This is a genomic window from Thioalkalivibrio sp. ALE22, from assembly GCF_000381445.1.
Classification (GTDB): Bacteria; Pseudomonadota; Gammaproteobacteria; order Ectothiorhodospirales; family Ectothiorhodospiraceae; genus Thioalkalivibrio.
Genome location: NZ_KB906499.1, coordinates 280,917 through 337,400, shown reverse-complemented (window position 1 = coordinate 337,400; position 56,484 = coordinate 280,917). Strand labels below are relative to the sequence as shown.

The 56,484-nt window shown below is 68.3% G+C and carries 54 protein-coding genes (2 of these 54 running past the window's edge); 31 read left to right on the top strand and 23 right to left on the bottom strand.

Translation table 11 applies throughout. The annotated features are described in order from the left end of the window. The 4 genes in view from F793_RS0101615 to F793_RS0101600 are tightly spaced (at most 60 nt apart) and all read right to left on the bottom strand, a layout consistent with a single transcriptional unit that may run on beyond the window. Positions 1–581, bottom strand: the 5' portion of a protein-coding gene (locus tag F793_RS0101615; protein ID WP_026280826.1) for a zinc-binding dehydrogenase. 418 nt of this gene lie to the left of the window's left edge; only the first 581 of its 999 coding nucleotides appear in the window; its start codon is at positions 579–581; its stop codon lies beyond the left edge, outside the window. A 60-nt stretch (positions 582–641) separates the two neighbouring features. Beyond that, on the bottom strand, positions 642–1,133 hold the full coding sequence (locus F793_RS0101610; protein WP_018866726.1) for a Slp family lipoprotein: 492 nt from the start codon (positions 1,131–1,133) through the stop codon (positions 642–644). A 2-nt stretch (positions 1,134–1,135) separates the two neighbouring features. Continuing rightward, positions 1,136–1,720 (bottom strand): Slp family lipoprotein, encoded by a 585-nt coding sequence (locus F793_RS0101605; RefSeq protein WP_018879715.1) that lies wholly within the window; start codon positions 1,718–1,720, stop codon positions 1,136–1,138. Between the two features lie 44 nt (positions 1,721–1,764). Beyond that, positions 1,765–2,661: an HDOD domain-containing protein gene (locus tag F793_RS0101600; protein WP_018866724.1), complete on the bottom strand. Its 897-nt coding sequence runs from the start codon at positions 2,659–2,661 to the stop codon at positions 1,765–1,767. Between the two features lie 194 nt (positions 2,662–2,855). On the opposite strand from F793_RS0101600, the gene F793_RS0101595 reads away from it, so the two are divergent. After that, positions 2,856–3,653 carry a dienelactone hydrolase family protein gene (locus tag F793_RS0101595; RefSeq protein WP_018866723.1) on the top strand — a complete coding sequence of 266 codons (798 nt, stop codon included), beginning with the start codon at positions 2,856–2,858 and terminating at the stop codon, positions 3,651–3,653. 81 nt (positions 3,654–3,734) lie between these two features. Here F793_RS0101595 and F793_RS0101590 read toward each other — a convergent pair whose 3' ends face one another. From F793_RS0101590 to metH, 5 genes are all read right to left on the bottom strand, one after another. Beyond that, a complete protein-coding gene (locus F793_RS0101590; RefSeq protein WP_018881846.1) occupies positions 3,735–5,102 on the bottom strand; it encodes a response regulator in 1,368 nt (455 codons plus the stop codon). 168 nt (positions 5,103–5,270) lie between these two features. Then, positions 5,271–6,824: a bifunctional GNAT family N-acetyltransferase/carbon-nitrogen hydrolase family protein gene (locus F793_RS0101585; protein WP_018881847.1), complete on the bottom strand. Its 1,554-nt coding sequence runs from the start codon at positions 6,822–6,824 to the stop codon at positions 5,271–5,273. A gap of 57 nt (positions 6,825–6,881) precedes the next feature. Next, positions 6,882–7,205 (bottom strand): hypothetical protein, encoded by a 324-nt coding sequence (locus tag F793_RS0101580; protein WP_018878480.1) that lies wholly within the window; start codon positions 7,203–7,205, stop codon positions 6,882–6,884. Beyond that, entirely contained in the window at positions 7,202–7,594 is a 393-nt protein-coding gene (locus F793_RS0101575) for a PH domain-containing protein (protein ID WP_018876895.1), read from the bottom strand. The genes F793_RS0101580 and F793_RS0101575 overlap by 4 nt, the downstream gene beginning before the upstream one ends. A 149-nt stretch (positions 7,595–7,743) precedes the next feature. After that, positions 7,744–11,535, bottom strand: coding sequence for a methionine synthase (gene metH / locus F793_RS0101570; RefSeq protein WP_018881848.1), 3,792 nt, complete (start codon positions 11,533–11,535; stop codon positions 7,744–7,746). 154 nt (positions 11,536–11,689) lie between these two features. Between metH and F793_RS0101565 the strand changes: the two genes are divergently transcribed. Further along, positions 11,690–12,424: an arginyltransferase gene (locus F793_RS0101565; RefSeq protein ID WP_018881849.1), complete on the top strand. Its 735-nt coding sequence runs from the start codon at positions 11,690–11,692 to the stop codon at positions 12,422–12,424. A 39-nt stretch (positions 12,425–12,463) separates the two neighbouring features. Here F793_RS0101565 and F793_RS0101560 read toward each other — a convergent pair whose 3' ends face one another. Continuing rightward, on the bottom strand, positions 12,464–13,312 hold the full coding sequence (locus F793_RS0101560) for a methyltransferase domain-containing protein (RefSeq protein ID WP_018876893.1): 849 nt from the start codon (positions 13,310–13,312) through the stop codon (positions 12,464–12,466). Beyond that, positions 13,309–14,127 carry a class I SAM-dependent methyltransferase gene (locus F793_RS0101555; RefSeq protein WP_018866715.1) on the bottom strand — a complete coding sequence of 273 codons (819 nt, stop codon included), beginning with the start codon at positions 14,125–14,127 and terminating at the stop codon, positions 13,309–13,311. The genes F793_RS0101560 and F793_RS0101555 overlap by 4 nt, the downstream gene beginning before the upstream one ends. 489 nt (positions 14,128–14,616) lie before the next feature. Here F793_RS0101555 and purH point away from each other — a divergent pair, with 489 nt between their 5' ends. From purH to F793_RS0101540, 3 genes are read left to right on the top strand one after another with little or no spacing between them, the layout of a single operon-like run. Continuing rightward, positions 14,617–16,182, top strand: a complete 1,566-nt coding sequence (purH, locus tag F793_RS0101550; protein ID WP_018881850.1) for a bifunctional phosphoribosylaminoimidazolecarboxamide formyltransferase/IMP cyclohydrolase — start codon at positions 14,617–14,619, stop codon at positions 16,180–16,182. Positions 16,183–16,189: 7 nt separating this feature from the next. Further along, on the top strand, positions 16,190–17,479 hold the full coding sequence (gene purD / locus F793_RS0101545; protein WP_018881851.1) for a phosphoribosylamine--glycine ligase: 1,290 nt from the start codon (positions 16,190–16,192) through the stop codon (positions 17,477–17,479). A gap of 44 nt (positions 17,480–17,523) precedes the next feature. Further along, positions 17,524–20,010: a glycogen/starch/alpha-glucan phosphorylase gene (locus F793_RS0101540; protein WP_018881852.1), complete on the top strand. Its 2,487-nt coding sequence runs from the start codon at positions 17,524–17,526 to the stop codon at positions 20,008–20,010. Between the two features lie 27 nt (positions 20,011–20,037). Here the strand turns inward: F793_RS0101540 and cysQ are convergent, their stop codons facing one another. The 3 genes from cysQ to F793_RS0101525 form a co-directional block, all read right to left on the bottom strand. After that, on the bottom strand, positions 20,038–20,871 hold the full coding sequence (gene cysQ / locus F793_RS0101535; RefSeq protein ID WP_018878486.1) for a 3'(2'),5'-bisphosphate nucleotidase CysQ: 834 nt from the start codon (positions 20,869–20,871) through the stop codon (positions 20,038–20,040). Positions 20,872–20,956: 85 nt separating this feature from the next. Beyond that, complete coding sequence (nudE, locus tag F793_RS0101530; protein ID WP_018876889.1) at positions 20,957–21,502, bottom strand: ADP compounds hydrolase NudE; 546 nt, start codon at positions 21,500–21,502, stop codon at positions 20,957–20,959. Positions 21,503–21,518: 16 nt separating this feature from the next. Further along, positions 21,519–22,232 carry an alpha/beta hydrolase gene (locus F793_RS0101525; protein WP_081601992.1) on the bottom strand — a complete coding sequence of 238 codons (714 nt, stop codon included), beginning with the start codon at positions 22,230–22,232 and terminating at the stop codon, positions 21,519–21,521. A gap of 32 nt (positions 22,233–22,264) precedes the next feature. Between F793_RS0101525 and F793_RS0101520 the strand changes: the two genes are divergently transcribed. Next, positions 22,265–23,005 (top strand): HAD family hydrolase, encoded by a 741-nt coding sequence (locus F793_RS0101520; protein ID WP_028484208.1) that lies wholly within the window; start codon positions 22,265–22,267, stop codon positions 23,003–23,005. Here F793_RS0101520 and F793_RS0101515 read toward each other — a convergent pair. Beyond that, a complete protein-coding gene (locus F793_RS0101515) occupies positions 22,998–23,237 on the bottom strand; it encodes a hypothetical protein (protein WP_018876886.1) in 240 nt (79 codons plus the stop codon). The genes F793_RS0101520 and F793_RS0101515 overlap by 8 nt on opposite strands. Continuing rightward, a complete protein-coding gene (locus tag F793_RS0101510; RefSeq protein ID WP_018879724.1) occupies positions 23,234–23,875 on the bottom strand; it encodes a 7-cyano-7-deazaguanine synthase in 642 nt (213 codons plus the stop codon). The genes F793_RS0101515 and F793_RS0101510 overlap by 4 nt, the downstream gene beginning before the upstream one ends. Before the next feature lie 43 nt (positions 23,876–23,918). Here F793_RS0101510 and F793_RS0101505 point away from each other — a divergent pair, with 43 nt between their 5' ends. Together F793_RS0101505 and F793_RS0101500 are read left to right on the top strand one after the other, a co-directional pair. After that, the gene (locus F793_RS0101505) at positions 23,919–24,392 is read left to right on the top strand and encodes a TerB family tellurite resistance protein (RefSeq protein WP_018881585.1); all 474 of its coding nucleotides are present in this window, start codon (positions 23,919–23,921) and stop codon (positions 24,390–24,392) included. A 15-nt stretch (positions 24,393–24,407) separates the two neighbouring features. Then, the gene (locus F793_RS0101500) at positions 24,408–25,070 is read left to right on the top strand and encodes a sulfite exporter TauE/SafE family protein (RefSeq protein WP_018881584.1); all 663 of its coding nucleotides are present in this window, start codon (positions 24,408–24,410) and stop codon (positions 25,068–25,070) included. Between the two features lie 49 nt (positions 25,071–25,119). Here the strand turns inward: F793_RS0101500 and F793_RS0101495 are convergent, their stop codons facing one another. From F793_RS0101495 to ppsA, 4 genes are all read right to left on the bottom strand, one after another. Continuing rightward, a complete protein-coding gene (locus tag F793_RS0101495; RefSeq protein WP_018866704.1) occupies positions 25,120–25,572 on the bottom strand; it encodes a DUF4426 domain-containing protein in 453 nt (150 codons plus the stop codon). Between the two features lie 139 nt (positions 25,573–25,711). Beyond that, a complete protein-coding gene (locus F793_RS0101490; protein ID WP_018866703.1) occupies positions 25,712–26,275 on the bottom strand; it encodes a YggT family protein in 564 nt (187 codons plus the stop codon). Between the two features lie 100 nt (positions 26,276–26,375). After that, on the bottom strand, positions 26,376–27,206 hold the full coding sequence (locus F793_RS0101485) for a pyruvate, water dikinase regulatory protein (RefSeq protein WP_018881854.1): 831 nt from the start codon (positions 27,204–27,206) through the stop codon (positions 26,376–26,378). Then, positions 27,199–29,571, bottom strand: coding sequence for a phosphoenolpyruvate synthase (gene ppsA / locus F793_RS0101480; protein ID WP_018881855.1), 2,373 nt, complete (start codon positions 29,569–29,571; stop codon positions 27,199–27,201). The genes F793_RS0101485 and ppsA overlap by 8 nt, the downstream gene beginning before the upstream one ends. Positions 29,572–29,694: 123 nt before the next feature. On the opposite strand from ppsA, the gene F793_RS13305 reads away from it, so the two are divergent. The 12 genes from F793_RS13305 (at position 29,695) to F793_RS0101420 (ending at position 39,982) form a co-directional block, all read left to right on the top strand. Continuing rightward, on the top strand, positions 29,695–30,243 hold the full coding sequence (locus F793_RS13305; RefSeq protein WP_019583378.1) for an ATP-dependent zinc protease: 549 nt from the start codon (positions 29,695–29,697) through the stop codon (positions 30,241–30,243). After that, entirely contained in the window at positions 30,240–31,775 is a 1,536-nt protein-coding gene (locus F793_RS0101470; RefSeq protein ID WP_018866699.1) for an inactive transglutaminase family protein, read from the top strand. Before F793_RS13305 ends, F793_RS0101470 begins: the two co-directional genes overlap by 4 nt. Further along, positions 31,775–32,803 (top strand): alpha-L-glutamate ligase-like protein, encoded by a 1,029-nt coding sequence (locus F793_RS0101465; protein ID WP_018881857.1) that lies wholly within the window; start codon positions 31,775–31,777, stop codon positions 32,801–32,803. Before F793_RS0101470 ends, F793_RS0101465 begins: the two co-directional genes overlap by 1 nt. Positions 32,804–32,852: 49 nt before the next feature. Continuing rightward, a complete protein-coding gene (locus F793_RS0101460; protein ID WP_018866697.1) occupies positions 32,853–33,335 on the top strand; it encodes a Fur family transcriptional regulator in 483 nt (160 codons plus the stop codon). Positions 33,336–33,375: 40 nt separating this feature from the next. Beyond that, positions 33,376–33,903, top strand: a complete 528-nt coding sequence (locus F793_RS0101455) for a DNA-deoxyinosine glycosylase (RefSeq protein ID WP_038037002.1) — start codon at positions 33,376–33,378, stop codon at positions 33,901–33,903. A gap of 134 nt (positions 33,904–34,037) precedes the next feature. Continuing rightward, positions 34,038–35,339 (top strand): TonB-dependent receptor, encoded by a 1,302-nt coding sequence (locus F793_RS0101450; RefSeq protein WP_018876879.1) that lies wholly within the window; start codon positions 34,038–34,040, stop codon positions 35,337–35,339. Positions 35,340–35,446: 107 nt separating this feature from the next. Then, the gene (locus tag F793_RS0101445; protein WP_018881578.1) at positions 35,447–36,373 is read left to right on the top strand and encodes a metal ABC transporter substrate-binding protein; all 927 of its coding nucleotides are present in this window, start codon (positions 35,447–35,449) and stop codon (positions 36,371–36,373) included. A gap of 91 nt (positions 36,374–36,464) precedes the next feature. After that, positions 36,465–37,064: an ATP-binding cassette domain-containing protein gene (locus F793_RS0101440; protein WP_018881577.1), complete on the top strand. Its 600-nt coding sequence runs from the start codon at positions 36,465–36,467 to the stop codon at positions 37,062–37,064. Next, positions 37,054–37,824, top strand: coding sequence for a metal ABC transporter permease (locus F793_RS0101435; protein ID WP_018881859.1), 771 nt, complete (start codon positions 37,054–37,056; stop codon positions 37,822–37,824). Before F793_RS0101440 ends, F793_RS0101435 begins: the two co-directional genes overlap by 11 nt. 169 nt (positions 37,825–37,993) lie before the next feature. Next, positions 37,994–38,962, top strand: a complete 969-nt coding sequence (locus F793_RS0101430; RefSeq protein WP_018876871.1) for a YafY family protein — start codon at positions 37,994–37,996, stop codon at positions 38,960–38,962. Continuing rightward, positions 38,962–39,492, top strand: a complete 531-nt coding sequence (locus F793_RS0101425; RefSeq protein ID WP_018881860.1) for an MOSC domain-containing protein — start codon at positions 38,962–38,964, stop codon at positions 39,490–39,492. The genes F793_RS0101430 and F793_RS0101425 overlap by 1 nt, the downstream gene beginning before the upstream one ends. A 70-nt stretch (positions 39,493–39,562) precedes the next feature. Further along, positions 39,563–39,982, top strand: a complete 420-nt coding sequence (locus F793_RS0101420) for an HIRAN domain-containing protein (RefSeq protein ID WP_018866684.1) — start codon at positions 39,563–39,565, stop codon at positions 39,980–39,982. A 32-nt stretch (positions 39,983–40,014) separates the two neighbouring features. Here the strand turns inward: F793_RS0101420 and F793_RS0101415 are convergent, their stop codons facing one another. Continuing rightward, positions 40,015–41,382 carry an NAD-dependent succinate-semialdehyde dehydrogenase gene (locus F793_RS0101415; RefSeq protein WP_018881861.1) on the bottom strand — a complete coding sequence of 456 codons (1,368 nt, stop codon included), beginning with the start codon at positions 41,380–41,382 and terminating at the stop codon, positions 40,015–40,017. Between the two features lie 104 nt (positions 41,383–41,486). Between F793_RS0101415 and F793_RS0101410 the strand changes: the two genes are divergently transcribed. From F793_RS0101410 to F793_RS0101370, 9 genes are all read left to right on the top strand, one after another. Then, positions 41,487–42,458: a complex I NDUFA9 subunit family protein gene (locus tag F793_RS0101410; RefSeq protein WP_018866682.1), complete on the top strand. Its 972-nt coding sequence runs from the start codon at positions 41,487–41,489 to the stop codon at positions 42,456–42,458. Between the two features lie 25 nt (positions 42,459–42,483). Next, positions 42,484–43,716, top strand: coding sequence for a multifunctional CCA addition/repair protein (locus F793_RS0101405; RefSeq protein WP_018881862.1), 1,233 nt, complete (start codon positions 42,484–42,486; stop codon positions 43,714–43,716). Positions 43,717–43,934: 218 nt separating this feature from the next. Beyond that, positions 43,935–44,591 carry a protein-L-isoaspartate O-methyltransferase gene (locus F793_RS0101400; protein ID WP_018866680.1) on the top strand — a complete coding sequence of 219 codons (657 nt, stop codon included), beginning with the start codon at positions 43,935–43,937 and terminating at the stop codon, positions 44,589–44,591. Positions 44,592–44,693: 102 nt separating this feature from the next. Beyond that, positions 44,694–46,019 (top strand): TolC family outer membrane protein, encoded by a 1,326-nt coding sequence (locus F793_RS0101395; RefSeq protein WP_018881863.1) that lies wholly within the window; start codon positions 44,694–44,696, stop codon positions 46,017–46,019. Next, the gene (locus tag F793_RS0101390; RefSeq protein WP_018881864.1) at positions 46,019–46,594 is read left to right on the top strand and encodes an isochorismatase family protein; all 576 of its coding nucleotides are present in this window, start codon (positions 46,019–46,021) and stop codon (positions 46,592–46,594) included. The genes F793_RS0101395 and F793_RS0101390 overlap by 1 nt, the downstream gene beginning before the upstream one ends. Before the next feature lie 30 nt (positions 46,595–46,624). Beyond that, positions 46,625–46,765: a hypothetical protein gene (locus tag F793_RS14060; protein WP_196799362.1), complete on the top strand. Its 141-nt coding sequence runs from the start codon at positions 46,625–46,627 to the stop codon at positions 46,763–46,765. A 13-nt stretch (positions 46,766–46,778) separates the two neighbouring features. Next, entirely contained in the window at positions 46,779–47,630 is an 852-nt protein-coding gene (locus F793_RS0101380) for a hypothetical protein (protein ID WP_018866677.1), read from the top strand. Beyond that, entirely contained in the window at positions 47,630–48,700 is a 1,071-nt protein-coding gene (locus tag F793_RS0101375) for a homoserine O-succinyltransferase (RefSeq protein WP_018881865.1), read from the top strand. Before F793_RS0101380 ends, F793_RS0101375 begins: the two co-directional genes overlap by 1 nt. Before the next feature lie 157 nt (positions 48,701–48,857). Further along, positions 48,858–50,198 (top strand): MFS transporter, encoded by a 1,341-nt coding sequence (locus tag F793_RS0101370; RefSeq protein ID WP_018881866.1) that lies wholly within the window; start codon positions 48,858–48,860, stop codon positions 50,196–50,198. A gap of 284 nt (positions 50,199–50,482) precedes the next feature. On the opposite strand, the gene F793_RS14115 is transcribed toward F793_RS0101370, so the two are convergent. After that, complete coding sequence (locus F793_RS14115; protein ID WP_081618662.1) at positions 50,483–50,686, bottom strand: hypothetical protein; 204 nt, start codon at positions 50,684–50,686, stop codon at positions 50,483–50,485. A gap of 450 nt (positions 50,687–51,136) precedes the next feature. On the opposite strand from F793_RS14115, the gene F793_RS0101365 reads away from it, so the two are divergent. Beyond that, positions 51,137–53,056, top strand: a complete 1,920-nt coding sequence (locus tag F793_RS0101365) for an ATP-binding cassette domain-containing protein (RefSeq protein WP_018881867.1) — start codon at positions 51,137–51,139, stop codon at positions 53,054–53,056. Between the two features lie 158 nt (positions 53,057–53,214). After that, the gene (locus tag F793_RS0101360) at positions 53,215–55,230 is read left to right on the top strand and encodes a methyl-accepting chemotaxis protein (RefSeq protein WP_018881868.1); all 2,016 of its coding nucleotides are present in this window, start codon (positions 53,215–53,217) and stop codon (positions 55,228–55,230) included. A gap of 13 nt (positions 55,231–55,243) precedes the next feature. Here F793_RS0101360 and F793_RS0101355 read toward each other — a convergent pair whose 3' ends face one another. Continuing rightward, positions 55,244–56,484, bottom strand: partial view of a GNAT family N-acetyltransferase gene (locus F793_RS0101355; protein WP_018881869.1) — the 3' portion only. Its footprint extends 688 nt past the window's final position; 1,241 of the gene's 1,929 nt are visible here — the last part of the coding sequence; the start codon falls outside the window, past its right edge; its stop codon occupies positions 55,244–55,246.

Here is a 56,484-nt window from a genome sequence, read left to right as displayed (position 1 = left end):
ACGACATCCACGCCCAGGGCCGTGACGATGGCGGCGGCCTCGTCGCGCCGTATCAGGCCCAGCACGCGGGCGCCGGCCGCACGCGCGATCTGCACCGCCATCTGGCCCACGCCACCGGCCGCCGCATGCACCAGCACACTCTGTCCGCGCTGCAGATCGGCCCGCTCGAACAGGGCCTCCCACGCGGTCAGCCAGGTCAGCGGCAGGGCCGCGGCCTGGATATCGGACACCGCCGAGGGCACCGGGACCACCGCGGCCTCCGGCACCACCACCTGCTCGGCGTAGGTACCCGGATCGGCGCCGACCCCGCCAAAACAGAAGGCCACACGTTGCCCCGGCCGCGCGTGGTGTACCGCGCTGCCGCATTCCTCGACGATGCCGACGCCATCGCAACCGGGGGTGTTGCGGGGGGCGCCGGGGACGATCATGCCGCCGCCGCGCACCTTGGTATCCACCGGATTGACGCCGGCGGCCAGCATCCGGACACGGACCTGGTCGGGGGCCGTCAACGCCGGTTCCGCCACCTCGTCCAGGCGCAGGACCTCGGCGGTGCCGGGTTCGTCAAACACCACTGCTCGCATGGAACCTCCCAGACAAATTCGAATGGTTGTGCCCGCGCGCCGGGACGACCCGGTCCCGCGCTACAGGCCGATACCGATCCCGATGCCGAAGCGCACGCCGCCGGATGAACGCGGCGGGTCGGGCTCCGGCCACAGATGCACCGAGTGGGCATCCAGCACCGGGAAGACGTAGTCCAGTTCACCGATCCGCCCTTCCTCGACGCCGGTAACCGTGCCTACGCCCGTGATGCGGCGACCGGCGCGATAGTCCACCGGGTCGGCGAAACCGTCCACCCGCAGGCGGAAGCGCCCGGTGGTGGACTGCCGGGTCTGCGGCTCCTGGCGAGTCAGTGGGTAGCCAACCACCTCGACGAAGGTGGCCTCGGCGCGATTGTCCACCCGAGCGATGACGCCGCCCCAGACCTGCTCGTCGGCGGGCAGGCTGTCCGCCGTGACGGCCCGCGGTTCGACCTGCACGGACGGGTCGTCAGGCGCCTCCAGCGGCCCGGAGGCACAGGCGATCAGGAACAGGGGCAGCAGAAGGGCTGCCAGGGGAAATCGGAATCGGGACATACTCACCAGTACCACGGATGCGGGTGATAACGCCCGTAGACCCCGTAACGCGGGCCCCAGGGGCTGTAGAACGGATCGTAGAAGGGGTCGTAGAACGGGTCGCGATAATACCGCTCGGACGGCGGCGGCCGGCGCGGCCACAGGTACACCGCATCCGCCTGCAGGGTCACGAAGGTATAGGCGTAGTCACCGATACTGCCTTCCTCGATGCCCTGGATGACGCCGCGTACGGTGACCTCGCGGCCCTCGGCGTAGACCTGGGGGTCCAGGAACCCGCTGCTGACCGCGCGAAAGCGCCCCGGGGAGCGGTCAGCCTCCCGCGGGCGGCCCTGGCGATCCAGTTCGCGGGCGACCACCTCCAGCCGGGTGCCGCCGTCGGTGTTCTCGATGGCCGCGATCACTCCGCCCCAGACCACGACCTCGCCCTTCACCGCCTCGGGGTCGGCGAGCACCTGCTCGCGATCCGGTGCCGCGGCCGGCAACGGGGCCAGCGTCGCCGGCACCCCGGCGCAGCCCGCCAGCAGGAACAGCAAGCCGGCCGCGAACCACACGCGCAGACCCGGGTTGATACAGGCGGACATCGACATAATGCTTCCGACCCCGGAGGCCGGCGCGGGTTCACACCACGCTCTCACGCGCGCGGCTCCGCGTCGTGCGCCGGATCGCAGAGGTCCTGCACCGCCAGCACCTCGTGCTGGGCCTCCTCCACGGCGGAGAGCAGGACCTCGGGGGCCAGGTGCAGGGCCTCCCAGACCGCCGGGTCCACCGGTGGGGCGTCGGCCCAGTCGCGCGAGTCGATCTCGGCCAGATGGGCGCCGGTATTGGCCAGGTGCACCAGCATCACGGCGGTGCGGTGGCGCTCCGGCGCCTGCATGGGCTGATGATGACCGGCCAGGCAATCGACCAGCAGCTCCGGCAGTCCCCAGTGCTCGGCCAGGGCCCCGCCCAGCTCCGCGTGATCAAACCCCAGCTGGGCACGTTCCGCACCCTGCGGGCTGAGCCCGTCGCCGACATCCAGGCTGGAGAGGAAGGCCCGATGGGCCGATTCCGGCGACTGCGAGAACAGCAGCAGCTTGCCCAGGTCATGCAGCAGACCGGCCAGGAAGATCCCGCTGGCCTGGCGTGGCAGCACCCGCATCGCCAGCTGACGCGCGATCACCGCGCAGTAAGCGGAATGCCGCCAGAAGACTTCCAGCGGCAGGCGTTCCTGATCGGGGATGCTGGCCGTCGCGCGGGTGATCGCACTGGCCACCACCAGGCGCTGCAGGGCATCGCGCCCCAGCATCGCGATCGCGCGGTCCACCGAGTCGATGGTCCGCGCGGGGGCGTAGGCGGGGCTATTGGCGATACGCAGGACCAGGGCCACCAGGCCGGGGTCGCGGCTCAGGCTGTTCGCGATCTGGACCGCGGTCGCGTTGTCGTCCTCCAGAAGACGCGCGACCTCGAATACCACCTGCGGCATCGCCAGCAGCTTGTCGGCCGACTGGACCCGGGCCTCCAGGGAATCGTTGGCGGAACGCTCGGACATGGATGGATCCTCTTGCCGGAGCGAAGCGCCGATCGCTTCGCCCCACTCGTCCTGTTCCCGGGCCGGCGCGCTGCCACGGCCCGGACGTCTCTACTGTAGCCGCTGTCCCGATCGTTGTAACCCGGCGGGGCAACGAACCATACTCGAGGGTCCGGGTCTATCGAGAGTCGATTCGACGATCAAGGAGGTGTTCGATGTTCGCCAAACCCGCTTTCGCGCCGCTCGCCGTCCTGCTGGCCGGACTCCTGCCCGGCCTCGCCTTCGCCGGCATCCAGACCGAAGAGGTCGCTTACGACCACGACGGTGACGAGATGACCGGCTACCTCGCCTACCCCGAAGGCGACGGCCCGCATCCGGCGGTCCTGGTCATCCACGAGTGGTGGGGCCACAACGACTACGCCCGCGACCGCGCCGAGCAACTCGCCCGCGAGGGCTACACGGCCTTCGCCCTGGACATGTACGGCAGCGGCAAGCTGGCCGACCACCCCTCCACCGCCGGTGAATTCGCCGGCGAGATCCGCGAGAACCGCGATCTGATGCTGGGCCGTTTCCAGGCCGCCTACGACTGGCTGCGCGCGCATGATGCGGCGGCCGATGCCGCACCCTCCGCGGTCGGCTACTGCTTCGGTGGCACTGTGGCCCTGGAGGCTGCACGCGCCGGGATGGACCTGAACATTGCGGCCAGCTTCCACGGCGGCCTGGGGACCGAGCACCCGGCCGAGGCCGGCAAGGTCACGGCGGAACTGCTCAGCTTCACCGGCACCGCGGATCCGATGATCCCGCCGGAACAGATCGCCGGCTTCCAGGACGAGATGCAGAATGCCGAGGCGCGCTACACCGTGGTGGAATTCTCCGGGGTGAAGCACAGCTTCACCAACCCCGGGGCCGACGCCATTGCCGAGGAATTCGGCATGCCGGTGGGCTATGACGCCCGCGCGGACCACGACTCCTGGAACCATCTGCTGGGCGTACTGCGCGACCGCCACCAGTAGGAAATGCCCCCGGCGGGCCCCGGGTCACCCGGGCCCGCCACCTCCCAACAACTCATCGAATCGCCGGGCCCTCCGGCGACGTCAGTATCCACGCAGGTAGATCGCCACACCCAGGGCGACCACAACCGCCAGCACTCCTACGAAGGCCACCCGGAACCAGCGCCGGCGCCCCAGGCGCTCGGAACGCCTGTGCGGCGGGTCTGACGCTGGCGCGCGCAGGCGGTCCTCCGGCTCCGCCTTGACCGACCCCTCGGGATCGGCCGGGCGCTCGGGCTCTGCGGCCGCCGTGGTGCTGTGTCCGGTCAGGGCGTGTTCCAGATCGCGGATACGGCCACGCAGCTCCTGATTGCGCTGCTGAGACTCGGCCAGTTCCTGTTCGCGCGCTACCAGGCGCTCGCCCAGATCCGCCGCCGAGTCCCCGGTGTCCGCGCAGCGCTGCTCCGCCTCCGCCTGGGCCTTCTCCGCGGCGGCCGCCCGCTCGCACTGCTGATTGCGCTCGCGGCGCAGGCGATCGGCCTCGGCTCGCGCGTCCTGCAGCTCTTTCTGCACCGCGTCGCGCTGGCGCTCCAGCTCGACCAGGTCATGATCCAGGCGAACGTTCTCGCCCTCCAGTTCGCGCACCCGGCTGCGCAGTTGCTCGGTCGCCTCGCTGGCCGCCGCGGGTGCCCCGGCCTCCTCGGCCTCCAGCTCCTCGACCCGCGCGCGCAGCGTGGCCAGTTCGGCCTCGCGGGCCTCGGCCTGCTCGCCGGCGGCCGCGGCCTCCTCGTCGCGCGCCCGCGCCTCGGCCAGCGCCGTCTCGGTCTCCTCCAGCCGGGCCTGCAGGGTCTCGATCTCGCGCTCGCGTTCCTCGGCGCGCTGGAAGGCCGCCGTGGATTCATCGCGAGCCTCGCCCAGGGCATTGCGCAGGCGCTCCAGTTCCTTCTGCGCCTCGCGCTCGTTGGCGGACTGCTGGCGCAGCATCAGCTCGCGACGCAGGCGCTCGACCTCTTCGCGCAGCGCCGCGGCCTCGGCGGTATCGACTTCCGCGCCGGCGCTCGCGGGCTCCGGGGGCGGCGGCAGCAGTTCGGCCACCACCTCGCGCACACGGGTCGGCACGAACGGCTTCATCAGGACGGCGCTGGCGCCCAGCGAACGCCATTCGTCGCTGGCGGCCTCGTCGCTCTCCTGGCCGGTCACGATCGCCACCGGGAGATCGGCAGGGACATTCTCGATGCCATCGCGCACACGGAGCAGCAAATCCTGGCCGTCGATCCCCGGCATCGAGAGATCGGTCAGGACCAGGCCGATATCCGGATACTGCTGCAGCAGCTCCAGGGCCTGCTCGCCATCGGCGGCCTCGTAGACCGTGTGCTGGCCCTGCAGGATGCGCTGCAACGCGACCCGGATGACCTTGGAGTCATCCACCACGAGAATCGCGGCGCGTTTCGGATCCGGCGTCTGCTCGTTCATTCCTTCCCCCTGACTGACATCCGCCCGTCCAGTGACGGCGCGGCCTCGATCATGGCCGACGGACCGCGACCGATGCTCCCTGTACCAGCAAGACTAAGGGGCGCGGCCTCCGGATGCCAGTGGCCGCCAACGGGCAACCGGAACGCGTTCACGTTTTGTCCGCGCGGGCTACACTGGCTTGGACTTCCACTTGACCGAGTAGAGATCCCGGCGGCGGTCGCGCAGGTTGCGCACCGAGCCGTGGTTGCGCAGCTCCTTCAGGTTATCGAGGTCGAGGTCCACGATCAGCGTCATCTCGGTATTCGGAGTCGCCTCCGCCGCCACCGCGTCATGCGGGAAGGCGAAGTCGGACGGGGTGAAGACGGCGGCCTGGGAATATTGCATGTCCATGTTCTCGACCTTGGGCAGGTTGCCCACCGAGCCGGACATCACCACGTAGCACTCGTTCTCGATGGCGCGTGCCTGGGCACAGCGCCGCACCCGAAGGTAGGCGTTCTTGGTGTCGGTCCAGTAGGGGACGAACAGGATCTGCAGGCCATGATCGGCCATCACCCGGGGCAGTTCGGGGAATTCCACGTCGTAGCAGATCAGGATGCCGATCTTGCCGAAGTCGGTATCGAAGACATGCACCTCGTCGCCCCCCTGCAGGCCCCAGTAGGAGACCTCGTCGGGGGTCACGTGGACCTTGTACTGGCGGTCCCAGGTGCCGTCGCGGCGGCACAGGTAAGAGACGTTGCGCAGCACGTCGTCGGTGTATTCGGGCATCGACCCGGCCACGATGTTGATGTTGTAGGCCAGCGCCAGGCGCACCATTTCCTCGCGCACCGCCTCGGTGTATTCGGCCAGGCGGCGCACGGCCTCGGCCGGGTAGTCCTGGTTGAACGCCCCCATCAGCGGGCCGTTGAAGAATTCCGGGAACAGCACGCAATCCGCGCGGTAGCCGGAGACCGCATCCACGAAGTACTCCACCTGCTGGAACAGGGCATCGAGATCCACCGTCGGGCGCATCTGCCACTGGACCACGCCGATGCGCACGTCCGAGCGGCTACCGCCGATCAGCTTCTCCTTCTCCTCGTAGTAGATGTTGAGCCACTCGATCAGGGTGGCGTAGGCCCCGGACTTCTCGTCGTCCGGCAGGTAGTTGGTGATGATCTTGCGGACGTGAAAGTCGTTCGCCAGCTGGAAGGTCAGGATCGGATCGGTGATCTCGTGGTTCTTCACCCGGCGCACGTACTGCTGCGGGGTCAGCTCGTCGCGGTACTGCTCGTAGCCGGGGATGCGCCCGCCGGCGACGATCGCCCGCAGGTTCAGCTTCTCGCACAGCTCCTTGCGCGCATCGTACAGCCGCCGCCCCAGGCGCAGCCCGCGATAGTCCGGATGCACGAAGATATCCACGCCGTAGAGCGTGTCGCCGTCCGGGTCATGGGTGGTCAGGAAGCCGTTGCCGGTGATCTGCCAGTAGTTGTGGTGATCGCCGAAGCGCTTGTATTCGACGATCAGGCTGATCGCCGCGGCCACCACCTTGCCGTTGTCCTCGATGCAGATCTGGCCCTCGGGAAAACGCATCACCTGGGAGCGGAACTGTGCCTCGCTCCAGGCGCCGTCCAGGTCGTGGTAGACCCGCTCCATGATCTCGCGGATGTCCTCGTAGTCCTCGATCCGGGTCGGCCGCAGGGTGAGGTGGTGCTGGGGATTGGATTCGTTGTCCGCGTCGGTCGTCACGCTCGGGGCTCCGGGGGTTGAGAAGGAAACGCAGGATGCACGGTGCACCGGCCGGGATCAAAAGATCCAGGCCAGCATCAGCCAGAAGAAGACGAAGAACAGGAAAAAGCCGGGGATCATGAACTGCAGCTCCCCGATCAGGCCCTCGCCGGCGGCCAGGGCAAACACGATCGAGATCAGGACCGACACGATGGCCGCGACCAGCGCGGCGTTCTTCAGGCCCATACCGTCGTCGAAGGTCAGCGCCACCCAGTCCGACAGCCCCGGCAGGGAGACCGCCGCCGCCAGCACCAGCAGGGCCACCAGCAGGGCGACCAGCGCCGAGGTGCCCAGCAGGATGCGCAGCGCCAGGCGGCTGTCGGAGCGATCGCTCCGGCTCATGCCAGGGCCTCGCGGCGACCGCGCACGTACTCGCGCACGCGGTTGGGGTCGGGGATGCCGGTGACCCGGAACTCCGGGTTGTCGCCAGTGGTGTACACCGCGATTCGGCCCACCCGGAAGATGCGGTCGAAAAAGCTCTGGTCCACCTTCACCGTGCGGATCTGGCCGATATCCAGATCCACATGCGACTTCGACAATAGACCGCGCTCGAGATGCACCTGGTCGGCATCGATGCGCAGCCGAACCGAGCGGGTCTGCAGATACCACCACAGCAGGATCAGCAGGCCGAGCCCGAAGGCCGGGATCAGTACCAGGCTGAGGATGAAACCGAACGGGTGATTGCGGAACATCGCCGGTCGGGCGTCGATCGCGGGTTCACGGGCGGACATGCACGAACTCCGGTTGCGGGCGGACCCGAACAGTTTGGCGCGGCCACCCAGACAAAGCGAGCCCCGCACCGGGGATTCCCTGATGCGGGGCTCGCAGTTTGCCGGACCCGCCCGCTCGCACGGGTCGGCCCGGAGACGGGACCGGGGTGTTACGCGGTCCGGGCCTCGCGCTCGGCCTTGGCTTCCGCCTTGGCCTCGTCGCTGTCGTCATAGCCAATGTTCGGCGCGAGCCAGCGCTCGGCCTCCTCGAACGACATGCCCTTGCGCTTGGCGTAGTCCTCGACCTGGTCGCGGTTGACCTTGCCGAGACCGAAGTAACGCGACTCCGGATGGGCGAAGTACCAGCCGGACACGGCCGAGACCGGCAGCATGGCGTAGCTCTCGGTGAGCGTCATGCCAGCGTTCTCTTCCGGCTGCAGGAGCTCCCACAGGGTGGACTTCTCGGTGTGCTCCGGGCACGCCGGGTAACCCGGGGCCGGGCGGATACCCTGGTACTTCTCCTCGATCAGGTCCTCGTTTTCGAGCGACTCGTCCGGGACATAGCCCCAGAATTCGCGGCGCACATGCTGATGCATGCACTCGGCGAAGGCCTCGGCCAGGCGGTCCGCCAGGCTCTTCACGAGGATCGAGTGGTAGTCGTCGTTGGCCTTCTCGAATTCCGCGGCCTTGGCGTCGACATCGCCACCGGCACTGACCGCGAAGGCCCCGATGTAGTCGGGACCGCCAGCCTCCTTCGGCATCACGAAATCGGCCAGCGAGTGGCTCGGCTGACCCCGGCGCTTCTCGGTCTGCTGACGCAGGTGATGCAGCTTCTTCAGCACCTTGGAGCGATTCTCGTCGGTATAGACCTCGATATCGTCATCATTGACGGTGTTCGCCGGGAAGAAGCCCACCACGCCCCGCAGGGTGACCCACTTCTCATCGATCATCCGCTGCAGCATCTCCTGGGCGTCCTTGAACAGCTTGCGCGCCTCTTCACCCACCTTCTCGTCATCCAGGATGCGCGGGTAGGCGGCGTGCAGCTGCCAGGAGTGGAAGAACGGCGTCCAGTCGATGTACTCGGCGACCTCGTTCAGATCGTAGTCGTCGAAGCGCAGCAGCACGGAGCCGTCGCCATGCGGGTGCAGCACGGTCGGCTCGCCCGGCAGCTTGTCGGTTTCCAGCGCCTTCGGCTTGGTCGGGGTATAGCTCGACCAGTCGATCTGCGGCTTGTTGGCGCGCGCCTTCTCCAGGGTGACCCACTGGGTCTTCTTCTTGCGCCCGGCGTTCTGCACGCGCAGCTTTTCGTACTCCTCGCGGATCTCGGCGGCGTACTTCTCGCGCAGTTCGGGGCTGATCAGGCTCTGGGCCACACCCACCGCACGCGAGGCGTCCTTCACCCAGACCACCGGGCCGGAGTAGTTCGGCTCGATCTTGACTGCGGTGTGGGCGCGCGAGGTGGTCGCGCCCCCGATCATCAGCGGCGTGGTCATGCCTTCGCGCTCGAGATCGGCGGCGAAGTTGGCCATCTCCTCCAGCGAGGGGGTAATCAGGCCGGACAGGCCGATGACGTCGACATCGTGCTCCTTGGCGGCCTTCAGGATCTCGGCGCCCGGCTGCATCACGCCGATGTCGATGACCTCGAAGTTGTTGCACTGCAGCACGACGCCGACGATGTTCTTGCCGATGTCGTGGACGTCGCCCTTCACCGTGGCCATCAGGATCTTGCCGTTGTTCTCGGTGCCGGTCTTCTCGGCCTCGATGTACGGGATCAGATGGGCCACGGCCTTCTTCATCACGCGGGCGGACTTGACCACCTGCGGCAGGAACATCTTGCCCTCGCCGAACAGGTCGCCGACCACGTTCATGCCGTCCATCAGCGGACCCTCGATCACCTGGATCGGGCGGTCATAGGCCTGGCGCGCCTCTTCGGTGTCCTCGACCACGTAGGTGTCGATGCCCTTGACCAGGGAGTGCTCGAGGCGCTTGGTGACTTCCCATTCACGCCACTCGAGGTTCTCCTCCTTCTTGCCGCCGCCCTGGCCCTTGTACTCCTCGGACAGGTCAAGCAGTCGCTCGGTCGCGTCATCGCGACGGTTCAGGACCACATCCTCGACCGCTTCCTTCAGCTTCTCGTCGATGTCGTCGTAGACCGCGAGCTGGCCGGCGTTGACGATGCCCATGTCCATGCCCGCCTTGATGGCGTGGTACAGGAACACCGCGTGGATCGCCTCGCGCACCGGTTCGTTGCCGCGGAAGGAGAACGACACGTTGGACACGCCGCCGGAGACCAGCGCGTGCGGCAGGTCGTTCTTGATGCGGCGGGTGGCCTCGATGAAGTCCACGCCGTAGTTGTTGTGCTCTTCGATACCGGTCGCGACCGCGAAGATGTTCGGGTCGAAGATGATGTCTTCGGCCGGAAAACCGACCTTCTCGGTCAGCAGCTTGTAGGCGCGGGTGCAGATCTCGACACGGCGGTCCTCGTTGTCGGCCTGGCCGTCCTCGTCGAAGGCCATGACCACGATCGCGGCGCCGTAGCGGCGGCACAGCTGGGCCTGCTTGATGAAATTCTCCTCGCCCTCCTTCATGGAGATCGAGTTGACCACCGGCTTGCCCTGCACGCACTTCAGGCCGGCCTCGATGATCTCGAACTTGGAGGAGTCGATCATCACCGGCACGCGGGCGATATCCGGCTCGCCGGCGAGCAGATTCAGGAATCGGACCATCGCGTCCTGCGACTCCAGCATCCCCTCGTCCATGTTGATATCGATGATCTGGGCGCCGCCCTCGACCTGGTTCAGCGCGACTTCCAGCGCGACGTCGTATTCCTCGTTCTGGATCAGGCGCAGGAACTTGCGCGAGCCGGTCACGTTGGTGCGCTCGCCGACGTTCACGAACAGCGAGTCGTCAGTAATGTTGCACGGCTCGAGGCCCGACAGGCGACAGGCCGCGGCAACCTCCGGGACCTTGCGCGGCGGATGCTTCTCCACCGCCTCGCGCATCGCGCGGATGTGCTCCGGCAACGTGCCGCAGCAGCCGCCGATGATGTTCAGCAGGCCCTGCTCGGCCCAGGGGCCAACGTCCGCGGCCATCTGCTCCGGCGACTCGTCATAGTCACCGAACTCGTTCGGCAGACCGGCGTTCGGGTGCGCGGAGACAAACGTGTCGGCAATGCGCGACAGCTCTTCCACGTACTGGCGCATCTCTTTCGCACCCAGCGCGCAGTTCAGGCCGATGGAGACCGGGTTCGCATGACGCACCGAGTTCCAGAAGGCCTCGGTGGTCTGGCCGGACAGGGTACGGCCGGAGGCGTCGGTGATGGTGCCGGAGATCATGATCGGGAGGTCCTTCCCGAGCTCGTCTTCCAGGGTCTTCACCGCGAAGATCGCGGCCTTGGCGTTCAGGGTGTCGAACACCGTCTCGATCAGCAGCAGGTCCACGCCGCCCTCGACCAGAGCCTCGGCGGCCTCCTTGTAGGCCTCGACCAGGGTGTCGAAATCGACGTTCCGCGCACCCGGGTCGTTCACGTCCGGCGAGATCGACGCGGTACGGTTGGTCGGGCCGAGGATGCCAGCCACGTAACGCGGCTTGTCCGGGGTCTTCTCGGTCCAGGCATCGGCGGCCTTGCGCGCGAGCTTCGCGGATTCGCGGTTCAGCTCGGGGACCAGATCCTCCATGTGGTAGTCCGCCATCGCGATGCGGGTACCGTTGAAGGTGTTGGCCTCGATGATGTCGGCGCCGGCCTCGAGATAGTCGTTGTGGATCTGCTCGATGATGTCCGGACGGGTCAGCGACAGCAGGTCGTTGTTGCCCTTCAGGTCGGACTCCCAGTCCTTGAAGCGCTCGCCGCGATAGTCGGCCTCCTCCAGCTTGTACAGCTGGATGGTGGTCCCCATGCCGCCGTCCAGGATCAGGATGCGCTCTTTCAGCGCCTTCTCGATATCGTTTCGTGTTGCCGTCATGTGCCGTACACCATTGGTTTCGAATGGGATGAGTGTACACGCCGGGGTTCCATCCCGGCCGTGGAGCCCACCCTTCCGGCAGGCTCTTTGGTATCTCGTGGCGGTCTGGGATGCCCCTGTTTGCGCCCGTGCACGGAGATGTCACGATAGCGCCATGCAGGAACATCCGATCCGCTGGTTCATCACTGCCCCGCAGGCCTGCCCCTATCTGGACGACCGCGAGATGCAGAGCCTCCTGGTCGACCCCGCGGTCAGCCTGGGCGGTGCCCGCTTCGGCCAGCTACTGGCCGAGGGCTTTCGCCGCAGCGGTCAGTTTGTCTACCGGCATCACTGTCCCGAATGCGCGGCCTGCGTGCCGGTACGCATTCCGGTCGCGCGCTTTCGCCCGAATCGCAGCCAGCGCCGTTGCCTGGACCGCAATCAGGATCTCGCGGTGGCGATCCGGCGCCCCCCGGAGCAGCCGGGCACCGGGCCCGCCGCCGATCTCGACGAGCACATGCCGTTGTTCTCGCGCTACCAGACCGCCCGCCACGCGGGCGGGGGCATGGAGCAGATGGGGCACGAGGAATACGCGGGGATGCTGGCCCACCATAATGGCCCGGTGGATCTGATCGAATTCCGCCAGGCCGGCACGCTGGTCGCGGTGGCCGTCACCGACCGCACCCCGCAGGGACTGTCGGCGATGTACAGCTTCTTCGATCCGGATCAGCCGCGCCGCGGCCTGGGCACCCTCGCGATCCTGACCCAGGTGGCGCATGCGCACCGCCTCGGTCTGCCCCATGTCTACCTCGGCTACTGGATCGACCAGGCGCCGAAGATGGAATACAAGACCCGCTTCCAGCCGCTCGAAGGCCGCATGGACGGGGTCTGGAGGCGACTGCCCGCCTGACGGCGGCCAGCCCCTCGGTCCCTGCTTCGCAAGCGCGACCTAGCGGGCCGGCTTGCGGAAGCGGAAGATGCCCCAGGTCAGGTAGCCCGAGTTGCCGCCATCGACCCAGTGCTGCAGGCCCTGCTTCATGCGGTCGATGTAGTCCTGCGAGATGTAGTGCTTCAGCTCGTCCTCGCGGGACTCGAGCTCCTGCTTCACGCGGCCGTAGTGGGTCGCGATCTGGCTGGAATGCTCCTCGAAACCGACCTCTTCCAGACCCGCTGCCTTGGCCGCCTCACGGTAAAACTCGGGGCTAGCCAGCGAATCCAGATGGATGCGGGCGAGGATCGGGTCCAGCACGCCGTCCGGGCAATCGTCGGTCTGCATCGGATCGGTGAAGATCAGCCAGCCACCCGGCTTCAGCACTCGAGCGGCCTCCTGAATCACCTTCTTCTTGTTTTCGTTCTCGCTATGCAGGAACGAGTCTTCGGACCAAACCACGTCATAGGACGCGTCCGGCTCGTCGACCTTCTCGAAGCTGCCGTCGACCACGGTGATCTTGTGGTCCAGGTGGCGCGCCTTGTTGATCTCGCGGTCGCGCTCGTTTTCCTTCTCGGACAGGTTCAGCGCGGTGACTTCGCAGCCGTAGTTCTCGACCAGGTAGCGCGCGACACCGCCGTAACCGGCGCCCATGTCGAGCACGCGCCATTCCGGCTGCGGCTCGCCGAGCAGGTCGGACATATGGGCGACCGTGCGCCGGCTGGCGTCGCCGATCGGCTCGTCCTTGTACTCGTACAGCCCGATATGGAGGTCTTCACCGCCCCACACCATCTTGTAGAAGGTGTCGGCGTCCTCGCTGTTGTAATAGTCGCGAGCCGTCTCGACGACGTCGGAGTAGTTCTCGCTCATCGTTCCTCGCCCTCGATATAACGCTTGTCGGCAACGTGGATGAAGAAGTCGGGATCGGTCTCGCGATAGGTCTCCTGGAAGTCCCCGTAGGTCTCGATCTTCTGGAAACCGACCTCGCGCATCAGGCGGCGCACATAGGCCTTGCGCAGCGGGAACATGTTCAGGAAGTACTCGGAGCCATCCGGGAAGCGATACTGGAAGCGGGCCAGGCCTTCGTCGACATGGGCCGGCTGCACCTGCACGTCGTCGCCGCAGTAGTAGTAGGTGTGCTTGGACGAGTAGCCGTGGTCCATGATGGTGTCGTAGTTGCGCTGGTCGAGGATCAGTACGCCATCGTGGTTCAGGGCGGAGTAGAACTCGGCCAGGGCCTTGCGGCGGTCATGTTCGTTGAACAGGTGGGTAAACGAGTTGCCCAGACAGACCACGGCGTCGTAACGGCCGTAGATATCGCGGTTCAGCATGCGCCAGTCGGCCTGCACGGTGCGCAGGATGTGCCCGCGCTTGCGGCCGTTCTCGAAGGCCTTGACGAGCATCTCCGGGGCGCCGTCGGCGGTCACCACGTCAAAGCCCGCTTCGCGCAGCTGTACGGAGTGAAAACCGGTACCGGCGGCCACGTCCAGCACGCGCTTGGCGCCACGCTTCTTCAGTTCCTCGATAAAGAAGGTGCCTTCGCTCTTGGCGCGGTTGTCCCAGTCGATCAGGTCGTCCCACTTGTCGACGAAACCGGTGGTGTACTCGTTGAGGTAGTTCTCGGTATCGCGACGTTCGGTCGGCTTGTCACCGAAATCCTGATCATTCTTGATGTTCGCTGCCATGCTGGTTCCTCTTGGCTTTTGCTGCTGTCGTAAGCGTGAACGGACGGCCCGCGGCCGATCCGTCGGCACAACACCCCGCAAACGCAGAGAACCGCGACCCCCGAATGTCCCGGCGGTCTCGCCATTCGCCCGATCCGCCCAGGCCAGGCCTGGTGTTCGGGTAGCAATGCAACGGGCGCGTTGTTCGCAGCGCCCGCTACCGGCCTGGCCGGTTCATCCTGCACATCCGGAGGGCTCTTCATTACCCGGATGCCGAGCCGTGGTCTGGCGGGCCCATCCCGCCTGGCTCGGGGATCGTTTACGGCGCCTCGCGCTGCGTCTGAACGCGGGCGTTGTGTCCGAAATCGTTTTTATACCCTGAAGGTTTTGCGCAAAAATTACAAGTTGAGCCCCGGCCCGCCCGCTGTGCCGCGGCCGGGTCGAAGCCGCCTCCACGGGCGTCACGCGTTCGATATAATGGCGGTTTTTGCAGCGATCCCGAGGCCCCGCATGACCCCCAGCCGCCCCATCCAGCGCGCCCTTTTGTCGGTCTCCGAGAAGACCGGCGTCGTGGAGCTTGCCCACGCCCTGCACGAGCGCGGCGTGGAGCTTCTGTCCACCGGCGGCACCGCCCGCCTGCTGGTCGAAAACAACCTTCCGGTGACCGAGGTTTCCGCGCACACGGGCTTCCCCGAGATCATGGATGGCCGGGTCAAGACCCTGCACCCGCGCATCCACGGGGGCCTGCTGGGGCGGCGCGACATCGACTCCGCGGTGATGGCCGAGCAGGACATCCCCCCGATCGACCTGCTGGTGGTGAACCTCTATCCCTTCGAGGCGACCGTGGCCCGGCCCGGGTGCAGCCTGGAGGATGCCATCGAGAACATCGACATCGGCGGGCCCGCGATGCTGCGTGCGGCGGCCAAGAACTACCGTGACGTGGCGGTGGCCACCAGCCCCGACCAGTACGGCGAGATCGCCGCGGCCATTGGTGACCAGGGCGAGGTGCCGCAGTCGCTGCGCTTCCGCCTGGCGGTCGCGGCCTTCGATCACGTCGCGCGGTACGACGCCGCGATCAGCAACTATCTGTCGGCCCTCGACGAGGACGGTGAAACGGCGCCCTTCCCCGGGCAGCTGAACGCCACCTTCGAGCGCGTCGAGACCCTGCGCTACGGCGAGAATCCGCACCAGCGCGCCGCGTTCTACCGCGATCCGCAGCCCACACCCGGCACCCTGGCCAGCTACCGCCAGCACCAGGGCAAGTCGCTGTCCTACAACAACCTGGCGGACGCCGATGCCGCCTGGGAATGCGTACGCCAGTTCGAGGCCGGGGCCTGCGTGATCGTCAAGCACGCCAACCCCTGCGGCGTGGCGGTCGCGCCGAGTCAGCTGATGGCCTACGAGCGCGCCTTCCAGACCGACCCGACCTCGGCCTTCGGCGGCATCATCGCCTTCAACCGCCCGCTGGACGGCGACACCGCGCATGCGATTGTCAGCCGCCAGTTCGTCGAGGTCGTGATCGCCCCCGAGATCACGCCGGGCGCGCTGCGCGCGCTGGCCACCAAGAAGAACGTCCGGGTACTGGAGATCCCGCCGGCGGGCGTTGGCCCGGGCCTGGACTACAAGCGCATCGGCGGCGGGCTGCTGGTCCAGGATGCGGACCGCGGCAGCCTGGCCGATGTGGAACTGAAGACCGTGACCGCGCGCGCGCCGTCGGAACAGGAGATGAAGGACCTGTGCTTCGCCTGGCAGGTCGCCAAGTACGTCAAGTCCAACGCCATCGTCTATACCCGCGACCAGCAGACCATCGGGGTCGGGGCGGGCCAGATGAGCCGCGTGTACTCCGCGCGCATCGCCGGCATCAAGGCCGCGGACGAAGGCCTGCAGGTCGCCGGCTCGGTGATGGCCTCGGATGCCTTCTTCCCGTTCCGCGACGGCATCGACGCCGCAGCCGAGGCCGGTATCACCGCGGTGATCCAGCCGGGCGGCTCGATGCGCGATCAGGAGGTAATCGACGCCGCCAACGAGCACGACATCGCCATGCTGTTCACCGGCATGCGCCACTTCCGCCACTGAGGTCCTGATGAACGTACTGGTAATCGGCAACGGCGGGCGCGAGCATGCGCTGGCCTGGAAGCTGGCGCAGTCGCCGCGCGTCGAGCGCGTCCTGGTGGCCCCCGGCAACGCGGGCACCGCGCGCGAGGCCAAGTGCGAGAACGTCGACGTCGGCGTCACCGACATCGACGCGCTGCTGGCCCTGGCCGAACGCGAGGCCATCGCGTTTACCGTGGTCGGCCCCGAGGCACCCCTGGTCGCCGGCGTGGTGGATGCCTTCCGCACCGCCGGCCGGCGCTGCTTCGGCCCCACGGCAAAGGCCGCGCAGCTCGAGGGCTCCAAGAGCTTCGCCAAGGACTTCATGCACCGCCACCACATCCCGACAGCCGCCTACGGCAGCTTCGAGGACGAACGGGCCGCGCTGGAGTTCATCGCCACCCACGGCGCGCCCATTGTGGTCAAGGCCGACGGCCTGGCCGCCGGCAAGGGCGTGATCCTCGCGCAGACCGAGGACGAGGCCCGCGCGGCGGTGCACGACATGCTGGCCGGCAACGCCTTCGGGGAGGCCGGCAACCGCGTGGTCATCGAGGAATTCCTGACCGGCGAGGAGGCCAGCTTCATCTGCATGGTGGACGGCGAGCACGTGCTGCCGCTGGCCTCCTCGCAGGACCACAAGGCGCGCGACAACGGCGACCAGGGCCCGAACACGGGCGGCATGGGGGCCTATTCACCCGCCCCGGTGGTGACCGATGCGCTGCATGCGCGCATCCTGCACGACGTCATCGAACCGACCGTGCAGGGCATGGCCGCCGACGGCGAACGCTACACCGGCTTTCTGTATGCCGGCGTGATGATCGACGCTGCGGGCAACCCGAAGGTCTTGGAGTTCAACTGCCGCTTCGGCGACCCCGAGACCCAGCCGATCCTCAGCCGCCTGGAATCGGACCTCAGCGAACTGGTCGAGGCGGCGCTGGACGGGCGTCTGGACGCGGTCGAGGCCCGCTGGGATGCGCGCGTAGCGCTGGGCGTGGTCCTGGCCGCCGGGGGCTATCCGGGGGACTACCGCAAGGGCGACGTCATCAGCGGCCTGGAGACCGTGGAGGCCGATCCCGACGCCCACGTGTTTCATGCCGGAACCGCCCGCGATGTCGAGGGTCGCATCGTGACCGCCGGCGGTCGCGTACTCTGCGTGGTCGGCCTCGGAGCCGACGTGAAGAGCGCGCAGAAAAAGGCCTACGCGGCCGTACACCAGATTCATTTCGACGATATATACTGCCGAACAGATATCGGCTATCGCGCCGTCGCCCGGGAAGGATAATTCCGGGCATCGGCGCTTCTACCCCCTTTCTGGAGATCCGCCCGATGGCCGCCCCCGAAGTGACCCACCTGCCCAACCTTCCCAACGATGTGGAGGGTCTGCGGCAGTCGATCCGCGATGCCGTGGTCCGCGTGGTCGGCGAGGACCCGCGCCAGGCCACCGAACGCGACTGGATGGAGGCCCTGTCCTTCGCCATCCGCGAACGCATGGTGGAGCGCCGCCTGCTGACCCGCCGGCAGTTCGCCGACGAGGACGTCAAGCGCGTCTACTACCTGTCGCTGGAATACCTGATCGGGCGCATGCTCGAGGCCAACCTGCGCAACATGGGCATCCTCGAGCCGGCCCGCCAGGCCATGGCCGATCTCGGCGTCGACCTCGACACCATTCTGGACCTCGAAGACGACGCGGCCCTGGGCAATGGCGGGCTGGGGCGCCTGGCCGCCTGCATCCTGGAATCCCTGGCGACCCAGGGCTACCCCGGCTACGGCTACGGCATCCGCTACGAGTTCGGCATGTTCCGCCAGCAGTTCGAGCCCTACCATCAGGTGGAACACCCGGACAACTGGCTGCGCTACGGCAACCCCTGGGAGTTCCCGCGCTCGGACCGCAAGTATCCGATCCACTTCTACGGCTACGTGGTCGAGCACCATCACCCCGATGGCTCCACCCGCTACACTTGGGAGGACGGCGAGGAAGTCCTGGCCATGGCCTACGACTACCCCACCGCGGGCTATGGCCGGCGCAACGTGAACAACCTGCGCCTGTGGGCGGCCAAGGCCACCCGCGACTTCGACCTGCGCTATTTCAATGAAGGCGACTACATTCGCGCGGTCGCGGACAAGGCGGAGTCGGAGACCATCTCGATGGTCCTGTACCCCAACGACGCCACCGCGATCGGCAAGGAACTGCGCCTGAAGCAGGAGTACTTCTTCGTCTCGGCCTCGCTGCAGGACATCATGGAGCGCCATCTGGCTCTGGACTACAGCCTCGACGCCCTGCCCGACAAGGTCGCGATCCAGCTGAACGACACCCACCCGGCGATCGCCGTCGCGGAGCTGATGCGCCTGCTGATGGACGAGCACGAGCTGCCCTGGGAGCGCGCCTGGGAGCTGACCCGGCGCACCTTCGCCTACACCAATCACACCCTGATGCCCGAGGCCCTGGAGACCTGGCCGGTGGAGCTGATGGAACGCGTACTGCCACGCCACATGGGGATCATCTACCAGATCAACCATGGCTTCCTGGAGGAGGTACGCCACCGCTATCCGGGCGACAACGACCGCCTGGCGCGGCTGTCCATCATCGACGAGGAACACGGCCGCCGGGTCCGCATGGCCCACCTCGCGGTGGTGGGTTCGCACCGCGTCAACGGCGTGGCGGCGCTGCACACCCAGTTGCTGCAGGAGACCCTGTTCGAGGACTTCTACAACCTGTGGCCGGAGCGCTTCGTGAATGTCACCAACGGGGTGACCCCGCGCCTGTGGATGATCCAGTCCAACCCCGCGCTCACCGAACTGCTGGGCCAGCGCATCGGCGACGACTGGCAGTACGACCTGGATCGCCTGCGCGCGCTGGAACCCTACGCCCACGATGCCGACCTGCAGAAGGCCTTCATGGACGTGAAGCGTGCGAACAAGCAGCGCCTGGCGGACCTGGTGCGCGAGCGCACCGGCGTGGAGCTGAACCCGGACGTCATGTTCGACGTTCAGATCAAGCGCATCCACGAGTACAAGCGCCAGCTGCTGAAACTCCTGCACGTGGTGGACCTGTACCGCCGCATCCGCGCCGGCGAGGACATCCCGCCGCGCGTGGTGCTGTTCGGCGGCAAGGCCGCGCCGGGTTATGCCCGGGCCAAGGGCATCATCCAGGTGATCAACGAGGTCGCCGACATCGTCAACCATGACCCGGCCATCGGCGACCGCCTGAAGTGCGTGTTCTTCCCCAACTACGAGGTCAGTTCGGCGAGCATCATCATCCCGGCGGCGGATGTCTCCGAGCAGATCTCCACCGCCGGCTTCGAGGCTTCCGGGACCGGCAACATGAAGCTGGCGCTCAACGGCGCCCTGACCATCGGCACCCTGGACGGTGCCAACATCGAGATCCGGGACGCGGTGGGCGAGGACTCCATCTTCATCTTCGGCATGACCGCCGACGAGGTCGTCGAGCACCGCCGCCACGGCCCGTCCCCGGAGGCCATACTGGCCGGCCAGCCGGGCCTCGCCGCCGCAGTCGAGATGATCGAGTCCGGGTTCTTCACCTGCAACGACCCGGGCACCCACGCCGACCTCGGTCGCTACCTGCGCCAGGAAGATCCCTTCTTCGTGATCGCCGACTATGCGGCCTACGCCGAGGCCTGCGCGCGGGCGGACACCCTGTACGCCGACCGCGCCGCCTGGGCCGAGGCCGCCATCCTGAATGTCGCACGCATGGGGTATTTCTCGATCGACCGCACGGTGCGCGACTACGCCCGCGAGATCTGGGACATCACGCCGGAGCCGGTCGCCCCGTCGCGCACCAACGGCGCCGCCTGACGCGGCGGCGCGCGCTCAGAGTTTCCCTCAGGCCTCCGGCAATCCCAGGCGGCGCAGCCAGCCGTCGGGGTTGCCGGCGCACACCAGAAACTCGGGGTTCAGCAGGCTCTCGCGCGTGTTGTAGCGAAGCTCCTGGCCCTGGAGGTCGGTCACCCGGCCGCCGGCCGCCCGCACCACCGCATGGGCCGCCGCGGTATCCCATTCGCTGGTGGGCCCCAGGCGCGGATAGATATCGGCGGCGCCCTCGGCCACCAGGCACAGCTTCATCGAGCTGCCCATGCTGACCAGCTCGTGCGGGCCCAGCCGGTCCAGCGCGAGCTTCAGGCGTTCCGCCCCGTGTGAACGGCTGCCCGCCACCACGGGATGATCCGTGCCGATGCGCTCGCTGGCGACCGCAATCGTGCGCGGGGCCTGGTCTTCGTCCCGCCGGATCGCCACCCCGTCGCGGTGCCCGGCATACAGCCGCTTGAGCACCGGACACCAGACCACGCCGAGGACCGGCTCGTGGTTGTGAATCAACGCCACGTTCACGGTGAACTCGCCATTGCGCTTCACGAACTCGCGGGTCCCGTCGAGGGGATCGATCAACCAGTAGGTCGGCCACTGCCGACGCCGCGCGAAGGGCACGTCCTGCCCCTCCTCGGACAGCACCGGCCAGTCCGGGTCGATATCCGACAGCCCGCCGACCAGGATACGGTGGGCGGCCAGATCGGCCTCGGTCAGCGGCGAATGGTCGGCCTTCTCGGTGACCGCGAAACGGGTCTCGTAGAGCTCGAGAATGGCGTGGCCGGCCGCGTCGGCCAGGCTCGAAACCTCGTGCATCAGGGCAGTCAGGGCCGCATCCTTCGGCGGAGCATGCATGGGGAACTCCCGTTTTCCCGGAACATTCCCCCTAGCTTGGCAGGGTTGCGGCCCCGGGGGAACACCGGCGCGCGCCAGGAGGCCTCTATCCGTCGAGGTAGTCGCGCACCATGTACAGGGCGGCAATGGAACGCGCCTCGGTCAGGTCCTCGCGTGCAACCAGCTCCGTCAGGCGGTCCAGCGACCAGGGCACCACCTCGATCGCCTCCGGCTCGTCGCCCTCCGCGGTCTCGGGGTAGAGATCCTCGGCCAGCACCAGATGCGTCTGGTGGGCCATGTAGCCGGGCGCCACGGTCAGCGCGCCCAGGTGGGTCAGGCGGTGTCCGGCATGCCCCACCTCCTCCATGATCTCCCGGTTGGCGGCGGCCAGGATGTCCTCGCCCGCCTCGATCCGTCCCTTGGGCAGACCCAGCTCGTAGCGGTGGGTGCCCGCGGCGTATTCGCGGATCAGGAGGATTGTCCGGTCGGCCTGCACCGGGGCGATGATCACCGCACCATGGCCGCGGCTGACCAGGCGCTCAAAGCAGGTGCGCGCGCCATTGCTGAACTCGAGGTCCAGCTCTTCCACCTCGAACAGGCGACTGCTGGCGACCGTGCGTCGCCCCTGGACATCCGGCTTGTCTCGGCTCATGCGCCCTCCCGGGCGGTCAGTGGCTGTTGCGCAGACGCACCAGGGTCCGCAGTTCGCCCTCGAACAGGGTGTCGAACATGAACCCGTGATCGGAGGTCACCACCTCGAACCCGTCCTGCTCGGCCGGCTCGGTCTCCGCCAGGCGCAGATCCAGATCACCCCAGCTCACGGCCATGGTGACGCGCATCGGGAAATAGCCGTCGAGGAAGCGGCGAACGAACGGGCCGTTCTCCAGGCGATAGACGCCGTCCCCCTCGTGCTCGACGATCTTCATGCGCGCGGTCACACAGACCTCGGCGTCCTTCTCCACCCCGCGCAGGTCCACACGATCGCCCTCGGCGCGCGCGGATTCGATGTTGCGGGTGGACTCGACCTGGAGTTCGTCGATGGTCGCCTCATTGTACACAATGACCATACGCCGAATGGCCGCCACATCGTTGTGGCACTGGCGCAGATCGGCCCAACCGTCCTCCAGGGAGGAGGCCGTGATGCGGATCTGATTCTGGTGGTGATGCGGCGTCCGGTCCGGCTCCTCCAGCAGGAACGTCAGCTCCGGACTGGTCGTCTGGGTCTGGTCCGGGGAGACCGTCTCGCCCCACAGGGCGTCATCCTCAAGCGGATCGTAGTCCGGATCATCCGGGTCCATCGCCAGGGTGGGGCCCGGCAGGGCCAGAAGCGCGGCAAGAAGGGGCGCGGGCAGAAACCGCACCTGGGGTACCATGAGAGCCATAACCAATCCCCTCGATCATGTGGCCGTCTGCTGTGGACCCGCAAAACCCCGAAAAAAATCCACACGCCCCCGCGCTCGCCGTGGACTGGAGTCGCATCGACACCGTGCTGTTCGACATGGACGGCACGCTGCTCGACCTGCACTTCGACAACCGCTTCTGGCGCGAGCTGATCCCGCGGGAGTACATCCGCTGCCAGCCGGACGACCCGGAATGCGCACGCCGCCGCCTGGAGGACGAGATGCAGCGGGTGCGCGGCAAGCTGGAATGGTACTGCGTGGATCACTGGACGCGCTTCACCGGGCTGGACATCCTGGGCCTGAAACGTGAACTGGCCCATCATATCGCCCTGAAACCGCATGCCGATGCGTTGCTGGCCGCCCTGCAACGTGCCGGCCGACGGCGGGTGCTGGTGACCAATGCCCACCCGCAGGTCTACGCCTTCAAGCACCGGCTCACCCGCATCGGCGACCGCCTGGACACCATCGTCTCCGCCCACGATCTGGATTGCGCGAAGGAAGAGGCCGCGTTCTGGGAGCGCCTGCAGCGGGTCGCCCCCCATGACCCGGAGCGCACCCTGCTGGTGGACGACAACCTGCTGGCGCTGGCGAGCGCCGCCGGGGCGGGCATCGCGGAGCTGCGCGGCATGCGATACCCGGACGAGCGCGGCGAGCCCATGCACTCGGAGGACTTCGTGCTGCTGGAGTCGCTCGCGGATCTGATGTCCGGCCTGCCCGCCACGAGAGACAGGGCCGGCGATTCGGCGGCTACTTGACCGGGGTCGGCAGGTTGCGGATCAGGTCCAGGCGGATCTGCACCGGCCGGCCTTCGCACTCGCCATCCAGCCAGTGATAACCATCCGCCTCGCGCACTTCGCGGGGCGTTACCTTGCCCCACCAGGCTTGACTGGAACCGGGCTCGGCCCAGTTCAGTTGCAGGGTTTCGCCGGTGAGGATGGCGATCTCCAGACGCTCGGAGACATGGCGGGGAATGGCGGCATCGGTCATCGGGGTGCTTCGCGGTAGTCGGTCGGGTCGGGGATGCCGGCCGCGGCGAACGCGGCGCGCCGGGCCTGGCACTGCGGGCAGCGCCCGCAGTGGCGCGATTGTGCCAGAAGGCAGCTCCAGGTGCGGCGCCAGTCGATCCCCAGCGGATCCGTCGTGGCGATGATCTCCGCCTTCGACTGCTCGATCAGCGGCGCCTCGACCTGCAGGCGCGGGATCAGGGTCCCGGCCAGCGCCGAGACCTGCTCCACGAACCCGGGCTGCGAACCCGGCCCATGCCCCTGATCCTCGCGGTTCAGGGCCAAAAGGATACGCCCGGCACCGTGGTGTTCGGCCAGGTTGACCGCCAGCGCCAGCACCAGCAGATTGCGCTGGGGCAACGGCACATGCCCGACCCAGTCGTTGCGCCGGGTGAAGGCCGCGCGCAGGGACTGCAGGTCCAGCGCGACGGGCGTCGCGCCGTAGACCCCGGCCAGATGCTCCACCGCCGCCCATTCGCGGGCCGCATTGCGCTGGCCATAGTCGACCCAGACGGCGCGCAGCACCTTGCCGGCTGCATGGCACTGCGCCAGCAGGGCGCTGCTCTCGATGCCGCCGGAGAGCAGGAGGAGATCGGGGGATTCGGGCCGAACGGATTCCATTCGGGCACCATACCGCACAGCGCGAGTAGACGGAGACCACGCGGTGATTGAACAACTACGCAGCCACTGGCAGCGCCTGCTGGGCGCCGAACGCAGCGATCGCGCCGAGGGCGATCCCGAACAGCGCCTGCAGCGCGCCGCCGCGGCCCTGATCATGGAAGTCTGCCGCGCCGACTTCGAACTGCGCGCGGAGGAGCTCGAATCGGTACGTGGCAGCCTGATCGAGTTGTTCCGCCTGGACAACGATACCGCCGATGCGCTGCTGGAGATCGCGCAGGAGGAGAGCGACGCGCTGATCTCCATCCACCCGATGGTGCGCGAGGTCAATGCGGCCTTCGATGCCGAGCAGAAGGCCGACATCCTGCGCGCCCTGTGGCGCGCCGCCTGGGCCAACCGCGACCTGCACAAACGCCAGGAGGCGGTCATCCGGCACCTCGCGGACCTGCTCTATGTGCCCCACGCCACCTTCATCCGAACCAAGCACGAGGTGCTGGGCGATGCGGCCGATCCGGACTGACCGGGGCACGCACTGATGGGTGACCCGGGTACCCTGCTGGCCGCGCTGGCGGTGGGCATCCTCGGCGGCGTGCACTGCCTGGGGATGTGCGGCGGCATCGTCGGCGCGATCTCCATGGGCCACGGTCGCCGCGGGCCGGGGCTGGACCTGCTGCTCGCCTACAACCTCGGGCGCATGGCGAGCTATGTCGTTGCCGGGGCCCTGGCCGGGTGGCTGGGAGCCAGTCTGCTGGGCGGCCTGCCGGCCGGTCAGGCGATCCTGCAGGGCTTCGCCGCGGTCTTCCTGATCCTGCTCGGGTGCTATCTCGCCGGCTGGTGGCCGATCCTCGCGCGCCTGGAACAGGCCGGCGGGGTGCTGTGGCGGCGCATCGAACCGCTGGGGCGGCGCTTCCTGCCAGTGCGCCACGCCGGGCAGGCCCTGGTGGTCGGCGGACTGTGGGGCTGGCTGCCCTGCGGGCTGGTGTACAGCGTGCTGGCCTGGTCACTGGGTGCCGGCGGGGCCCTGGAGGGCGCCGCGCTGATGGGTGCCTTTGCCCTGGGCACGCTGCCCAATCTGCTGCTGATGGGGGTGTTCGCCGCACGCCTGGCGGCCTTCGTGCGCCGCCCCTGGGTCCGCCGGATCGCCGGCGGCGGGGTCGCGCTGTACGGGGTCTGGATGCTGCTGAGTGTGGCGATGTGATCCCCCGCCCGGGCGGGCGGGGGATCATTCGGAAGGCCCCGGGCGGGGCTCAGTCCACGAAAAAGTCGCGCGAGAAGCGCACCGGCAGCACGCGTTCGCTGCCCGCCGGGGCGACATCGATCGCGAAGTCGAGGGTCTCGCCGCTGCGAACCGTCACCTCCGACAGGAAGTAGATGGCATCACCATCCTGGATCTCGCGGAAACGCAGGTTGCGCATCTGGTCGTTCATGTTGGTGGCCGACCCGGTGACCTCGGCGGAGACCGCCTGCAGACCGTTATCGCCCCGCTCCATCACGCTGACGTTGACCATCGCCCGGTTGGAACTGCGCCGCACGTCATAGGCCCGCGCGACCTCCGGCGACAGGAAGGTGGTGTTGATCACGTTGTAGTGGACGACGTAATTGTCGAACTCCGCCTCGTTGGCGGATGCGATCGAGCTGCCGAGAGCGACCGCCGCCAAAGCGACGAGAAAGCCGGTAAAGACCCGATGCACTCTTGCCATGGCTGACTCCTTTGCCTGATGGGGAAAGCGGGGCCCTGCGGAGACAGGCTCTCAGGTACCCCTGTCTTCGAGTCTAGCCGCTTTTGCTGCGATTGAAACCGGGGGTGGCGGCGCGCGTGCCGACCCCCGCTCGGCGGATTCAGAAAGAGCGGACGATAATCAGCAGGATATAGAGCCCGACCAGGGCAATCATCGGCGAAAAATCGATCGCACCGGTGTTCGGCAGGGCCCGGCGCAGCGGGCCGAGGATGGGACGGTTCACCGCGCCGGCCAGGCGCATGATGGGGTTGTTGGCGGCGCCGCCGCCCCCGGCCTGGATCCAGCTCATCACCACCTCGACGATCAGCGCGATGATGAAGACCCAGATCACGGTGGTCAGCAGCTCGCGGATCGCCACGGCCAGGATGAGCCCGAGCCCCACGTCCACGCCAACGATGAGCACGCGCAACCAGATCTCGATGAACTTGAGCACGATCATCAGCACGATCGCGGCGAGATCGACCCGTCCCACGGACGGAATCACCGGCCGCAGCACCCGCAGCGGCGGATCGGTCAGCATCACGATGGTCTGCGAGATCGGGTTGTAGTAGTCGGCCCGCACCAGGCCGAAGATCGTCCGCAGGATCAGCAGGATGATGTAGATCCCGAAGACAACGCTGACGAGGAAGATGGCGATCTCTTGTCCGGTTCCGGCGGCGGGCATGCGGGCTCCTTGCGGTGCAGCGAGTTAACCGCGCCCATTCTCCGGCAAGCCCGGCGGGATGCCAAGCTGTGACGCGTCCGGTGCGGCTTGCCGGCGCGGCTCAGCCGCCGCGGCGGGCATCCATGCAGTCGCGCACCCGGGTAGCGATCTCCTCGATCGACAGCTCGGTCACGTCCAGGTGCGGGATCCGCCAGGTATCGAAGAATTCCTGGATCGCCACGCATTCCGCCCGGCACTGCACCAGACTCGCGTAGCGGCTGTCGGGACGGCGCCCCTCGCGAATCTGCGCCAGGCGCTGTGGCGTGATGGTCAGGCCCACCAGTCGACCGCCGAGCCCCCGCAGCCCTTCGGGCATGTGCGGGATATCGCCCTGGTGCAGGTCCTCCGGGACCAGCGGGTAGTTGGCGGCAAACAGGGCGTAGTTCATCGCCAGATAGAGACTGGTGGGTGTCTTGCCGGAACGCGAGGCCCCCAGCAGCACGACGTCGGCGACCGACAGATCCTGAGTGGCCAGGCCATCATCATGGGCCAGGGTGTAGTTCAGCGCCTCGATGCGGCGGTCGTAGCGGCTGACGTCGCCCATGCCATGGGCCCGTCCGGACACGGACTGCGACGCGACCCCCAGCAGGCCCTCCAGTCGCTCCACCTGCTCGCCGAAGACATCGATCACCGGCACCGGGCAATGGCGCAGGTCGGCCCGCAGGTCGGCATTCGCCAGGGTAGCGACCACCAGGGCCGGCTGCGGACCGGCCTCGGCCCGGGCGAACACGCCGGCCAGGCGGCCGGGGGTCTGCACGAATGGCAGTCGGTGCCAGGCCGGGTCGACATCCGGAAACTGGGTGAACAGCGAGCGCGCCAGCGTCTCCGCGGTGATCCCGGTCCCGTCCGAAACCAGGTAGACCTGCGGGCACTGGGCGGCGGCATCAGCCATTACCGGGCTCCCGCCCCTGTGCGAGCTGTTCCCAGGTGGACAACAGCGAATCGGGGTTCAGCGACAGCGACTCGATGCCCTCGTTCATCAGCCAGGCCGCCAGCTCCGGATAGTCGGACGGGGCCTGGCCGCAGATACCGACGTACTTGTCGGCGCGACGGGCGGCCCGGATGGCCATACTCAGAAGCGCCTTCACCGCATCGTCGCGCTCGTCGAACGACTCCGCGACCAGCCCGGAGTCGCGGTCCACCCCCAGGGTCAGCTGGGTCAGATCGTTGGAGCCGATGGAGAAGCCGTCGAAATGCTCGAGAAAACGCGCCGCCAGCAGCGCGTTGGAGGGGATCTCGCACATCATCACGACCTTCAGGCCGTTCTCGCCGCGGCGCAGCCCCTCCTCGTTCAGCACCCGGATCACGTCCTCGGCCTCGGTCAGGGTGCGCACGAACGGGACCATGATCTGCACGTTGTCCAGGCCCATGTCGTCGCGCACCCGCCGCAGGGCCTCGCACTCCATCGCGAAGGCCGGACGGAAGGTCTCCGAGCGGTAGCGCGAAGCCCCGCGAAAGCCGAGCATGGGGTTTTCTTCCTGCGGCTCGTAGCCACGCCCCCCGATCAGGTGGGCGTACTCGTTGGACTTGAAGTCGGACAACCGCACGATCACCGGCTCCGGCGCGAAGGCCGCCGCCAGCGTCGCGATGCCCTCGGACAGCTTGCGCACGAAGAATTCGCGCGGGCCGTCGTCGAATCCATGCAGCCGCTCGGCAATGCGCTCCTGGACCTCGGGGTCCAGGCGGCCCGGGTCCTCGGCGTAGTCCAGCAGCGCCAGCGGGTGCACCCCGATGGTGCCGTTGATGATGAACTCCAGCCGCGCCAGGCCGATCCCGGCATGCGGAAGCTGCGAGAAGGCATAGGCACGACCCGGGTTGGCCACGTTCAGCATCAGTTTGACCGGCAGCTGCGGCAGTTCGCCGATGTCGGTCTTCTTCACCGTGTACTCGAGTGTGCCCGGATACACGTGACCATCATCCCCCTCGGCGCAGGAGACGGTCGCCTGCATCCCGTCGGAGAGCACCTCGGTCGCGTTACCACATCCCACTACCGCCGGGATGCCCATCTCGCGGGCGATGATCGCCGCGTGGCAGGTACGCCCGCCGCGGTTGGTGACGATCGCGGCGGAGCGCTTCATCACCGGCTCCCAGTCGGGATCGGTCATATCCGCGACCAGGATGTCGCCCTCCTCCATGGTGTGCATGGCATCCGGGGAATCCAGCACGCGCACCACGCCGGCCCCGATCTTCGCGCCGATCGCCCGGCCCGTAACCAGCGGCTCCGCCTCGTGCGGCGCCAGTTCGTAGCGCTCGCCCGCGCCCAACTCGACGCGACTCTCCACGGTCTCCGGGCGCGCCTGCACGATAAACAGCTCGCCGGTCTCTCCGTCCTGCGCCCACTCGATGTCCATCGGCCGGCCGTAGTGCTGCTCGATCGCCACCGCAAAGCGCCCGAGCTGCTCGGCGTCGGCATCCGACAGGCAGAAGCGCTGGCGCAGGTCCTCCGGGGTGTCCTCGGTGCGCGTGCCATCCCCGGTCAGCACCATGCGCACCGCCTTGGTGCCGAGGGTGCGGCCGATGATGGCGCGCTTGCCGGCCGCCAGCGCCGGCTTGTAGACCTGATACTCGTCGGGATTCACCGCGCCCTGCACCACCGTCTCGCCGAGGCCCCAGGCCCCGGTAATGAACACCGCATCACGAAAGCCGCTCTCGGTATCCAGCGTGAAGATCACACCGCTGGCGCCGACGTCGGAGCGCACCATGCGCTGGATACCGGCCGACAGCGCGACCTCGTCATGGGCGAAACCGTTGTGCACGCGATAGGCAATGGCGCGGTCGTTGTACAGGCTGGCAAAGCACTCGCGCAGCCGCTGCAGCAGGGCGTCGATGCCGCGCACATTGAGAAAGGTCTCCTGCTGTCCGGCGAACGAGGCCTCGGGCAGGTCCTCGGCGGTCGCCGAGGAGCGCACCGCTACCGGGACCTCGTCCCCCAGTTGCGCGTAGTGTTCGCGCACCGCCTGTTCCAGCTCGGCCGGCAGTTCGGCCTGCTCGATCCAGCCGCGCACCTCGCGCCCGGCGGCGCGCAGCGCCTCGATGTCGTCGATATCCAGATCCGCCAGGCGCGCCTTGATCCGTTCATCCAGACTGTCCTTCGCCAGCAGGGCGCGATAGGCATCCGCGGTGGTGGCAAACCCGCCCGGCACGCGCACCCCGGCCGCGCCCAGCTGTCCGAGCAGCTCCCCCAGAGACGCATTCTTGCCGCCCACCTTCGCGACATCGTTCATGGTCAGGTCGGCGAGATCGACTACCCAGTGCATGGCGACTCCTGGACTGCGGTGACCGGCCGGCACGAAGACGGCCGCGGGTTTGTGAACCCCTTAACAGGGGTGAACCACTATGATCAGCTAGAATTCGATGTTTTGTAACCTTCAGGAGACTGCGTGACTGCCCCAGCCGCCCGTCGTTCCAGCTTAACCCACTCCATCCTGCCGACCATGCTGCTCGGCTTGGCGTTCCTCGCGCAATCCGCCGCGGCCCACGAATCGGGCCCGTCCATGGCCATCCTGGGCACGGTGGAGGACATACAGATCGTCGAGGAAGACGTCGTACTGGAGGCACGCATGGACACGGGTGCGACCTCCTCCTCCCTGAACGCGCTGAACAAGGAACGCTTCGAAAAGGACGGCGAGGACTGGATCCGCTTCGAGATCATCGATCCGGAAGACGAGGACGCCCGCATCACCCTCGAGCGCCCGATCGAACGGATCGTCCGTATCCGGCGCCACAGCGGCGAGTCGCAGGAGCGCCCGGTCGTGCGCATGGAGTTCTGCATTGGCAACCAGCTCCTGACCGCCGACACCAGCCTGATCGACCGCACGGCACTGACCTATCAGGCCCTGATCGGTCGCAGCCACATGGCCGGCCATATCCTGGTCGATTCCGGCGAGAAACACCTGCGCGCGCCCGACTGCGCGGCGGATGACCAGTGAAGCGCTTTCACCTGCCGATCCTGATCGTGCTGCTGAGCGCGGTCGGGCTCGGGGTCTTCGCCTACAAGGTCAGCGCACTGGGCATGCCCCTGCAGCCGGATGCCACCGCCGAGACCTGGCAGGTGGAGGCACGGGTGCGCTATCAGCCCACCGGCGGCGCAGCCACGGTGGAGCTGCGCATCCCGCATCGCCTGCCCAATTTCTCCATTCTGGACGAAGGCTTCGTCTCGCGCGGCTACGGCCTGAACTCCATTACCCAGGCCGAGGATCGCCTGGCCCAGTGGACAACGCGCCAGCCACGCGGTGAACAGGTCCTCTACTACCGCGCCACGCTCTATCGCGACGGCAACGACCGCTCCGAGTCGGAGTACCCCGGGCCGGTGGCCGTACCCGACTGGACCGAGCCCTTCCGTTCCGCCGCCGATGCCCTGATCGACGACGTACGCGGCCGTTCCTCGGATATCCAGAGCTTTGCCTCGGTGCTGGTCAATGACCTCGCCAACGCCGCCCCCGCATCCAACGCGGCGGTGTTCATCGAGAGCGACGACAACCGCACGCGCCGCACCGAGACCCTGATCGAACTGCTGGCCACCGCGCGGATCCCCGCGCGCCAGGTGACGGCCCTCCGGCTGGTCGATGGCCGCCGCGACATCGAGCCGCAGACCTGGCTGGAGGTCCACAACACCCGGCGCTGGGTCCCCATCGACCCGGAGACCGGCGAGATCGAGTATCCCGCGGACGTAGTCGTCTGGTCGCACGGCAGCGCCCCGCTGCTCGAGGTATCCAATGGCGAGGCCGCCGAGGTCCGGTTCGCGGTGTCGCGCGGGGTCCAGGATGCCCTGGCGACCATCCAGCGCTTCGGCGACACCCTGGACACCCGCATCCTCGACTTCTCCACCCTGAACCTGCCGCTGGGCACGCAGAACACCTACCGCGTGCTGCTGATGGTGCCCCTGGGTGCGATGATCATCGTGTTCCTGCGCAACGTGATCGGCATCCAGACCTTCGGCACCTTCATGCCGGTGCTGATCGCGCTGTCCTTCCGCGAAACCCAGCTGCTGGCCGGGATCATCCTGTTCACCCTGATCGTCGCACTGGGCCTGGCCGTGCGCTTCTACCTGGAGCACCTGCGGCTGCTCCTGGTGCCCCGTCTGGCGGCGGTCGTCAGCGTGGTCATCATGCTGATGCTCGGGATCAGCGTGCTGTCGCATCAGCTGGGCTTCGAACGGGCCCTGGCGCTGTCGCTGTTCCCCATGGTCATCCTCGCCATGACCATCGAGCGCATGTCGGTCGTATGGGAGGAGCACGGGCCGGCCGACGCCATTACCCAGGGCATCGGCAGCCTGGTCGTGGCGGCCGCCGCCTACGGCCTGATGGCCAACCGGCAGCTGGAGCACCTGCTGTTCGTGTTCCCGGAACTGCTGCTGGTGCTGCTGGCCGTGACCCTGCTGCTCGGGCGTTACACCGGCTACCGCCTGACGGAACTGTTCCGCTTCGGCCGTATCCAGGACGCGATGCGGAGGCCCGACTGATGCCGGCCTGGTTCCCGCGCTTCGTGCGCCCGAAGCTGCTGAAGGAACAGGGCATCGTGGGCATGAACGCCCGCAATGCCCGCTACATCGCGGCCTGGAACTCCCGGCGCTTCTACCCGCGGGTGGACGACAAGCTGCAGACCAAAAAACTGGCGCTGGATGCCGGCTTGTCAGTGCCCGATCTCTACGGGGTCGTGCGCACCCACCGCCAGATCCGCGACGTACGCCGCCAGCTGCGGGACTACGAAGACGGCTTTGTGATCAAGCCAGCGCATGGCGCCGCGGGCGACGGCATCCTGGTGATCGAGGGCTGGCGCGGCGACCGGCCGCGGCGGGCGGGCGGCCGCGCCATGGAGCTGAGCGAGCTGGACGACCACATCTCCAACATCCTGTCAGGGATGTACAGCCTGGGCGGGCGCCCGGACGTCGCCATGATCGAACAGCGGGTGCGTTTTTCCTCGGTGTTCGACGCGGTCTCGCACCGGGGCGTGCCGGACATCCGCACGGTCGTCTATCGCGGCTACCCGGTCATGGCGATGATGCGCCTGCCGACCCAGGACTCCGACGGCAAGGCCAACCTGCACCAGGGCGCGGTCGGCACGGGCATCGACCTGGGCTCCGGCCGGACCATCGGCGGGGTGCGCTACAACAAGCCCTGCCGCGAACACCCTGACAGCGAGCAGAGCATCGTCGGTCTGCAGATTCCTGACTGGGGCCAGCTGATGGAGCTCGCCGCGGGCTGCTTCGAGCTGAGCCAGCTCGGCTACCTGGGAGTGGACGTGGTCATCGACGCCGACCGCGGACCGCTGATCCTGGAGCTCAATGCTCGCCCGGGGCTCGCCATCCAGATCGCCAATGGCGAGGGCCTGGACCACCGGATCACCGCCGTGGACGCGCACATGGTGGCGCGCGAGACCGAACCGGCGGCCGACCGCGCCCGCTGGTCCGCCGAGATCTTCGCCCGTCCCAACGCCACGCGCCCCGAACAGCCCGACCCGGAGCCCGCGGCCGATGCCGAACCCGCCTGATGCCCGGGGCGGTTACGGACGCGATGAGTGTTTGGGCTATGCTAGGCGCATGACTGCCGCCGCCGAGACCCAGACGCCGGACATCGAACAGGCCCTTGCCGACGCCGAACGCGTCTGTGCCCGCCAGGGTGCGCGCCTGACCGAGCAGCGCCGGCGCATCCTCGAACAGATCCTGCGCACCGAGGGCGTGATCAAGGCCTACGACCTGATCCACGCCCTGTCCTCCGACGATCACAGCATCAAGCCGCCGACGGTCTACCGCACCCTGGCCTTCCTGCTGGAGCAGGGGCTGATCCACCGCATCGAGAGCCTCAATGGATTCGTCGCCTGCTCGCATCCCGGGGAGCGCCACGAATCCGCGCTGATGATCTGCGACGGCTGCGGCCAGATCACCGAGTTCCACACCCCGGAACCGGCCAGCCGCGCACTGGAAGAGGAGGCCGAGGTACAGGACTTCGCTATCGAGTCGCGCATGGTGGAACTGCACGGCCAGTGCGGCGACTGCCGTCGGAGTCAGCAGGACCGCGCCTGACACCGCCCCACCCTCTCAGCCCGCTCGCTTCCACCTTCCTGTGACCGCAGGCTCAGCCACCCTTGAAGCGTTCCCGCCGATCCTGCGAGCGGATACCCGACTGGTCGTGCTGGGCAGCTTTCCCGGCGTGGCGTCGCTGGAGGCCCGGGCCTACTACGCCCACCCGCGCAACCAGTTCTGGCCCATTGCCGGGCAGATCCTCGGCGAACCCTTCCCGGAGCTGGACTACCCGGAGCGCATCCAGCGCCTGCTCGACCACGGCGTGGGCCTCTGGGACGTCTACGGGGCCTGCTCGCGCGAGGGGAGCCTGGACAGCGCCATCCGCGAACCGGTCCCCAACGATCTGGCCCGCCTGACCCGCGAGGCCCCGGGCCTGCGCGTGATCATCCACAACGGCGCCGAGAGCGCGCGGCGCATCCGCGAGACCCGCGCCCTGGGCGTCGAGGCCCTACGGCTGCCCTCCACCAGCCCCGCCAACGCCCGCCTGAACCTGACCGAAAAGCTGGAGCCCTGGCGCGCGGCGTTCGCCCGCGCGAGCCTCCCCCGAGACCGATCCGCCACAAGCTGACTGGCTGGAACGGGGTTGAACCCAGGGTTGTTATTGTATAACGTTCATGCCTTGACGTTACGCTATAACAACTCACCTTCATCGGCGGACCCACTGATCCTGGCTGCAGTCTGCCGTGCAACAAGGAGCTCGACATGTCCCGCGCCCCATACGCCCGCCCCGTCCTTGCCGGACTCACCGCCCTGGCCCTCGCCGCCCCCGGGGCCGCTGCCGCGCAATGGAGCGCCCAGTCCGAAGACCGTTCCTGGGGTCTGGACGTTTCGCTGATCCTGGAAGGCGTCTACTACAACGAACTCTCGCACGGGATCGACGAACCCGCCGGCTTCGACGATGGCCACGACCACGGCCATGGTCACGACCACGGACACGATCATGGCTTCGACGACGGATTCAACCTGGGCCACAGCGAGCTGGTCTTCCAGGCCAACCTGGGCGACCTGTTCGACGGCGTGCTGATGCTCGGCTTCGACGACAGCGACATCGAAGTCGAAGAGGCCTACCTGACTACCCGCGCCCTGCCCGGCGGCTTCCAGATCAAGGCCGGTAAGTTCCTGTCCGATATCGGGTACATCAACAGCCGCCACGGCCACGACTGGGACTTCGTCGACCGTCCGCTGGTAAACGAGTACATCTTCGGCGACCACGGCCTCCAGGAAACCGGCGTCCAGGCCACCTGGGTCGCACCGACCGAGGCCTACACCCAACTCGGGGTGGAACTGCTGCAGGGCGAAACCAGCGGGATCGCCAACTACGAGGGTAGTCAGTCGGCGCTCAACGGTCAGGAACGCATTCTTCGGGACCGCTCCGGCCCGCGCCTGGTCACCGCCTTCGCCAAGTTCGGCCCGGATCTTGGCCCTGACCACGCCGCGCAGTTCGGCGTCTCCGGTGGCTACGCCCGCAGCTATCAGGTGACGGACGAGCACTCCACCCGCTTCGAGGACTGGGACGGCAGCGCCTGGTTCGCCGGCCTGGATGCCGTCTACAAGTACAGCGCCGGGCGCGCCTACGGCCATGGCGACTGGCGGCTGCAGGGCGAGTACTTCTACCGCGAAATCGACGTCGACCGCCGTGACGTGAACTTCGAGGCAGACGGCAATGGCCCCGTGGGTTTCGTGCGCAACGAGCAAAGCTTCAAGAACAAGCAGGACGGTATCTACGTCCAGGGCGTCTACGGCTTTGCCCCGCGCTGGGAGGCCGGTCTTCGCGCCGAGGCCCTTGGCCTGACCAACGACGTCGGCCGCGGCGACGGCGACTCCTTCGGTACCTCCTATCGCCACTCCGCCCAGGTCACTTTCCGCCCGGTGGAGCCGGTGTTCCTGCGCGCCCAGCTGTCGCAGAATGACTTCATCGATGACGACGGCCACCGCGACCGCGGGCTGGAGTTCATGCTGCAGCTGAACGTGGCCCTCGGCGCCCACGGCGCCCATCGCTTCTGATGCCCACTCGCGCGGGCCCGCCCGGGCCCGCTCGCTTCCGCCCGTGTCGGCCAATCCGGCCGGCATCGGTACCGTGCTAGCACACCATATCCCCCAAGGAGTCCCGCATGTTCTTTCGCAAGACTCGCACCCGCAGCACCCGGTGGCTGATTTCCATCGCCGCCCTTACCCTGACCGCGCTGGTCCTGGCGCCCGCCCAGGCCGCGGCCGGTCTTAACGTCGTCGCCACCACCTCCAGCCTCGGCGCCCTGGCCCGCGAGATCGGCGGCGACCAGGCCGAAGTCCGCGTACTCGCGCCACCGGACCGTGATGCACACTATCTCGATGCCCGCCCCAGCTTCATGGCGGCCCTGCGCCGAGCCGACATGCTGCTGGAGCTGGGCGCCGGCCTGGAAGAGGGCTGGCTGCCGGCCGCGCAGCGGGGTGCCAGCAACCGTGCCATCAATTCCGGGCAGCCGGGGCACTTCCGCGCTGCGGACATGATCGAGCTGCGCCGCTCCATCACCATGGATGGCCCGAACATGGGGCACGTGCATGAAGAGGGGAACCCGCACTTCAACGCCGACCCGCTGCGCATGGCCGAACTCGCCCTCGCGCTGGGCCAGCGCATGGGCGAACTGCGTCCGGACCATGCCGACAGCTTCATGGAGCGAGCGGAACGCACCGCCGACCGCCTGCGCGCGCACGCCGAGGCACTGGCCGAGCAGGTCATGCCGGAGCAGCGCATCGTGGTCTACCACGAGGACCTCGACTATCTGGAAGAGTGGCTGCCGGTCGAGATCGTCGGCTACCTGGAGCCGGCCCCGGGCATCCCGCCCACCGCGCGCCACCTGCGCAGCCTGGTCAGTGATCTCGAAGGCACCGAGGGCACCGTCCTGTACGCCGAATTCCAGCCGCCGCGCGGCGCCGAATTCCTCGAACGCAACCTGGGCTGGCCGAGCCATGCGGTCCCTCTGGATCCGCCGGCCGACTCCAGCCTGGATGGGTACCTGGACCTGATGACCACCTGGGCGCGAACGCTGCCCCAACGCTAACCCGGGGCGAAACATCTTCCTCACGATCGGGCCCGGAAAATGCTTTCCGGGCCCGATATCATTCAGGCCCCTCCAACGATTTCGAGTCCGCATGCCCCCTCAAACCGCGCTGCACGCAGAGGCCGCGCACCTCGGCTTTGATCGTCCGGTGCTGGGCCCGCTGTCCCTCGACGTACCCACGGGGGCCCAATGGGCCCTGACCGGCCCCAATGGCATCGGCAAGTCGCTGCTGCTGAAGGCCGTAACCGGCCAGGCTCGGGTCCACTCAGGCACCCTGCGGCTTGGCCCCGCGACGCGTGTCAGCCTGCTGGCGCAGGACCACCCCCGGCGGGACCCCTGGCCCTTGTGCGGTCACGACTGGTTCAGGGCGATGGGCGCCACCCCGCCCGATCAACCCCGGGTGCAGGCCTTGCTGGATCGTCGCCTCGACCGCCTGAGTGGCGGCCAGTGGCAGTTGCTGCGCCTGGCCGCGGCCCTGCACAGCAGCGCCCACCGGCCACCGGGGGAACGCCTGGTCCTTCTGGACGAGCCCGCCAACCACCTCGACGCCGAGGTGCGCGGCGATGCGGTCGACCTGATTACCTCCCTCCCGGCTGCTACGACACTGGTGATGACCAGCCACGACGACGAGTTCCTGCAGGCCGTCGGGGTCGAGAACCATCCATTGACGGACTACCTCGATGCTCGGTGACCTGTTGTTCGAACCGTTTGTCTCCGGGCTGCTGATCACGGGCGTGCTGGCCCTGGCCGGGGCCGGCCTGTTCCTGCGCGGGTCGGTCTGGCAGGCGCTGGCACTCGGACAGTGGGCCGCCGTCGGGGGCGTCCTGGCGTCGGTCGTCCACTGGCCGGTGCTGCCTGTAGCCCTGGCACTCGGGGCCGGAGTCATGGCCCTGCTGCAACGCAGCTCTGACCGCGAGCGCCTGCCGCTGGCCGTTTTTCTGGCCGGACTGGCGGCAGTGACATTGCTGGCCGCCAATTTCGCGCAGGCCAGCCTCGCCGCGGCCGCCTGGGCCGAGGGCCAGCTGTACTTCGCCGGACCGCGCGAACTATGGGCAGTGGTCGCGCTCGGGCTCGCCAGCCTCGTGCTCGCGCCCGGGCTGTACCACGTCTGGCGATACGCACAGCTTGCCCCCGACGTCCCCGCCACGCTCAGCCCGCGCACGTGGCTACGCCTCACGGAGATCGCCTGGCTGGTGGCCGCAGTGGTGCTGGGCAGCATGGTGCTGGGCCTGCCCGCTGCCCTCGCCACGCTGCTCCTGCCCGCCTGGGGCGCCGCCTATCTCGCACGCAATCTGCGCGGATTGTTCCTGTGGGCCCAGGCCCTGGCCCTCGCGGGCTTCCTGATCGCCTGGAGCGTCAGCCTGCCGCTGGACCAGCCCTTCGCGCCGGTACTCGTCCTGGTCAACACGGCGCTGGCCCTGGGCGCCCGATTCGCTGCGCGGCGCCCGTAAAGCCGTCTCGGACCCGACGAACGGAGAGTCTCGCGATCACGAACCCGCCGCTGCTCGAGCAAAGGACGTGTGCCGGGGGCGGCGCAGCCGACGAAAAAAACCCGTGACATTGCCAAGGGGCAGGTTCTCCACGTAGCGTTCCGGAAATGTCCACCCCTGCATTGACTTCGTGAACCGCGCCGAGCGGATCTTCCATCTGCACCGCCTGCTCCAGGCGCGCCAGCCGCCGTCGCTGGCGCACCTGATGGAGGCGCTCGAGGTCTCGCGCGCGACCATCAAGCGCGACCTCGAGTACATGCGCGACTTCATGCAGGCACCGATCGAGTACGACGCGGAGGCCAACGGCTACCGCTACGCACAGGATGTCCCGGCCTTCGAGCTGCCGGGGCTATGGTTCAACGAATCCGAATTGCTCGCGCTCCTGACCATGGAGCAGCTCCTGGAGGACGTGCAGCCGGGTCTGCTGGCACCCACACTGGGGCCATTGAAGGAGCGTATCCGGGAGCTGCTCGCCAGCGGCGGGCACCAGCCGGACGCCGTGCGCCGCCGCATCCGCATCCAGCCCCTGGCCCAGCGTGGCAACCGCAGCGACGGCTTTCAGGCCGTAGCCGCCGCGACCCTGGACGAACAGCCGATCGCGATCGAGTACCACGGCCGTGCCCGCGACTCCGCCACCCAACGCGTCGTGCATCCCCAGCGACTGCTGTACTACCGCGACAACTGGTACCTGATCGCCTGGTGCGAAAAGGCCCGGGCCCTGCGCACCTTCGCGCTGGAACGCATCCGGTCCACCCGGGCGACCGATGGCCCCTACCACGACATCGACGAAGCGACCCTGGATGCCCACACCGGCGCGGCCTTCGGCATCTTCACCGGCCCCGCACAGGAATGGGCGGTGCTGCGCTTCACCCCGGAACACGCCCGCTGGGTCGCGGACGAGACCTGGCACCCGGACCAGACCGGCCACTTCGAGGGCGACCACTACCACCTGCGGGTGCCCTTCGGGGATCCCACCGAGCTGATCCAGGAGATCCTGCGCCACGGTCCCGGGGTCGAGGTCCTGGCCCCCGAAAGCCTGCGCACCCGTGTCGCCACCACGCTGCGCGAGGCCGCTGCGCAATACGCGGCTTCGTCCTGATGCTGCGCCGCTGGCTGGCCCGCCGCAAGGCCGCCACCGTCTCCGGCCGGCTGGAAGCGATCTGGATCGCCGATCGGGCCGGCACCCCCATGCACGATTGCGCCGCCGTGGAGGTTACCGAAGCGGGCCTGACCGGTGACCGCTACGCCACCGGGCAGGGCCACTGGCACACGGTGGAGTCCTGCCCCGTCACCCTGATCTGCAGCGCCGAGCTGGACCGCGCCACACGGCGGGCGCGGCGCCTGCGCCAGCCCGCGACCCCGACGCCCGGCGACCACCGCCGCAACCTCGTGGTCAGCGGCCTCCGGCGCAGCCCGCGCGCGGGAACCTTGCGCATCGGTGTTGTGCGTTTTGCCATCACACGGCCGCGCCCGCCCTGCGGCTGGCTCAACCAGGTGGTCGGCTACAACCTCGCCGGCGCCCTGCGCCAGGACAGCGGCATCTGCCTGCGGCCACTGGAGCCGGGCACCATCCGGCGGGGCGACCCCGTGCACTGGGAGGCCGCCCCGGGGCCCGCAAGACACGATTAGCCGGGGTGGCTCATTCTGTGAGCCACCCCCGGTGCTACAAAGGTCGCAACCCCCCAGATGGAGCGCGACCATGCAATCGAACACCCCCAACCGCCAGGCTCGCCGCACCCCCGTACTGCGCGGCTACTACGCCCAGCGCGGCCGCTACAACGCCACCGCCACCACCGAGGAACTGCTGCAGACCATCCCGCTGGCCGGCTACCGCCACCACGACGCCCCGAAGCTGTGGAATGCGTTGAAGCGCGGCCAGGCCCTGACCCTGCGCCGCGAGCGGCTGAACCCGCACGATGACAAGGCCGTTGCCATCGACTGGATCGACCACCAGCTCGGCTACCTGCCGCGCGAACAGAACCAGCTCGCCGCCGACCTCCTCGACCGCGACGAGCCCCTGGTCGCCCGCATCATCGCCAAGCGTGATCAGGCCGACCCCCACAACCGGCTCGAACTGGGCCTCTACCGCGCACGGCCGAGGACCGCGCCGGCCCACTAGGGAGACGCGGATCCTCCCCCGGGCGGGGCAAATCAAGCGACCCAGATGGTCTTGGCGTTCTGGAACTCGCGGATGCCGAGTTCGGAGAGTTCGCGGCCGTAGCCGGAGTCCTTCACGCCGCCGAACGGCAGGCGCGGGTCGCTCTTGACGATGCCGTTGACGAAGGCGCAACCGCATTCCAGCCGTCGGGCCAGCGCCTCGCCGCGGGTCGGGTCGGCGGTCCAGACGCTCCCGCCCAGACCAAAGCGCGAGCGGTTGGCGAGCTCGATGGCATGGTCCGCGCCGCGCGCCCGGGTGACCGCTGCAACCGGGCCGAAGGTCTCCTCGTCGAAGGCCGGCATGCCGGGTTCCACGCCATCCAGCAGGGTCGGCGGGTAGAAGTAGCCGGCGCCGGCACGCGGCGCGCCGCCGGTGACCAGGCGGGCCCCGGCGGCCACGCTGCGGGTGACCTGATCGTGCAACTCGCTGCGCAGGTCATCGCGCGCCAGCGGGCCGATGTTCGTGCCTTCGTCCATCGGGTCGCCGATGACCAGGGCCTCGATGGCGGCCCGGAAGCGCTCGACGAAGGCCTCCGCGATGGCCTCCTCCACGATGAAGCGCTTGGCCGCGATGCAGGTCTCGCCGTTGTTCTGGAAGCGCCCGCGCACCGCCTGCTCGACTGTATGGTCAAGGTCCGCGTCGGCCAGCACCACAAAGGCATCCGACCCGCCCAGCTCCAGCACCGAGGATTTCAGCGCCTTGCCTGCAGCCGCCCCAACCGCGCGGCCGGCCCCCTCGGATCCGGTCAGGCTGACGCCCTGCACGCGGGTGTCGGTGATGATGCCTTCCACCGCGTCGGAGCCCACCGGCAGATTGCGGAACACGCCCTCGGGGAACCCGGCCGCCAGGAACACCCGCTCCAGGTGTTCGGCGCAGCCAGGAACGTTAGAGGCATGTTTGAGCAGTACGGTGTTGCCGGCCAGCGTGGCCGGGATCGCCTGGCGAAAGGCCTGCCAGTAGGGAAAATTCCAGGGCATCACCAGCAGCACGGTCCCCAGCGGCTGCCAGGCAATGAACGAGCGGCTCGCGTCCGAGGCGATCATGGTGTCCTGCAGGTAATCCGGGCCGTGTTCAGCGTAGTACTCGCAGGCGGCGGCACACTTGTCGACCTCGGCCCGCGCCTCGGCCAGGCGCTTGCCCATCTCCTGTGTGGCAGTGGTCGCCAGGGTCTCGCGTTCCTCGCGCAGCACGCCGGCCAGATCGCGCAGGCGCGCGGCGCGCTCCGTCACGGGGCGCGCCGCCCAGTCCGGCGCCGCGCTCGCGGCACGAGACAATGCGGCCTCCAGCGCTTCCTCGTTCATGCGCGGGTAGCGCGCGAGGGTCTCGCCGGTGGCAGGATTGATCGCAGTCAGTTCGGGCATATCGGTGCCTCGGCGTCAGGGCCCGAAATACGGGCTTGTTTGAACAATGCAGGTCACCCGAGTATAAGACGTCCCGCATTCGCTTTCGGAAGGACCTTGCCACCATGTCGATCGATTCGATTCGCAATGTCTGCCTGCTGGGCGGCACGGGCTTCGTCGGCCACCACATCATTCGCCGACTGATTGATCGCGGCCTGAAGGTCCGCGTGCTGTCCCGCCGTCCGCATCGCCACCGCGATCTCCTGGTCAACCCCGAGGTGGATCTGGTCGAAGGCAGCGCCCATGACCCCGCCACCCTGGAGCGCGTGTTCGCGGGGCAGGACGCGGTGATCAACCTGGTCGGCATCCTCAACGAGCGCGGGCACAGCGGCGCCGGTTTCCGCACCGCCCATACCGAGCTGACCGAGAAGGCCCTGGCGGCCGCCGAGGCCCAGGGCGTGCGCCGCTTCCTGCAGATGAGCGCGCTCAAGGCGGACATGGACGACGCCCCCAGCCACTACCTGCGCAGCAAAGGCGCGGCGGAACAGGCGGTATTCGCCAGCGAATCCCTGGCGGTCACGGTTTTTCGCCCGTCGGTGATCTTCGGCCCCGAGGATTCCTTCCTGAACCGCTTCGCGACTTTGCTGAAGTTCTCGCCGATGATGCCCCTGGCCCGCGCCCGGGCGCGTTTCGCCCCGGTGTATGTCGGCGATGTGGCCGAGCACTTCGTCGAGGCCCTCGACGACCCGGATACCTTCGGGCAGGGCTTTGAACTGTGCGGCCCGAAGACCTATACCCTGGCCGAGCTGGTGCGCTACGTCGGACGCGTCTCCGGTCACCGGCGCCCGGTGATCGGCCTGCCCGACTGGGCCGGCAAGCTGCAGGCCAGCGTGCTCGAATTCGTGCCCGGCAAACCGTTGTCGCGCGACAACTTCGCCTCGCTGACCATCGACTCGGTCTGCGACGGCGAGCAGCAACTGCCCTGCCCGACCCGGCTCGAATCCATTGCCCCCAGCTATCTGGGTGGCGGCGGCGCCGGGCGTGAGGCCCGCATGCAGCAACTGCGTACTCTCAACCGCGGATCGGGCCGCGGCTGACCCGGATCGCGAACCCGGGGCCGCCATGCAGACCTATCTCGTCGGCGGTGCGGTTCGCGACCGCCTGCTGGGACGCCCGTTCACGGAACGCGACTACGTCGTCGTCGGTGCCACGCCGGAGGCGATGGAGGCCGCGGGCTTTCGCGCGGTCGGACGCGACTTCCCGGTCTTCCTGCACCCCGAGACCCACGAGGAATACGCGCTGGCGCGCACCGAGCGCAAGACCGCGCGCGGCTACCACGGCTTCCAGTTCAATGCCTCGCCCGAGGTGACCCTGGAGGACGACCTCGAACGCCGCGATCTCACCATCAACGCGATGGCCGAGGACACCGACGGCCGCCTGATCGACCCCTATGGCGGACGGGAAGATCTGGAAGCCCGATGGCTGCGCCACGTTTCCCCGGCCTTTGCCGAAGATCCGGTACGTCTGCTGCGGGTGGCCCGGTTCGCTGCCCAGCTCGCGCCCTGGGGCTTCCAGGTGGCCCCCGACACGCTGACCCTGATGCGCGAGCTCGTCACCTCCGGCGAGGTCGACGCGCTGGTCCCCGAGCGCGTCTGGGCAGAATGCGAGAAGGCCCTGAAGAGCCCCGCACCGCGGCGCTTCCTCGAGGTACTGCGCGAGGCCGGGGCACTCGCCATCCTGTTCCCGGAGATCGAGCGGCTGTTCGGCGTACCCCAGCCCGAGCGCTACCATCCGGAGATCGACACCGGCGTGCATACGCTGATGGTCCTGGACCAGGCGACCCGCCTGTCCGACGCCCCGGAGGTGCGCTTCGCCGCACTGGTGCACGACCTCGGGAAGGGCACGACCGACCCCGACATCCTGCCCAGTCACCACGGGCACGAGGAACGCGGGGTGGACCTGATCCGCGCCCTGGCCGAACGCCTGCGCATCCCCAATCGCTACCGCGACCTCGCGGTGCGCGTGGCGCGCTACCACGGCCTGGTCCATCGCGTGTTCGAACTGCGCCCGAAGACCGTAATGAAGCTGGTGGACGGACTGGACGCCCTGCGCCGCCCGGAGAACGTCGAGCCCTTCCTGCTCGCAGTGGAGGCGGATTTCCGCGGGCGCACCGGCTGGGAAGACAAGCCCTACCCGCAGGCCGATGCCGTACGCCGCGCGGTGGCCGCCGCGCAGGCCGTGCAACCGCAGGCCCTGATGGCTGAGGGCTACAAGGGCAAGGCCCTGGGCGAGGCATTGCAGCGCGAACGCATCCGCGCGATTGCGGAGGTCCTCGACGAGCACCCCGACGCGTAGGAGGCCAGCCCTCTGGCCGATAGGGCATCACCAGAACCCCATCGCGCAGGGGGCTGCGCTCCTACGGGCAATAGCGGCACCCCCCCCGCAGGAGGCCAGCCCTCTGGCCGATGGGGTCTGGTCAACACCCCATCGGCCAGAGGGCTGGCCTCCTACTTGCCTGTTTCGGCGCGTGAACGTACTCTTTCGCGGCTGTTTAGCGTACAGAGGAAACCGCGATGGATTTCGCCAAGGCCCGGATCAACATGGTCGAGCAGCAGGTTCGCCCCTGGGACGTGCTCGATACGCGCGTGCTGGACGTGATGGAAACCCTGCCGCGTGAACGCTTCATGCCCGAGCCCTACCAGGCCCTGGCATATGCGGATTCCGAGATCCCGCTGGGGCACGGCGAAAACACCCTGCCGCCGGTGGTGGTCGGCCGGCTGCTGCAGGCCGTGTCGCCGCAGCCCACCGAGACGGTACTGGAGATCGGCACCGGTTCCGGTTACGTGACCGCCTGCCTGGCCCACCTCGCGGCCCGGGTCGACAGCATCGAGCGGATCGACGATCTGCGTCTCGCGGCGCGTAACCGCCTGACGGATCTGGGTCTCGATAACGCCCACCTGCGCACCGCCACGGTGACCCGTGACTGGACCCCGCCGCGCCCGCGTTACGACGCGATCATCCTCACTGGCGGCATGACCGAATACGACGACTTCCTCGAGCCCTACCTGACGCTCGGCGGCCGGCTATTCGTGGTCACTGGCGATGGCCCGATCATGGAGGCCCAGCTGATCACCCGGACCACCGAAGACGACTGCCGCCACGAGGGCCTGTTCGAGACCCGCGTGAAGCCGCTGGTTGGCTTCGAGCCGAAGCCCGCGTTCGAATTCTGAGCCGGTCGCCTGCGCCCCGGCACGGGGCGCGCGCCGGAGGCCCCATGCCGGAACATGCTCTGATAGGATAGGCGTTTCCTAATATCCTCCGGAGTCGCGTCCATGAACCGTCTGCCGTCGCTTCTCGCCGCCGCCGGGCTGGCCCTGGTGATCTCGGCCCCCGCCACCGCCTCCAGCCTGATGGAGGTCTACGAGCGCGCGGCCGCGGAAGACGCCGAACTGCGCACCGCCGAGGCGGAGTACCGCAGCGTGCTGGAGAACCGGCCGCTCGCGCGCTCTGCCCTGCTGCCGCAGATCTCCGGGCAGGCCGAGGCCGGCGCGTTCTACCGCGACGGCCGCAATGAACCGAGCATTGATGGGCGCGAGACCAGCTTCGGCGTCAATCTGGCCCAAAGCCTCTACGACCGCCGCAACTACATCGAGCTGGCGCAGGTGGATCTCGAGATCGCCCGCGCCGAGGCCGAACTGGATGCCGCCCGCCAGGACCTGATCCTGCGCGTGGCCCAGGCCTACTTCGACGTGCTCATCGCACAGGAAACCCTGGCCTTCCGCGAGGCCGAGGTCGAGGCGATCGAGCGCCAGCTGGAACAGACCCAGCGCCGCTTCGATGTCGGCCTGGTCGCCCGTACCGACGTCACCGAAGCCCAGGCCCAGCGCGACATCGCCGAGGCCGAGCGCATCGCCGCCGCGAACCAGCTGGACCTGACCCGCGAGCAGCTCGCGGTGATCACCAACACCTACTGGGACGAGCTGGACATGCTGCGCGACGAGGCCGAGCTGACCCCGCCGGAACCGGCCGATCCGCAGGCCTGGGTCGATATCGCGCTCGCCAACAACCTGGAACTGGCCGCCCAGCGCCTGAGCACCGAGACCGCCCGCGAACAGATCCAGCGCCAGCGCGCCGAGGGCCTGCCGCGGCTCAACCTGAACGCCTCGGTGCGCGAGAACCGCTACCACGGCCTGGATGTACCAGCTGATGCCAGAGGCGCCTTCTTCGAGGGCACCGACGCCCAGGTCGGCGTGCAACTGGAGATCCCGCTCTACACCGGCGGGCGCGTCAGCGCCCTGACCCGCCAGGCCCGCGAGGACTTCCAGGCTGCGCAGGAAGGCCAGTCGCTGGTGGAGCGCCGCACCACTCAGGACACCCGCAGCGCCTACCTGTCGGTGATCTCCAACAACTCGCGCGTGCGCGCGCTGGAGCAGGCGCTGGTTTCGACCCAGTCCGCGTTCGAGGCGGCCGAGGCCGGCTTCGAGGTCGGTACCCGCACCCAGGTGGACGTCCTGCTCGCCCTGCGCGAGGTCTTCCGCGCCGAACGCGACTACGCCGAGGCCCGCTACGGCTTCCTCGGCGAGTCGCTGCGCCTGCAGCGCGCGGCCGGTCGCCTGAGCGTGGCCGACCTCGAGGCCATCGACGAACTGCTGGAGTAATGGTCGCTCCCGTCGCGCACAATCCGCGGGCCCGCTGCGAGCGGGCGCGCTCGCGCCTGGTCCTGATCGACCTGCAGGAACGCCTGCTGGCCGCGATGCCCGAGGCGGCCCGTGCCGAGGTCGAGCGCAATGCCGCGCGCCTGATCGAGGCGGCGCGCAAGCTCGGCATCCCGATCGAGGTATCGCGCCAGTATCCCAAAGGCCTCGGCGAGGTCACCGCCCCCCTGCAGCAGGCGCTGGACGGCGAGGGCGCGGTCACCGACAAGACGGCCTTCTCCTGCTGCGCCGAAGCCGACCTGCACACCCGCCTGACCCGCGGCGACCAGATCATCCTGACCGGCGCGGAGACCCACATCTGCGTGACCCAGACGGCACTGGAACTGCTGGAGGCGGGCGTGACCGTGTTCGTGGTCGAGGACGGGGTCTGCTCGCGCGATGCCGGGCGCAAGCGCAACGGACTGGAGCGCCTGCGCGCCGCCGGCGCCATCATCACCAACCACGAGTCGGTACTGTTCGAGTGGCTGCGCGATGCGGCCGATCCTCAGTTCCGCGAGCTGAGCCAGTTGATCCGCTAATCACGAACCGGGAGACACGCAGGGATGCGCATGCTTGGAAATATTCTGCTCGGCGCCTGGCTGATTCTGTTCGGCCTGCGCGGCCTGCTGGGGCTGCAGTTCCAGTACGACCACTACGTCATCAGCGGCCTGGCGGTGATCGCCGGTATCCTGTTCATCCTGCGACGCTAACCGAACCCGAGCCATGCGCCTGACCCCCGACGAGTACCGCAATCAGGACCACCGCCGCATCACCCTGCTGGGGATGTCCGGTGTCGGCAAGACGCGCCTGTCCAACATGCTGCGGCGCGAGGACTGGTTCCACTACTCCGGCGACTACCGCATCGGCACGCGCTACCTGAGCGAACCGATCCTGGACAACATCAAGGCCCAGGCGATGGCCGTGCCGTTCCTGCGTGACCTGCTGCGCTCGGACTCGATCCAGATCATCAACAACATCACGGTGGACAACCTGCACCCGGTGGCGAGCTTCCTCGGCAAGCTCGGCAACCCGGAGCTGGGCGGGCTGCCGCTGACCGAGTTCAAGCGCCGCCAGACCCTGCACCACGAAGCCGAGGTGCAGGCCATGCTCGACGTGCCCGACTTCATCAGCAAGTCCCAGACGCTGTTCGGCTATCCGCACTTCGTCAACGATGCCGGCGGCTCGGTCTGCGAGCTGGACAGCCCCGGCGTGCTGGAGACCCTCGCGGAGCACACGCTGATCCTCTACATCAAGGCGACCGACGAGGACGAGCGCCAGCTGATCGAGCGCGCCGAGAGCGATCCCAAGCCGCTGTACTACCGCGAGGCCTTCCTCGACCAGCAGCTGGCCGAATACATGCGCGACGAGGGGCTGGACTACGTCGCCCAGATCGACCCCGACGCGTTTGTGCGCTGGGTCTTCTCGCGCCTGTTCCGCGCACGCCTGCCACGTTACGAGGCGATCGCCGAGAGCCACGGTTACACCATCAGCACCACGGAACTGGCGCGGGTGCGCAACGCAGCCGACTTCGACGACCTGGTCTGCATGGCCCTGGAACGGGAGGCGCGACTGTAATGCCACTTGTCGCCTACTCCGACCTGCCCACCTTTGCCCGCCTGAGAAGCGAGGGCGAGACCGTCCTGCCCAGCGACTTCGCCCAGCAGCAGGAAATCCGCGCCCTGCACATCGGGCTGCTGAACATGATGCCGGACGCGGCCCTCGCGGCCACCGAGCGCCAGTTCTTTCGCCTGATCGGCGAGAGCAACCAGATCGCGCAGTTCTATATCCACCCGTTCACCCTGCCGCAGCTCAAGCGCGGGCCGAAGGGGCGCGACCACGTCAAGCAGTACTACGAATCCTTCGAGGACCTGAAGAAGGAGGGCCTCGACGCGCTGATCATCACCGGCGCCAACGTGACCCAGCCGGATCTGGCCCTGGAACCCTTCTGGGAACCGCTGGCCGAGGTGGTCGACTGGGCCTGGGAGAACGTGACGTCCACGCTGTGCTCCTGCCTGGCGACCCACGCCGTGCTGCAGGCGCGCTACGGCGAGCACCGCCGGCACATGGGCGAGAAGCTGTGGGGCGTATTCCCGCATCGCGTGGTGGACCGCGGGCATCCGCTGGTCACCGGCGTGAACACGCGTTTCGACGTGCCGCACTCGCGCTACAACGACGTCTCGCGCGAACAGTTCGAGCGCCACGGCCTGCGCGTGCTGGTGGAGAGTGACCAGTCCGGGATCCATCTGGGGGCCTCGCCCGACGGCTTTCGCATGGTCTTCTTCCAGGGCCACCCGGAATACGACTCGATCAGCCTGCTCAAGGAGTACAAGCGCGAGGTGGTGCGCTACATCCAGGGCGAACGCGACGCCTACCCGCCGCTGCCGGAGAACTACCTGATGCCGCAGGCCGCCGCTATCCTCGACGAGCACCGCGAGCACGTGGAGGCCGCCCTGGAACACTGCACCGAGATCCCGGCCCTGCCCGAGGCACTGCTGCTGGACCGCCTCGACAACACCTGGCACGACACCGCGCTGGCGGTGATCAACAACTGGCTGGGCAACGTCTACCAGCTGACCAACCTCGACCGGCGCAAGCCGTTCCGCGACAGCGTCGACCCGAGCGACCCGCTGGCCGGGCGCCGGTAGCGCGTCGCACCCGCCCCTGTCATTGCGAGGTGCCGCAGGCACCGTGGCAATCTGCCTTCCGGCACCACCGGATATCCCGCCGCCCTGCCAGCATCTGGAGGTTGCCACGTCGCCTTCGGCTCCTCGCAATGACGGGACAACGCAACGGAAAGACCTCATGACCGCCAACGACCTGGACAAGCTTCCGCGCCCGATTATCGGACTGTACGAGACGATTGCCGGCGACGAGGACGCGCGCGTCTGCAAGGACATCCCGGAGAACGCCTGCCGCGCGCAGCCGGTCAATTTCTTCGTCCACCTGGTTGCCAACACCCTGAGCAAGATTGGCGACGAGCTCGCCTCGGCCCGGCTGGTCCTGGCCTGGCTGCTGGGCGCCCTCGGGGCCCCGGCCGCCTTCGCGGGCTTCCTGGTGCCCATCCGCGAATCTGGCTCACTGCTCCCGCAACTGTTCGTTGCCGCCTCCATTCGCCGCCGGGCCATCCGCAAGGGCTTCTGGGTTCTCGGCAGCGTGCTCTCGGGGCTGGCGGTGGCCGGCATGGCCATCGTCGCCCTGACCCTGGAGGGAGTCGCCGCCGGCTGGGCGATCCTCGGACTGCTGGTGGTCTTCGCCCTGTCGCGCGGGATCAATTCGGTCGCCTCCAAGGACGTACTCGGCAAGACCATCGCCAAGCACCAGCGCGGGACCGTGATGGGATACGCCGCGTCACTGGCCGGCTTCTTCACCCTGGGCCTGGGTATCTACCTGACGCTGGCGAACCTCGAAGAGGCCGGCATCGGGGTCTTCGTCGCCCTGCTGGCCGCCTCGGCCGGGGCCTGGTGGGTGGCCGCCGCGACCTTTACCCGGCTGCGCGAGGACCCGGGCTCCACCGAGGGCGGCGGCAACGCGGTGACCGAGGCCATCCGCTCCATGCGCCTGCTGTGGACCGACCGCGCCTTTGGCCACTTCGTGCTGACCCGCGCCCTGCTGATGAGCACCGCGCTGGCCCTGCCCTTCTACGTCCTGCTCGCGGAGGACGCCACCGCCGGCGATCTCGGCACCCTGGGGCTGCTGATCCTGGCCAGCGGCCTGGCCTCGGCGGTCAGCGCCCCGGTCTGGGGGCGCCTGTCCGACCGCTCGGCGCGCTGGGTGCTGATCCTGTCTGGCCTTCTGGCCGCCGGGCTTGGCATTGCGGTCGCGCTGGGCGTCTGGTTCGTGCCGGTGGATACCGACCACGCACTGGTACCCGGCGGCTGGCTCTATGCGGCGTTGTTTTTCCTGCTCGGGGTCAGTCATGCCGGTGTGCGCCTGGGGCGCAAGACGTATCTGGTGGATATGGCCACGCAGGAGACCCGGGCCGCGTTCACCGCGGTCAGCAACACGGTCATTGGTGCCCTGCTGCTGGTCGGCGGGCTGTTCGGGCTGCTGGCGCAGCTGGCGGGCACCGAGGTGGCGATCTTCGTCCTCGCGCTGATGAGTCTGGCCGGCGCCGCCAGCGCCTGGCTCATGGGCGAGGCCTGAAGCCTTCTCGCGTCCTCGCCGCCAGCGAGGCAGACTTTGCGATCTCGGTTTTACGTGCCTCCGTCCGGCCGCCTGCCTCGTGGTGGCTGGTCCTGGTTCGGCCTCGGGTGTTCACGGTGCCTTCGGTCCACATACTGCCAGGCGCTGACTCGCCAGCGCGCCGCGTGGTCCTTTCTTGCTTGCCCAAGAAAGGACCCAAAGAAGGGCACCCGGATTTCGCCCGGGAACCTCGCTCCGGGCGTGCTGGGCCGGCGGCGCTGAACTCGCTGCGCCTTCGGCTTCGCTCAGACATCCAGCGCCTTCTCCCGGCCCGAGAACCCTTCCGCAAGGGGCTCCATACGGGAGGCGAAGGTCAAAACCGAACGCATCCCCATGTTTGCGCCTAACCATAGGCAACGCCGCTCGAAAGCCCCTGGCGCCCGCCCTGCGGGCGCGGCACGCAACGGCCGAGGGCCGAGCGTGCCCAAGATGTCCGAAAAGTTAGCCATCCTCCCCTGGCACGACCGTCGGGACGGCTGTTGTCTTGACCTTGAATCCCCCGTTGTCGTCGCGCCGAGTGGAGAGGGTTTTCGCGGGGAAAAAGGCGCTGGATGTCTGAGCGGAGCCGAAGGCGCAGCGAGTTCAGCGCCGCCCGCGAAAACCCTCGGAGCGAGGGAAACCCCGGCCCGCGCAGCGGGCCGGGGTCGCGGCAGTCGGGCGTGTTTCTTGGGTACTTCTTTGCACGAGCAAAGAAGCCCGTTTTTGATCAACAACGGGCGCGGCGCGCTGGCGAGTCAGCGCCGGGCAGTATGTGGACCGAAGGCACCGTAAACACCAGATGACGAAAGAGGACCAGCCACCACGAGGCAGGCGGCTGGACGCAGCCAACCGCACGCCGCAGAGCGCCAAGGTGATAGGCTTGGCGCCCGCTACAACACTCGCTCGCGACCGGAACTCGAATGGCACTGCTCACCCTGCGCAACATCCACCTGGCCTACGGCATGGCCGCCCTGCTCGACGGCATCAACCTGAGCCTGGAACCCGGCGAGCGCGTCGCCATCGCCGGGCGCAACGGAGAGGGCAAATCCACCCTGCTCAAGGTGCTCAACGGCGAGGCGCAGGCGGATTCGGGCGAGATCACCTGCCAGGACGGCCTCACCACCGCCTACCTGACCCAGGAGTTGCCCCCGGGCATTGAAGGGACGGTGTTCGATGTCGTGGCCGAGGGCCTGGGCGAGGCCGGGCGCCTGCTGGAGCGCTTCCACCACCTGAGCCAGGCCGCGGCCGGCGGCGACATGGATGCCCTGGAGAAGATGGGGCCAGTGCAGTCGCAGCTCGACGCCATCGATGGCTGGAGCCTGCAGAACCGGGTGGAGACCACCATCTCCCGCCTGAGCCTGGACCCCGAGGCGGAGTTCGCCGCGCTGTCCGGCGGACTCAAGCGCCGGGTCTGGCTGGCACGCGAGCTGGTGCAGCGCCCGCAGCTGCTGCTGCTCGACGAACCGACCAACCATCTCGACGTGGCCGCGATCCGCTGGCTGGAAGAGTTCCTGCTCGAGAGCGGCCTGACCGTGGTCTTCATCAGCCATGACCGCCAGTTCATGGAGAGTGTAGCCACCCGCATCCTGGAGCTGGACCGCGGGCAGCTGTATGAACATCCGCCGTCGATCGAGGAATTCCGCGAGCGCCAGGCCGAACGCCTGGAGACCGAGGCCACCCAGCGCGCGGAGTTCGACCGCAAGCTGGCGCAGGAGGAGGCCTGGGTGCGCCAGGGCATCAAGGCACGGCGTACCCGCAACGAGGGGCGCGTGCGGGCACTGCAGGCCCTGCGCAAGAAGCGCGCCGAGCGTCGCGAACGCAGCGGCCAGGTCAAGATGAAGCTGAGCCCGGAACAGCGTTCGGGCCGGCTGGTGATCGAGGCGGAACACGCCGATTTCGGCTACGAAAAACCCATCGTCAGGGACGTGAACCTGCTGCTGCAACGCGGCGATGCCCTGGGCATCGTCGGACCCAACGGCGCGGGCAAGACGACCCTGCTGCGCGGCCTGCTCGGACAGATGGAGCCGCTGGCCGGTCACGTGAAGCTGGGCACCCAGCTGGAGATCGCGTACTTCGACCAGGCGCGCGCGCATCTCGACGAGGACACCACGGTGCAGGACGCGGTCGGCGAGGGGCGAGACCGGGTGATGGTCAATGGCGAGAGCCGGCACATTTTGTCCTACCTGGAAGACTTCCTGTTCCCGCCGTCACGTTCCCGACAGCCGGTGTCGGCGCTGTCCGGGGGCGAGCGCAATCGCCTGCTGCTGGCCAAGCTGTTCCTGCGCCCGGCAAATCTGCTGGTGCTCGACGAACCCACCAACGACCTCGATGTGGAGACCCTGGAGCTGCTGGAACAGCTCCTGATCGAGTACACCGGGACGGTGATCGTGGTCAGCCACGACCGCTCGTTTCTGGACAATGTCGCGACCTCGACCCTGGTCCTGCCGGGCGACGGATCGGTGGAAGAGTTCGTGGGTGGCTGGTCCGACCTGCCCGAACGTGTCACGCGGCGGCTGCTGGAGGGCGAAACCGCGGCCGCCGCCCGCCCCGGCGCCCCGGAGCCGCGGGCCGATCCCGCTCCCGAACCATCGCCGCAGACATCGGAAAACGCTCCGGCGACCCCGCGCAAACTGTCCTACAAGGATGCGCGCGAACTGGAGGCCCTCCCGGCCCGGATCGAGGCCCTGGAAACCGAGCAACAGGAACTGACCACGGCGATGACCGATCCCGAGGCCCTGCGCGACGGTGAACGCATGCGCGACCTGCAGGCGCGGCTCGAGACCGTGGAGGCCGAGCTGGCCCACTGCTTCGAGCGCTGGGAGCAGCTGGAATCCGGTTGAGCGTCGGCGCGTCTACACTCGGGTTTCCGGCCACCCCTCAACTCTGCCGGGGGTCTGCCGTAACAGGGGTTGAATAGCCACCTTTCGGGTCCGCGCTCTCCGAGACCGCGGCCGGTTCGCGAAGCGCCCGGGACAGGGCGCGCTGAAGGAGTCATCGCATGCTGGACAAACTCTCCATCCGGGGGCTGCTGATTGCCGGGTTCGGCCTGGTCGTCGCCATCCTGATCATCAACTCCGTGCTGGCACTGCGCGCGATGAGCACGGGCAGTCAGGGGGTCGAGCAACTCACGCAGGCCGACTACCCGGCCGTCGCCCGGGTCAACGATGTCGAGCAGCTGCTGCAGGAGAGCGCGGCGTTTCTCGGCTTCTACCTGATGAGCGAGGAGCAGTCGCATCGCGATGCATGGCAAAACGCGATGCGCGAGCTCGATGCGGCCACGCGGGCCCTGAACGAGAATCCGGTCATCGCGGCCGACGAGGAACTCGCCGCCAGCGCGACCGAGGTACGCCGCCTGGTGAATCAGTTCGCCAGCTTCGAGGACCGCCTGATCGAGGTGGCGGAGAACGCGGCCGAGAACATGCCGGCCCTGGGAATCGCCAACGCCCGGGCCAACCCGGCCAGCCGCGAGATGACCCAGCAGACCAACATGATGATCGACGCCGAGATGGCCCTGCCGCGCTTCCAGCGTTCCTGGGACCGTCTCGACACCCTGCATGAGCTGCGCATGTCGGTGGTCCAGGTCACCTCCAACCTGCGCGGGTTCATCGCCTTCCGCGATGACGCCTTCCGCGAGAACGTGCGCCTGTTCTCCACCCGCACCAACGACATCACCGCGCAACTGATGGACCAGTTCGACGATCTCGACTTCGAACAGCAGATCGCGCTGGAAGACTTCCAGGGGGCCCTGGATACCCAGAACACCGCGCTGGACGACCTGATCGAGATCCACGGCAGCGAACAGGCCCTGCAGGATGCCTACCTGATTCGGACCGAGATCGGCCCGCTGCTGGTCGAGGCCCGCGATCATCTGCAAGGACTCAGCGAGCGCATCACTGCCCGCGCCGAACGCAGCGCCGCCGCCCTGACTGCCGACATGCGCGCCACCCAGACGACCCAGGGCATCCTGGCCCTGATCGGCGTGATCCTCGGGCTGGCCGGCGCGGTGTTCATCATCCTGGTCGTGCGGCGCGCGCTGGCCCACTCCACCGCGGCGCTCGAGGAGATCGCCGACGGCGATGGCGATCTGAGCCGCCGCCTGGACGAGAACGGGCTGATCGAGACCGCGCAACTGGGCCGCGCCTTCAACCGCTTCACCGACAAGATCGCCCAGGCCATCGGCCACGCGCGCGGCAGCACCGAGACACTCAACCGCGCCACCGAGAACCTGAACCAGGAGGCCTACGAGGCCCGCGAGGCGGTCTCGCGCCAGCGCGACGAGACCGAGCGTGTCGCCACCGCGATCAACGAGCTGCAAAGCAGCGCCGAGGAGATCGCGCGCAACACCGACGCGACCTCCCAGGCCGGCCAGGAGGCCGGGGATGCGGTGAACAACGGCTCCGAGGTGATGGAGAAGAACATCGAGTCCATGGCCTCGCTGCTCGGCACCGTCGAGCAGGCCGCCGGGACCGTCTCCAAGCTGGGCGAGGACTCCAAGCAAATTGGGACCATCCTCGAGGTGATCCGCGGGGTCGCCGAGCAGACCAACCTGCTGGCCCTGAACGCGGCCATCGAGGCCGCCCGCGCCGGCGAACATGGCCGCGGCTTCGCGGTGGTCGCCGACGAGGTCCGCAAGCTGGCGACCCGCACGCAGGAATCCACCGACGAGATCGAGTCCATGATCTCGCGCCTGCAAACCGCCACCACCAGTGCTGTCAAGGCCATGGAACAGGGTCAGGAAGAGGCCGAGTCGACCATGGAGCATACCGCCGAGGTCAACGGCGCCCTGCAGCAGATCCGGCAGTCGGTCACCACCATCGTGGAGATGACCGAGCAGATCGCGGTCGCTTCGCGCCAGCAGAGCACGGTGGTCGAGGATATCAACCGCAACATCGTGCAGATCTCCGACGAGGCGGATCAGTCGGCCAACACCGCCGACCGGGTCAGCGCCGCCTCCGACGAACTCAAGCAGGTGGAAAAGGAGATCCAGCAGGCCCTGGCGCAGTTCCGGCTCTGACCCGGTCTACGGGCTACGGGCTACGTACCTCCAGCCAGGTCCGGGCGGCGCGGCGCAGCCTGCGGGTCACGCCGCGCCGCCCGGACACCCCGAGCTCACGCGCCCGCTGATCCCAGTCAACGGGCGCGGCCAGGGTCGCCGCCAGCAGGCGGCCTTCCGGATCGGCCGGCGGGGCCGCCTCCAGCTGCCGCAACAGGGCCGGCAGCGCCCATTCAAGTGGCCGAGCTCGGTACGCAAAGGCCCGAACCTCCGCGAGGTCGGTGTGCGGCTCGGCCTCCGCCAGCGGCCGGGCCGTTGCCTCCAGGACCGCACTCACCATAGCCGCGGCGGATGCCGGAAGGAAGCGTGGGTACCAGACCGGCCAGTCGCGCCAGAAGGCGCGCTGGATTGGCTGCAGACCGGAGGCCGTGCGGGGCCGGAGTGCGCGCAGGACCACACCACTGACCTGACCACTGGCCGCGTCCGGCTGGGTCCCCACGCGCACCAGAACGTAGCCCTCCCGCTGCCAGAGCCGCAGCAAGGCGGGCTGCAGCCCGAAACTCACCCCCAGCAGCGCCACCCGTTCGGCAACGGCCCGATCCGCGACCGCCCGCAGCAGGCGGCCGCCCAGGCCCCGCCCCTGCCAGCGCGGGTGCACCGCGATGCGCTGGATGCGCCAGGTACGCTCCGCCGCCAGCTCGAAGCCCCCCAGAGCGGCCAGCGTGCAAGGCAGGAACTGCCCCTGGGGACGGCGCTCGCCCGCCCACACCGCCTCGGCCAGGGCCCGATCCAGGCCGGGTTCCTCCTGGATCAGTGCGACGCCGAACAGCGCCCCGTCCGTCACGCCCTCCATGCACAGCACGCGCACGCCGGGGTCCTCCAGCCAACGCAGCAGATCGGACGGACGGGTCCGGTAGTGCGCATCCGCCAGCAGGCCCGTCACGGCCTCCAGGGTCTGCGGCAACTCCGCCAGGGCCGCCCCGGTCGTCCAACGCAGACGGACGGCCTGGGTAGCCGGGGTCCGGCTTTCCGCCTCCAGCAGGAACAACCGGTTGAGCCAGTCTTCCAGCGGATCCCCCGGCGCCCAGCGCACCGGCGTCGCCATGGGCTGCACGCGCACCCGGAACCCCGCCGCCTCCAGGGTCGGCAGCGCGCGCAGCCGGAAGCCCTGGCCACTCCCCTCGAAGCCGCCGGTCGTGGTGGACAACACCAGGCGCCGGGCACGGCGGGCGAGGCGCAGCAGGCGCTCCACCGGCAGGTTCGCTGCCTCGTCGA

Excerpts from the sequence above, each read along its gene's own strand:
- F793_RS0101600 (WP_018866724.1), bottom strand. The coding sequence starts at position 2,661 with ATGTCCGAGCGTTCCGCCAACGATTCCCTGGAGGCCCGGGTCCAGTCG.
- F793_RS0101575 (WP_018876895.1), bottom strand. The coding sequence starts at position 7,594 with ATGTCCGCCCGTGAACCCGCGATCGACGCCCGACCGGCGATGTTCCGC.
- F793_RS0101500 (WP_018881584.1), top strand. The coding sequence starts at position 24,408 with ATGGGTGACCCGGGTACCCTGCTGGCCGCGCTGGCGGTGGGCATCCTC.
- F793_RS0101435 (WP_018881859.1), top strand. The coding sequence starts at position 37,054 with ATGCTCGGTGACCTGTTGTTCGAACCGTTTGTCTCCGGGCTGCTGATC.
- F793_RS0101440 (WP_018881577.1), top strand. The coding sequence starts at position 36,465 with ATGCCCCCTCAAACCGCGCTGCACGCAGAGGCCGCGCACCTCGGCTTT.
- F793_RS0101595 (WP_018866723.1), top strand. The coding sequence starts at position 2,856 with ATGTTCGCCAAACCCGCTTTCGCGCCGCTCGCCGTCCTGCTGGCCGGA.
- ppsA (WP_018881855.1), bottom strand. The coding sequence starts at position 29,571 with ATGCACTGGGTAGTCGATCTCGCCGACCTGACCATGAACGATGTCGCG.
- F793_RS0101370 (WP_018881866.1), top strand. The coding sequence starts at position 48,858 with ATGACCGCCAACGACCTGGACAAGCTTCCGCGCCCGATTATCGGACTG.
- F793_RS0101445 (WP_018881578.1), top strand. The coding sequence starts at position 35,447 with ATGTTCTTTCGCAAGACTCGCACCCGCAGCACCCGGTGGCTGATTTCC.
- F793_RS0101510 (WP_018879724.1), bottom strand. The coding sequence starts at position 23,875 with ATGGAATCCGTTCGGCCCGAATCCCCCGATCTCCTCCTGCTCTCCGGC.
- purD (WP_018881851.1), top strand. The coding sequence starts at position 16,190 with ATGAACGTACTGGTAATCGGCAACGGCGGGCGCGAGCATGCGCTGGCC.
- F793_RS0101490 (WP_018866703.1), bottom strand. The coding sequence starts at position 26,275 with ATGCCCGCCGCCGGAACCGGACAAGAGATCGCCATCTTCCTCGTCAGC.
- purH (WP_018881850.1), top strand. The coding sequence starts at position 14,617 with ATGACCCCCAGCCGCCCCATCCAGCGCGCCCTTTTGTCGGTCTCCGAG.
- F793_RS0101565 (WP_018881849.1), top strand. The coding sequence starts at position 11,690 with ATGCAGGAACATCCGATCCGCTGGTTCATCACTGCCCCGCAGGCCTGC.
- F793_RS0101485 (WP_018881854.1), bottom strand. The coding sequence starts at position 27,206 with ATGGCTGATGCCGCCGCCCAGTGCCCGCAGGTCTACCTGGTTTCGGAC.
- F793_RS0101495 (WP_018866704.1), bottom strand. The coding sequence starts at position 25,572 with ATGGCAAGAGTGCATCGGGTCTTTACCGGCTTTCTCGTCGCTTTGGCG.
- F793_RS0101450 (WP_018876879.1), top strand. The coding sequence starts at position 34,038 with ATGTCCCGCGCCCCATACGCCCGCCCCGTCCTTGCCGGACTCACCGCC.
- cysQ (WP_018878486.1), bottom strand. The coding sequence starts at position 20,871 with ATGCATGCTCCGCCGAAGGATGCGGCCCTGACTGCCCTGATGCACGAG.
- F793_RS0101515 (WP_018876886.1), bottom strand. The coding sequence starts at position 23,237 with ATGACCGATGCCGCCATTCCCCGCCATGTCTCCGAGCGTCTGGAGATC.
- F793_RS0101560 (WP_018876893.1), bottom strand. The coding sequence starts at position 13,312 with ATGAGCGAGAACTACTCCGACGTCGTCGAGACGGCTCGCGACTATTAC.
- nudE (WP_018876889.1), bottom strand. The coding sequence starts at position 21,502 with ATGAGCCGAGACAAGCCGGATGTCCAGGGGCGACGCACGGTCGCCAGC.
- F793_RS0101525 (WP_081601992.1), bottom strand. The coding sequence starts at position 22,232 with ATGGCTCTCATGGTACCCCAGGTGCGGTTTCTGCCCGCGCCCCTTCTT.
- F793_RS0101425 (WP_018881860.1), top strand. The coding sequence starts at position 38,962 with ATGCTGCGCCGCTGGCTGGCCCGCCGCAAGGCCGCCACCGTCTCCGGC.
- F793_RS0101410 (WP_018866682.1), top strand. The coding sequence starts at position 41,487 with ATGTCGATCGATTCGATTCGCAATGTCTGCCTGCTGGGCGGCACGGGC.
- F793_RS0101375 (WP_018881865.1), top strand. The coding sequence starts at position 47,630 with ATGCCACTTGTCGCCTACTCCGACCTGCCCACCTTTGCCCGCCTGAGA.
- F793_RS0101400 (WP_018866680.1), top strand. The coding sequence starts at position 43,935 with ATGGATTTCGCCAAGGCCCGGATCAACATGGTCGAGCAGCAGGTTCGC.
- F793_RS0101465 (WP_018881857.1), top strand. The coding sequence starts at position 31,775 with ATGCCGGCCTGGTTCCCGCGCTTCGTGCGCCCGAAGCTGCTGAAGGAA.
- F793_RS0101610 (WP_018866726.1), bottom strand. The coding sequence starts at position 1,133 with ATGTCCCGATTCCGATTTCCCCTGGCAGCCCTTCTGCTGCCCCTGTTC.
- F793_RS0101365 (WP_018881867.1), top strand. The coding sequence starts at position 51,137 with ATGGCACTGCTCACCCTGCGCAACATCCACCTGGCCTACGGCATGGCC.
- F793_RS0101460 (WP_018866697.1), top strand. The coding sequence starts at position 32,853 with ATGACTGCCGCCGCCGAGACCCAGACGCCGGACATCGAACAGGCCCTT.
- F793_RS0101380 (WP_018866677.1), top strand. The coding sequence starts at position 46,779 with ATGCGCCTGACCCCCGACGAGTACCGCAATCAGGACCACCGCCGCATC.
- F793_RS14115 (WP_081618662.1), bottom strand. The coding sequence starts at position 50,686 with ATGGCTAACTTTTCGGACATCTTGGGCACGCTCGGCCCTCGGCCGTTG.
- F793_RS14060 (WP_196799362.1), top strand. The coding sequence starts at position 46,625 with ATGCTTGGAAATATTCTGCTCGGCGCCTGGCTGATTCTGTTCGGCCTG.
- metH (WP_018881848.1), bottom strand. The coding sequence starts at position 11,535 with ATGACGGCAACACGAAACGATATCGAGAAGGCGCTGAAAGAGCGCATC.
- F793_RS0101390 (WP_018881864.1), top strand. The coding sequence starts at position 46,019 with ATGGTCGCTCCCGTCGCGCACAATCCGCGGGCCCGCTGCGAGCGGGCG.
- F793_RS0101360 (WP_018881868.1), top strand. The coding sequence starts at position 53,215 with ATGCTGGACAAACTCTCCATCCGGGGGCTGCTGATTGCCGGGTTCGGC.
- F793_RS0101395 (WP_018881863.1), top strand. The coding sequence starts at position 44,694 with ATGAACCGTCTGCCGTCGCTTCTCGCCGCCGCCGGGCTGGCCCTGGTG.
- F793_RS0101555 (WP_018866715.1), bottom strand. The coding sequence starts at position 14,127 with ATGGCAGCGAACATCAAGAATGATCAGGATTTCGGTGACAAGCCGACC.
- F793_RS0101405 (WP_018881862.1), top strand. The coding sequence starts at position 42,484 with ATGCAGACCTATCTCGTCGGCGGTGCGGTTCGCGACCGCCTGCTGGGA.
- F793_RS0101540 (WP_018881852.1), top strand. The coding sequence starts at position 17,524 with ATGGCCGCCCCCGAAGTGACCCACCTGCCCAACCTTCCCAACGATGTG.
- F793_RS0101420 (WP_018866684.1), top strand. The coding sequence starts at position 39,563 with ATGCAATCGAACACCCCCAACCGCCAGGCTCGCCGCACCCCCGTACTG.
- F793_RS0101415 (WP_018881861.1), bottom strand. The coding sequence starts at position 41,382 with ATGCCCGAACTGACTGCGATCAATCCTGCCACCGGCGAGACCCTCGCG.
- F793_RS0101580 (WP_018878480.1), bottom strand. The coding sequence starts at position 7,205 with ATGAGCCGGAGCGATCGCTCCGACAGCCGCCTGGCGCTGCGCATCCTG.
- F793_RS0101605 (WP_018879715.1), bottom strand. The coding sequence starts at position 1,720 with ATGTCGATGTCCGCCTGTATCAACCCGGGTCTGCGCGTGTGGTTCGCG.
- F793_RS0101590 (WP_018881846.1), bottom strand. The coding sequence starts at position 5,102 with ATGAACGAGCAGACGCCGGATCCGAAACGCGCCGCGATTCTCGTGGTG.